Raw genomic sequence first — 57,671 nt, forward strand, 5'->3', positions numbered from 1 at the left:
GCCCGCCGGATCCCGTTCGACGCCGCCCAGCTCCTCCGGGTCGGTCAGCAGCCTGCGGTAGAGCGGACAGCGGTCCGCCAGTTCCTCCTGGGTGCCGATGTCGACCAGCCGCCCGCCGTCGAGGACGGCGACCCGGTCGGCGAGGGCCAGGGTGGAGGCGCGGTGCGCGATGAGCAGGGTCGTCCGGCCCGCCATGACACCGCGCAGCGCCTCGTGTATCTCGTGCTCCACCCGCGCGTCGACCGCCGAGGTGGCGTCGTCCAGGACCAGCAGCCGGGGGTCGGTGAGGATGGCGCGGGCCAGTGCGACGCGCTGCCGCTGGCCACCGGAGAGGGTCAGCCCCTGCTCACCGACCTTGGTGTCGTACCCCTCGGGCAGCTCGGATATGAAGCCGTCGGCCTGGGCGGCTCGCGCCGCCGTGCGTATCTGCTCGTCGGTGGCGTCCGGATGGCCGTAGGCGATGTTGTCGCGTACGGAGTCGGAGAAGAGGAAGCTGCTCTCGGGGACCAGCCCGATGGCGGCCCGCAGCGATGCGAGGGTCAGCTCGCGTACGTCGTGGCCGCCGACCAGCACACGGCCCGCGGAGACGTCGTAGAACCGGGGCAGCAGCAGCGAGACGGTGGACTTGCCGCTGCCGGAGGTGCCGACGACGGCGACCGTCTCACCGGGTTCGATGCGCAGCGAGAAGCCGTCGAGGACGGGGCGGAGGGCGGGAGCGGCACCCCCGGAGTCCGCCGGGTCCGCGGCGCCCGTCGGGCCATCTGCGCCCGCGGCCCGGCCGTCCGCCTCCCGGCCGTCCGTCTCCCCGTGTTCTGCCTCCCGCCGCGACGCGTACCCGAACGTCACCGCGTCGAATTCGACCGTCGCCGGGGCGTCGGCGGGCAGCGGGCGGGCATCCGGCCGTTCGGTGAGCGCCGGTTCGGTGTCGATCAGCTCGTAGACCCGCTCCACACCGGCCCGTGCCTGCTGGCCGACGGTCAGCATCATCGCCAGCATCCGCACCGGCCCGACGAGCTGCGCCAGATACGTGGAGAAGGCGACGAAGGTACCGAGCGTGACCTGACCCTGGGTGGCCATCCAGCCGCCGAGGGCCAGCATCGCGACCTGGCCGAGCGCCGGTACGGCCTGGAGGGCGGGCGTGTAGCGGGCGTTCAGGCGGACCGTCCGCAGCCGCCCGGCGAACAGCCGGTGGCTGACCTCGCGCAGCTTGCCGGTCTCCTGTTCCTCCTGCCCGAACCCCTTGACGACCCGGACGCCGGAGACCGCGCCGTCCACGACCCCGGCCACCGCCGCGGCCTGGCCCTGGGCGTACCAGGTGGCCGGGAAGAGCCGGTCCCGGCTGCGCTTGGCGATGAACCACAGGGCCGGGGCGACGGCCAGCGCGACGACCGTGAGCAGCGGGGAGAGGGTCACCATCACGACCAGGGAGATCGCGAAGAGCAGGATGTTCCCGATCATCATCGGGAGCATGAAGAGCAGGCCCTGGATCAGCTGGAGGTCGCTGGTGGCGCGGCCGACGACCTGGCCGGTGCTCAGCTCGTCCTGCCGCCGGCCGTCCAGCCGGGCGATCGCGCCGAACATCCGGGTCCGCAGATCGTGCTGGACGTCCAGGGCGAGCCGGCCGCCGTAGAAGCGGCGGACGTAGGTGAGGCCATAGACGACGACCGCGGCGACCACCAGCAGGGTGGCCCAGGGGGCGAGCGGGCGGTCCTGCCGGACGATGACATCGTCGATGATCAGCTTCGGTACGAGCGGGACGAGCGCCATCACGGCCATCCCGGCGAGCGAGGCACCGAGCGCGAGCAGCACGTCCTTCCTGTACTGCCAGGTGTCGCGGGTCAGCCGCCGTGCCCAGCCCTGCCGTGCCGTGTCCGTCACCCGATGCCTCCCGCATCTCGTCCCTTACCGGAGGCGCCAACACCGTGGCGTGCGGATTTCATCCCTCCGCAACAAAACGGCGGCTCGTTCCGGGGCGCCCGGACCCGGTCGCCGCCGCGTCATCGGCCGCTCCAGCGGGTACATGAGCAGAACGGTGTCCACCTGCTCGACCGTGGCACCCCGGTAACCGGCGTACCGCTGGAAGACCCTGTGCTCCGCGTCGCAGTCGTAGGGGATGCGGAACCCGTCGGCGATGGTCTTCCGGGAGGCCGGGGCCCGCTCGCCGCGGAGGGCGGCGAGCGGGTGGCGCGGCACGGTGGCGGCGCCGGCGTCGGTGAGGACACCGTCGCCGGCGCCGTTGCCGTATGCGCCGGGTCCGGCGGCACCCTCGACTCCTCGCTCGCCTCACCAGGATCAGCTCGGGGAACCGGACCGGACCGGATCCACCGGATCCACCGGTCAAGAACGCGCCAATCCTTCGTCAGGTCTGCTGCCAAATCGCCATATTGTGCGCGAACCAGCATCCTTCCGATTGGTCAACGAGCCACTCATGCGGCACACTTTTAGACTGACCAGTCAGATCAAAGGAGGGGTTGTGGACACCACCCGTCAGGGGGCGGCGGTCAACGCCAGGGGAATCGGAGTCGAGGGCCCGCGGGGATGGGCCTTCAGAGGTGTCGACGTCTCCGCGGAACCGGGCACACTGATCGCCGTCCAGGGCCCCTCGGGCTCCGGCCGTACCTGCCTCCTGCTCGCGCTCGCCGGCCGGATGCGGATCACCGAGGGCCACGCCACGGTCGCCGGTTTCCCGCTGCCCAAGCGGATGGGGACGGTGCGCGGCCGTACCGCCATCGCCCATGTGCCCGGCATCGCCGACCTCGAACCGGCCCTCACGGTCGGCGAGCACCTCCAGGAACAGGCCCTGCTCGGCCGCCGCCTGAAGGGCTCCGTGTTCGGCGCGCTCCCCTGGGGCCGCCGCTACAAGGACGCCACCCGCGCCCGCGTCAACGCCGCACTGGCCGCCGCCGGGCTGGACCCCGACACGCTCCCCAAGGGTCTGCGCACCACGGTCCGCGACCTGGAGCGGCTCGAAGCGCTGCGGCTGTCGATCGCCCTCGCGGTGATGCACGACCCGCAGCTGCTCGCCGTCGACGACATCGACCTCAAGCTGTCCGCCGACGAACGCGAGCTGGCCTGGCAGCTGCTGCGCGACCTCGCGCTGACGGGCCTCACCGTCGTCGCCGCGTGCACCGACGCACCGGCGGACGCACTGCTCGTCAGCACCGCACCGGCCGGCACCGCTGCCGCTCCGGCACCGGCACCGGAGCCCGCACCCGTCACCATTCCCGACCAGCACGGCCCGCACGGCCAGCCCACCCTCCAGGCCCAGCACCCCCCGCAGGGCTCGCAGGACCAGCAGGGCCCGCAGGACCGGCACAGCTCACAGGACCGGCAGGCCCCGCACGGCCAGGCCGACACCCGCAAGGAGGAAGCGGCGCATGCGTTCGCCAAAACTGGCCGCGCTTGAGCTCAGGCGTTTCGGCAGGGGAAAGCTCCCCCGGCTGGGGCTCGTCGCCCTGATGCTGATCCCGCTGCTCTACGGAGCCCTGTACCTCTTCTCCTTCTGGGACCCCTACAGCCGCCTGGACAAGATCCCGGTGGCCCTCGTCAACGAGGACCGGGGCGCCACCGCCGACGGCAAGAAGCTCGCCGTGGGCGACGATCTGGTCGGCAACCTCCGGGACAGCAACACCTTCGACTGGGAGGAGGTCAGCGCCGCCGACGCCGCCAAGGGCGTCGAGAACGGTACGTACTACCTCTCCCTGACCGTCCCGAAGAACTTCAGCGAGCGGATCGCCTCCAGCTCCGGCGACTCCCCGCAGACCGGCGCCCTCCAGGTCCGGACGAACGACGCCAACAACTACATCGTGGGCTCGATCTCCAAGACCGTCTTCTCCGAGATCCGTGCCAAGACCTCGGCGAAGTCGTCGCGCGCCTTCCTCGACAAGATCTTCGTCTCCTTCTCCGACCTGCACGACCAGACGGCCAAGGCGGCCGACGGCGCGGACAAGCTCGACAAGGGGATCGGGGACGCCGCGAAGGGCACCGGCGATCTCACGGACGGCCTGGGCAAGCTCGACAAGGGCTCGGGCGACGTCAGCAAGGGCGCGGGCACACTGCACGAGAAGGCCGGCGAGCTGAGCAAGGGCGCGGGCGACCTCAACAAGGGCGTCGGGGACGCGAACAAGGGCGCCACCGACCTCAAGAAGGGCGCGGGCGACCTCAGCAAGGGCGCGACCGACGCCAGCACCAAGGCCCAGCAGCTCAGCCAGGGCGCGGGCCAGGTGGCGGCCGGTACGCAGCAGCTCGCCGACAAGGTCCACGGCATCGCCGGCACGGACCTGCCCTACATCAAGGCGCACGGCAAGGAGATCGGCGAGAAGGCCCGGGTGGTCGCCGGCATGATCGAGGACATCGACGGCGCCCTCGACCGGCTGCCGGGTGACGCGGCGGGTGCCGCCGCCGACGCGCGGCAGTTCGCCGCCGACACCAAGGCGCTGTACAACGAGAGCTGCGGCGGGTCCGCCGCGGCCACCAACTGCCCGCAGCTGAAGTCGATCGCGGACCGCGCCGCCGCGTCCGCCGCCAAGGTGCAGAAGGTCAGCGACGGTATCTCCCAGGCCAATCTGAAGCAGCTGCACAGCAAGCTGAAGGAACTGCACCAGGGCGCCACGATGGCCGCCGAGCGGCTGCCGGAGATCGCCGACCACGCGGACACCGCCATCGGCCAGATCAACGCGCTCAACCAGGGGGCCCAGCAGGTCTCCCAGGGCGCGAACCAGTTCGCCGCGGGCATCGGCGCGCTCGCCGACGGTTCGGGCAAGCTGGCCGACGGCAGCGCGAAGCTGGCCGACGGGACGGGCAAGCTCGCCAACGGTTCGGGCCGGCTCGCCGACGGCAGCGCCCAGCTCACCGACGGCGCGGGGACCCTCGCCGACGGCGCCGGCGAGGTGCACAACGGGGTCGGCGCGGCCAAGGACGGCGTCGCCAAGCTCAACGGCGGCCTCTTCAAGCTCAAGGACGGCTCCAACCAGCTGGCCGGCGGCCTGAACAGCGGCGTGGCCAAGATCCCGGACTACGACAAGAAGGACCGCGACGCCCGCACCGAGGTCATGGCCAACCCGGTCGAACTCGCCTCGAAGTCCATGCACAAGGCGCCCAACTACGGCACCGGCCTGGCCCCGTACTTCATCCCGCTCTCCCTCTGGGTCGGCGCGATGGTCGCGTACATGCTGCTCCAGCCGCTCGGCAAGCGCGCGCTGGCCGCGGGCGCGCCGGGCTGGCGGATCGCGCTGGGCTCCTGGCTGCCGGCCTTCGCCATCGGCGTCGTCCAGGTGCTGGCCCTGATGGCCGTACTGCACTGGGGACTGGGGCTGGAAATGGCCCGCTCGGGTGCCACCATCGGCTTCCTGCTGCTGGCCACGGCGGCCTTCACCGCCATCATCCAGTTCTTCGGCGCGCAGTTCGGCCCGGCGGGCCGGGTGCTGACCCTGGTCGTGCTGATGCTCCAGCTGACCTCGGCGGGCGGTACCTATCCGGTGCAGACCAGCCCCGGGTTCTTCGGTGCCCTGCACCCGTTCCTGCCGATGAGTTATGTCGTGGACGGTCTGCGCAGGCTCATCACCGGCGGTGACCTGGGCATCGTCTGGCAGGGCTCCATCGTCCTGGCGGCGTTCACCCTGGGCGCGCTGGCACTCACCGCGCTGGCCGCCCGGAGCCGTCAGGTCGTCCGGATGAAGGACCTGCACCCGGAACTCAGCCTGTGAGTCTCCAGGCCGAGCACGTCCGCGGGTCCGGGGGTGGCGCCGGTCACGGCGCCGCCCCCGGGCCCCGGCCCCGCCGTGGGGCCACCCGCCGCAAGCTCTTCGACGCCGCGGTCACGCTCATCGCCGAACAGGGCTTCTCCTCCACCACGGTGGACGAGATCGCCGACCGCGCGGGCGTCGCGAAGGGCACCGTCTACTACAACTTCCCCAGCAAGAACGTCCTGTACGAGGAGCTGCTGCGGGACGGCATCGAGCTGCTCGCCGACTCGCTCCAGCAGGCCGTCGGCCGCACGGTGGGGCGGGGCGGCACCCACGTCGACGCCCTGGACGCGATGATCCTGGCCGGTCTGGACTTCATCTCCCGCTACCCGGCGCTCACCCAGCTGTACGTGGCCGAACTGTGGCGTACGAACCGGGTCTGGCAGTCCACCCTGACCTCCGTACGGGGACGGGTCCTCACCATCATCGAGTCCGTCCTCCGCGACGCGGTCGGGGCGGGGGAACTGAGCGACGACCTCGACATCCCCCTCACCGCCTCCGCCCTCTTCGGCATGGTCCTGGTGGCGGCCCTGGACTGGCAGTCCTACCAGCCGCACCGCTCCGTCGAGGACGTCCACGCGTCGCTCTCACTCCTCCTCCAGGGCCGGGTCAGCGCCCACGGGTAGCCGCCCGGCGGCCGCGGTCAGGGCGCCAGGTGGGTCGGCGCGAACATCCGCAGCAGGGCCGGGAGGACGACGACGGACGGTCCGGGCGAGGCGAGCGCCGCCGCCAGGTCCGTCCGCAGCCGTTCGGGGCTGGTACGGAGCGCGGGCACGCCGAACGACTCGGCCAGCGCCACGAAATCGGGGCGGGTCAGCTCGGTGGCGGTGGCCTGTCCGAACGCGTCGGTCATGTACTCGCGCAGGATGCCGTAGCCGCCGTCGTCCACGATGAGCCAGGTGACCGGGAGGTCGTACTGGCGGGCGGTGGCCAGTTCGGCGATCGAGTACATCGCGCCGCCGTCGCCCGATACGGCGAGCACCGGGCGGCCGGGCTCGGCGACGGCCACGCCGAGCGCCGCCGGGAAGCCGTAGCCGAGGCCGCCCGCGCCCTGTGCGGAGTGCAGGGCGTTGGGACGCCGCGCGTCGAAGGCGGACCAGGCCCAGTAGGCCAGGATCGTCATGTCCCAGCAGCTGACGCCCTCGTCGGGCAGCGCCTCGCGCACGGCGGCCAGCACCTGCTGCTCCAGGTCGAGTCCCTGACCGTCGATCCGTTCCCGTACGCGCGCCAGCAGACCGGCGACGGCGGCTTCGGGGACATCGGGTGTACCGGGGCCATCGGCACCGCCGTCACCGGCCGTGCTCCCCGTGCTCCCCCGCTCCCCCACCGCCACGCGCTCGGCCACCGCCGCCGCCAGCGCGCCGAGGGCCTGCCGGGCGTCCGCGTGGATGCCCAGGGCGGTGTGGTTGGACTCCAGCTTGCCGAGGTCCGCCTCGATCTGGATGACCCGGCCGCGCGGCCGGAACGTGTGGTAGTTCGAGGAGAGTTCGCCGAGCCCGGAGCCGACGACCAGCAGCGTGTCCGCGTCCTCCAGGAACCGGGTGGTGTGCCGGTCCTCCAGCCACGACCGGAGGGAGAGCGGATGCTCCCACGGAAAGGCGCCCTTACCGCCGAACGTCGTCGCCACCGGTGCCCGCAGCCGCTCGGCGAGCGCCAGCAGCTCCGCCTCGGCCCCGGCCCGTACGACGCCGCCACCCGCCAGGATCACCGGCGTACGGGCCCCCGCCAGCCGGTCCGCCGCCGCCGCGATCAACTCCGCGCGCGGCTCCAACTCCGGTATGCGTACGTCGAGTCCGGCCACGGGCGGTACGTCCACCGGTGCCAGCAGCACGTCCTGCGGGATCTCCAGCCACACCGGCCCGTGCGGGGCACTCAGCGCCGACGTCCAGGCAGCGGCCACCGCGGACGGGATCTGCGAGGCCGTCCGCGCCGTGTGGACGGACTTGACCACGCCCCGGAACGACGCGCTCTGATCGGTGAGTTCATGCAGATAGCCATGGCGGCCGCCGCCGATCCCGGCCAGCGGCACCTGGCTGCCGATCGCCAGCACGGCCGCCGACCCGGCCGCCGCCTCCTGCAACGCGGCCAGCGTCATCAGCGCGCCGGGCCCGGTGGAGACCAGCAGCGGCGCCACCCCGTGGGTGGTCCTGGCGTACGCGTCGGCGGCGAAACCCGCGTTGTTCTCCACCCGCAGTCCGACGTAGCGCAGCGCGGAGCGGCGCAGCGCGTCGAAGACCCCGAGCGCGTGCTGTCCCGGCAGCCCGAAGACGGTGCGCGCGCCGAGTGCGGCCAGGGACTCGACGACCAGGTCACCGCCGGTGCGCCGCTCCCGCGTCACCTCGGGAGCCTCAAGAACTGCCGGAACTGCGGGTACTGCGGGGTTGGTGGTGCTCATGGATGCGTGCTGCCTTTCTTGCGGCGCGGGCCAGGACTCACGGACGGGGCGACGGAGCTACGGGGGCGGAGGAGCTGCGGAACGGCGTGCGCCGGAACGGGGCGGGACGGGGCGGGGGCCCGGGCCCGCGGCGGAGTCATCGTCCGGGGGCGCCGGTGTCGCCGGAGGTGCCCGCGGCGGCGCCGACGGGCCGGGGCGCCGGCGCCTCCTGGTCCGGCGCCCCCGCCAGCCGCTCGCGCCAGGCGGCGAGCACCGCCGCGTCCGTGGGCTTGGTGGCCAGGCTGACCAGCACATACGTCAGGAGCGAGGCCAGCAGCCCGTAGTAGATCGGCTCGTTGGCGAGGACGCCGAGCGCCGTCATCAGACCGACGACCGTCAGCCCGCCGACCGTGATCGCGGCGAGCGCGCCCGCGCCGGTCCCGCGCTTCCACAGCAGCCCGCCCAGGATGGGCACCAGCAGCCCGCCGACGAGCACGTTGTAGGCGAGGGTGAGCGCCTCGACCACGTCGTTGAGCGCGATGGCGATGGCGATGACCCCGACGCCCATCAGCAGGATGAAGGCCCGGTTGCCCCGCACCTCGTCGTGCTCCCGGTCCTGGTCTTCGTTCCGGCCCTGGTCCTGGTCGCGGCCGTGGCCCCGGCCCGCGTCGCGGTCCGCCGCGCCGTGGCCCCGCGCCCGGCCCCGCAGCTCCGCGATGTGCTTCACCCGCGCCCAGATGTCGTTGTTGGCGACCGTCGCACACGCGATCAGCGCACCCGAGGACGTGGACATCACCGCCGACAGCGCCGCCGCCAGCACCAGCCCGCGCAGGCCCACCGGCAGGGCGTCCCTGACGATCGTCGCGAACGCGTCGTCCGGGCTGCCCAGATGCGGGTAGAGCACCTTCGCCGCGGTGCCGATGACCGCGCCGGCCAGTGCGTAGACCAGACAGTACGTACCGGCCGCGGTGCCGCCCAGCCGTGCCACCCTGTCGCCGCGCGCGGTGAACACCCGCTGCCAGATGTCCTGCCCGATCAGCATGCCGAAGGAGTAGATGAGCACGTAGGTGAAGACGGTCTGGCCGCCGATGCCCAGCGGTGCGAAGTAGTCGTCCGGCAGCTGGGCCCGCATCTCGGCGAACCCGCCCGCCCTGATCACCGCGATCGGCAGCAGGAGCAGCAGCACGCCGATCGTCTTGACGACGAACTGGACCATGTCGGTGAGCGTGATCGACCACATACCGCCGAGCGCCGAGTACGCGACGACGATCACCCCGCCGAGCACGATCGAGAGGGTGCGGTCCAGACCGAAGAGCACGTCGAAGATGGTGGCGTAGGCGATCGTCGAGGTCACCGCGAGCATCAGGGTGTACGCCCACATGACGATGCCGGAGATGATCCCGGCGGAGCCGCCGTACCGCAGATCGAGCATCTCGGAGACGGTGTAGACCCGCAGCCGGGCGATCCGGGCCGAGAAGAAGATGCTGAGCGCCAGCAGCCCCAGGCCGATGGTGAAGACCATCCACGCGCCGGACAGCCCGTACTGGTAGCCGAGCCCGACGCCGCCGATGGTGGACGCGCCGCCGAGCACGATCGCGGCCATCGTGCCCGAGTACATCGCGGGGCCGAGGCGGCGGCCGGCGACCAGGAAGTCGCTCTTGGACTTGGCGCGGCGCATCCCCCACCAGCCCATGGCGAGCATTCCGGCCAGATAGAGCACGATCACCGCGTAGTCGACAGCCATGGGCCATCCCTTCCTGCTGCACCGGGGGGAGGGAACGAGAGAGAAAAGCGAAGAGAAGAGAGCAAGGAGGGAACAAAAGGGCCGAGGGGGAGGGCGAGACGGGAGGAGTGAGAGGCAGGTGGCGTGGGGGTGACGGACGCTTCAGAAGCGCCGTCGACGTCGTCTCGTCCCGGGGGTTGACCCTAGGAGGCGGCCGGGCGGCGCTGAAGTGTACGTTTCCTCCACTCGCCGCCCCCGAAGTGGAGGGTTCGCACATGTCGCACCCCGCGCCGCGCCCCTCGGCACCCGTCGCACCCCCGCCCACACCGCCCGTTCCGCTGGCCGGCCTGCTGGCCCGTGCGGACCTGGGCCTGCGGCAGCTCGCGGGGCCGCGCGAGGGCATCGCGATCCACTGGGTGCACACCTCCGAGATGGCCGACCCGGTGCCGTACCTCCTGGGCGGCGAGATGCTGCTGACCGCGGGGGTGCATCTGGCGGCGGCGTCGGGAGCGGAGGGTGCGGAGGGTGCGGAGGGAGCAGAGGGTGTGGAGGGTGCGGACACCGGCAGCCCTGTCAGCCCCGGCAGCCCGGACAGCCCCGGCAGCCCCGGCAGCCCCGAGCCAGCCTCCGGTGTCTCCGCACCCGGCGTCCCCGCCCCCGCCCTCGACGCGTACCTCGACGGCTACGTCGCCCGTACCGTCGCGGCCGGTGCCGCCGCCCTCGGTTTCGGGATCGCGCCGGTGCACGACACCGTCCCGCCCGCCCTGGTGGCGGCCTGTGACCGGCACGGTCTGCCGCTCGTCGAGGTGCCCGCGACCACTCCGTTCACCGCCGTGGAGAGCGCCGTCTGGCAGGCCGTGACCGCGGCCAGGCACCGCGAGCTGACCCGGCTCAGCGAGGCCCAGCGGGCGCTGGCCGCGGCCGCCGCCCGCCCCGACCCCGGGCCCTCCGTGCTGCGCGCACTGGCCCGCCATGCGCACGGCTGGGCCGCCCTCCTCGCCCCGGACGGCACCGAACACGGCGCGGCCGGACCCCGTCCCGCACCCTCCTGCCGGACCGCGGCCGCCCGTCTCGCCCGTGTCGTCGGCGCCGGCGGCCCTTCGTCGGCCACCGATACGCTCGCCGGTACGCACCTGACCGCATACGCCCTCACCGGCCACGGCCCCGGTCACCGGGCGCTCGCCCTGGTGGTCGCCGCGGACCCCGGCAATCCGCCCGCGCGCACCATCGCGGGCGTCGCCGCCGTGCTCCTCTCCTTGATCACCGGCCCCGCCACCGGCAGCGCCCCGGCCGACGCCGGCCACTCCGCCGCCCTGGTCCATCTCCTCCTCGGCGCCCGCCCGGCCGATACCGCTCCGCTCCTCGGCCACCCCCGCTGGACCGTCGTCCACGCCCGGCGCCGCCGCGATACCACCGGGTCCCCCGCCACCCCGGCCGCCACCGCGCTGGCCGCCGCCCTGGGCACCCACCTCGTCGCCCCGTACCCGGCCCCGGTGCCGCCCGTCCCCGAGACCGCCCCCGAGCTCACCCCCGACGCCCATGTCGGCCCCGACACCGGGCAGGGCACGCTGCGCGCGCTGCTCCCCGCCGATCGCGAGGTCACCGCACGGCCCGGCTGGGCGCTCGGTGTCAGCGACCCCGTTCCGGTCGCGGAGCTGCCCGCCGCCGACCGGCACGCCGCGTCCGCCCTCCGCCGCGCGCTCGCCCGCCGCGTCCCCCTCGTACGCCACCGCACCCCTGGCCCGCACGGCCTCACCTCCCTCGTCGCCCCCGGTGAGGCCCGCCGGCACGCCCAGGCTCTCCTCGCGCCCCTGAACACATCCCCGCCCCTCCTCACCACGCTCCACAACTGGCTCTCCCTGCACGGAAGCTGGGACCGCACCGCGACCGCACTGGGCGTCCACCGCAACACCGTCCGCCAGCGCATCACCCGCATCTCCACACTCCTCGACACGGACCTGGACGATCCGGATGTCCGTATGGAGCTGTGGTTCGCCCTGCGCACCCTCGACCGCGGAACGCCCCCGGCGTGAGCTTTCGCACCTCGGTTTCGCGCCACCGCCCGAACCGGACACGCCTCCGTGGCGTCGGTTAGGTTGACCACCTGTTGACCGAAGTTTGGCCGGCGCCTCTTCCGGCCGGCCGAGGATCGGCCACAGGCCGCCAGGCGCCCTCCGGCGGGCCGCCGGCGGACCACCGACGACCCGCCGACCGACCGGTGACCGACCGGTGACCGACCACTGACGGCTCGTCGGCGTACCGACGGTCTGCCATCGGCGGGCCGACGGGTGGTCAGCGATGGCCGGCGCGACAGAGACAGCGACAACGACAGCCACGACAGGAAGGGACCTCCCATGACGGAGTCCGGCAGCACCGGCGGCACCGCGGACGGCCTGCCGCCGTCCCCGCCGCTCCCCCCGCCCTACCCGCCGAGCGCCGTCCCCGGCGGCGGCTCCGCAGCTCAGGTGGTACCGGCCGGCCCCGAAGAGGCGCTGGAGATCGGCCGCGCGTACTTCCCGCCGGTCGGCTCGCCCGGCGGCCCGATCGCCCTCTTCGTGCACGAATTCGACATCGGCTACCTCATCCACGCCGGCTACCCGGCTCCCGAGGACCCGAGCGTGCCCCCCTCGGACCCCGGTGGCAGCAACATCGCCATCTCCAAGCTCAACGGCGATGTCACGACCCTCCCCAACTTCCCGCCGGAGTCGGCCGTCGAGGTCTACCGCCAGTGGTATCGCCCAAGTACGTCCTGATTGGTGACACTTCGCTGGGCGCGGAATCCCCAGCGATGACAGCTCTGTGACAGATGTGGACTTGAGGCCGCACCGGCACCCACGTCTAGAATTTGGCTCAATACTGTGCAGTACGTAAAGAGATGTCGAAGCGGGGGAAGCCATGGCCGGAGATGGCCTGAAAGCAGATATCCCGTCACTCAAGTCCGGCGGCAAGGACTTCACGAGCATCGGTGAGCGCTATCAGTCCGCGGTGGACAAGCTGAAGGCCGGGCTGACCGGTCTGGAAGGCCAGGACACCCCGCCGTGGGGCGATGACGACATCGGTGAGAAGTTCGGCGTCGTCTACGAGGGTCTGCGCGACGGCATGTACGAGTCGATGGGCCACCTCGCCGCCAAGCTCCAAGAGGTCGGCGGCGCCCTCACCACCATGGCCGAGAACCACGAGGCCGGCGAGGACTTCACCCACTCGTTGATGCGGCAGCACGTCGCGAACGCCGAGGCGGAGAGCCGGCTGATCTCCAACGTCAAGGCCCCCAACACCGCCTGACGCCCGCGAACGCCGGCCCCGCCGCACCCACCGCCCGCGCCGGCCCCGCCCTCCTTCGTCCCGCTCGGCTCCGTCCGCTCCCTTCCGCCCCTCGCCGCCCGCACATCGCCGTCCCACTCGCCGTCTCGCTCGCCGTTCCGCTCGCCGTCTCGCTCGCCGTTCCGCTCGTCATCTCGCTGTCCTACGGGGGATTGCTGCCATGTCACTCATGCTGCCGGGCTGGGCGGAATGGGTCCTCGAAATGCTCGGCTTCGACTGGCCGACGGGTGACGAGGACAAGATGTTGGAGTCCGCCACGCAGTGGCGGGACTTCGCGGCGGCGGTCGAACAGTTGCAGTTGGAGGGCGTCACCGCCGCGGGCGACGTCCTGTCGCAGAACGCCGGCGACAGCATCGACGGCTTCGCCAAGACCTGGGAGAAGTTCTCCGGCAACGGCTCGGGCCACCTCGACGACGCCCGCACCGCCGCTGAGCTGATCGCCTGTGCGCTGGAGGCGGGCGCCGCCATCATCATCGGGATGAAAATCGCGGTGATCGCCCAGTTGGCGATTCTCGCGGCCGAGATCATCGCGGCCCAGGCGGCGGCCCCGTTCACCCTGGGGCTGTCCGAGATCGGCGCCGCGGGCGCCACCCAGGCCACCAGAATCATCGTGCGCAGACTCCTGAAGGAGGCGCGCAAGGCTCTGGTCGACGCGATCATGCAGACGCTCAAGGAGCCCGCCGTCTCCGCTCTGGAGGCCATGATCTCCGACGCCATCGCGCAGGGCGTGAACATGAACTTCGGGGCCCAGCAGGGCTTCGACGTCAACCGCAGCCTCAAGACCGGCGCCTCGGAGGCCGTCGAGACCGCCAAGAACTCCGGCCAGACCTTCACCGAGTCGCTGCGTGACGGGGTGGGCGGCAAGGCGGGCCACCACGTCCGCGGCGGCCTGGACTCCGCCGCCGGACACGGCGGCCATGGTGGCGGTCACGGTGGCAGCGAGGACAGCGGCGGGCGCAGCGGGTCCGAGGACGGCGGGAGCGGCGGCGGCACCGGCTCGGGGAGCGGGCACGGCGACGGCGCCGGGAGCGGTTCCGGTGGCGGGAGCGGTTCCGGTGGCGGTGACGGCGGCAGGTCCGGGAGCGGCTCGGGCGGCGGCAGTGATGCGGGCGGCGGCACCGGCACCGGTCATCGCGGCTCGGACGGCGGGGGTGGGGGCGAAGGCGCCAACTCCCCGCACTCCACGGGTGATTCGGGTCGGAGTACGGGAACGGGAACCGGTACAGGCGCCGGTCCGGGCACGGGTGCCGACTCCGCCGCTCCCTCCGCCCACTCCTCCGACGGCTCCGCGCCGGGCCCGGACGCCCGGCACAACGTGCCGCCGGCCCAGCCACTGCCGCCCCCGGACCAGCGCTCCCCGTTCGACACCGGCTATCAGGGCGGCAGCGATCACCGCCCCTACGCCGACGCGACCCGCGGCTCCGTCCCGCACCCCGATTCCGGCGCCACCCCGCACTCGGACTCCGCCCCGGACGCATCCCGCCCGAACCCGGACCACGTGAGCACCCAGCCCACGCACGACAACACCCCCGACGCGGCGCGCCCCCACCACGACCAGGTGAGCACCCGGCCCGCGCACGACAGCTCCACCGACTCCGCCCGCCCCGGCCCGGATACGGTCAGCACCCGCCCCACCCACGACACCACCCCGGAATCCGTTCGCCCGGAGCACCACAGCTCCCCGGACCCGGACGCCATCCGGACCCAGCCGGCCCCCGGCCCGGCCCCGTACGCGGCCCCGGCGCCCGACGCGGGCCCGGCCCCGGACGCGCACTCCCCCAACCAGCACAACTCCCCGCCCGCCGAGGCGACTTCGCACCCGGACGCGGCGCCGTCCCCGCAGCAGTCCGCCACCCCCGGCCCGGTCACCAGCACCCCGCCCAGCCACGACGTCAGCTCCGGCACCGACAACAACGGAAGCAACGGCGGCGGCTACGGCGGTGGCGGCAACGGGGACGGTTCCGGTACCGGTGGAGGTGTCCGGGGTGCCACGCCGCACATGGGCGTGCCGTCGCAGGGCGCCCCGGTGCAGCACTCGTCCGCCACCGGCACACCGATACAGCAGCGCGACCCGGCACCCGGCGATCCGATGCCGACCGCCGACGACACCACGGTCAGGACCCAGTCCGCGGACACCCTCACCGCGCCTCCGCCCACCCGGCACACCACGGACCAGGGCGGTTCCCCGCAGGGCCCGACCACCGCCCAGCAGTCCCCGCAGAACTCCGCGCAGACCGCGGGCCCGATGATGGGCGCGCCCACCGCCATGCCGGCGCAGAGCGGGCCCGCGCCGTCGAATGCCGCCCCGCCACGCGGCGGCACGCCCCCGAACGGAAGCGCGTCTGCCCCGCCCGGCCGCCGCCCCGACGGTGCCCAGCCGATCCGCGACCTCGGACAGCAGCGCGGCCAGGCCCGTCCCCCGCACAACCCCCGCCTCGACACCCCGCGTCCCAACACCCCCACCGCCCCGGGCCCGAACCGCCGCCCCGACGGCACCCAGCCCCTCCACGACACCACCCAACAGCGCCGCCCCGAGCCGCCCCCGCACAACCCGCGCCTCGACGGCCCGCACCAACCCCAACAGGGCCAGCCGCACCAGCCAAACCAGACGACCCCACAGCATCCCCAGGTCCCGCAGACCCCGCAGCATCCACAACCCCCGCAGGTCCCGCAGACCCCGCAGCATCCACAACCCCCGCAGGTCCCACAGGTCCCGCAGAACCACCAGAGCCAACCCACCCCGCTCGGCCAGCAGTCCCCGCACCATCAGCGACCGGACCAGGCCCCCTCCGTACGACCGGACGCCGTACGGCAGGACGCCCCCCGCCCGGACCGGACACACCCCGTACGCCCGGACCAGCAGCACCCGCGACCGGATCAGCACACCCCGCAAGACCGGCAGAGCCCGCAGGCCCGGCACCCGGAGAACGCCCACCCGCGCCCGGACCAGCCCCAGCACCCGCGCCCGGACACCGCCCCTCGCCCGGATGCCACCCGTCCGGACACCCGCCACCCCGAGGCGAAGCGTCCCGACACGCACCATCCCGACGCGAACCGCCCCGACGCGTCGAACCGTCCGGACCGGACACACCCCGACGCGAACCGCCCGGACCACCCACGGCCGCGCCCGGACGCCCCGCACCCTGACGCCCCGAGGAACCCCCAGAACGGGCACCCCGGCCCCCGCCAGCACCACCCCGACCAGGCACGGACACGTCCCGATCAGGCGCAGCCGCGTCCCGACGCCCCCCGTCGCCCGGACACTCCCCGCCCGGATGCCCAGCACCCGCCTCAGCAGCATCCGCACGCCCCCACCCAGCAACAGTCACAGCCCCACCCACAGCAACAGCACTCGCAACAGCACCCGCAGACCAACCGTCCGGACCCACGCCAGCAACAGCCGCAGCACCAGCCTCAGCAACACCCCCAGCCTCAGCCACAGCAGCCTCACCGCCCCGACCCCCGTCAGCAGCACCAGCCCCACCGCCCGGACCCCCGCCAACAACAGCCCACCCTCCAGAGCCATCAGCCGACGAACCAACAGCACCCCCAGCACCAGCAACAGCAGCAACACCCCAACCAGCAGCCGCAGCACCAGCAGCCCACTCCGTACCAGCCCCAGCACCAGCCCCCGAACCAACACCACAACCAGAACCAACAGCAGAGCCAGCCCCACCAGCAGCAACCCCAACAGCCTCAGCAACAGCCACCGGCCCCGCAGCACCCGCCCCGGGCGAGCCTCAACGACGTACGGGGGAGCCTCAACCACCAGCCGGGCGGCCTGTATTCGCCATTCCCGCACGATCAGCAAGCGCTGGTGAACAACTTCCCGCGCAACCCGGACGGCTCACCGCAGCGCCACGCGGACCCGTTCCAGCCCTGGGCCCGCTTCCAGAACGACGGCGGTCCCACCGTTCCGGGCCGCTCCAACAACTGCGCCGACTGCACCCGCTCGTTCATCGAGTCCTGGTACGGCAATCCGCAGGTGTCCGCCGTACGCACCTACGACAACGACGGCCACGGCGGCCTCGACCGCGTCAGCGGTGAGCGCAACGGCACCGCCAACATCCAGAACTGGGCCGGTACGCACTTCCGTCAGTCCGGCCAGAACGCTCAGGACAGCTACTCGCACATCGCCGACGAGCTCCGCCGGTCCGGGCACGGGTCCGCCTCCGCCGTCCTCGTCACCTGGCCCAGGAACCCCGACGGCTCCGGCGGCGGCGCGCACGTCTTCAACGCCGTCAACCACAACGGCCGCGTCATCTGGGTGGACAGCCAAACGGGCCAGATCAGCCAGCAGCCCATCCACACCAACGCGGACGGCGTCTGGCACCTCACCCTCGACGGAAACCGCAACCCCTACGACCCCACGACTACCCAAAACCAGCAGCCCACCCAAAACCACCCCCAGAACCAACAGCAAAACCGGCAGCAAACCCCGCAGCACAACCAACAGCAACAGCAGAGCCAACCCCACACCCAACCCCACACCCAACCCCACAACCAGCAGCAACCCCAGTACGCACAAACCCCCCACCCACAGCAGAACCCTCAAAACCACCAGAACCCGTACCAGCAGCAGCCAATCCCGCAGCAGCACCCTCAGCCACTCCATTCACAGCCACACCACCCTCAGCCGCCCCAGCCCCAGCCCCAGTTCCAACCCCAGCAAAACCAGCCTCACCCACAGCACCCACAGCACTCGCAGCACCCGCAGTACTCGCAGCACCCCCAACAGCAAGGCCCCCAGCACCCGCAGCACCCCCAACAACACCCCGGCGGCCCGGCTCCCGATACCCACCCCGGCCAGCACACCCAAGCCACCTCCCAAGCCACCTCCCCATCCGCTTCCCCCACCAGTTCCGAGCACCGCCCGCCGGAGAACCCGTCCGGCACCGGTCACCTTCCCCCCGAGAACCCCTCCGGGGCCGACCACGCGCACCCCGGTCCGGACAAGCCGGCGCCCCACGACCCGGACTCGGCCGAGGCCACCCGCGAAGAGCGGAACAAGTCGCTTCCGCACCCGGAATCCGCCGCCCAGGAGCATGCCTCGCTGCCGCCGGACGATGTGCAGCAGGCCGTGCGGCAGGACCCCCACCATCCGGTGCACCGGATCGAACTCGACCCCGTCCACGACCGTATGCGGGGCTGGGCGGAGGACGGGAGCCTGGGCCGGCTGCTGGAGACGGCGGCCGAGCGGAAGCTCGCCTCGGACGAGGCGCGGAAGGCAGCGGAAGAGAATCCCGCCCACCACGCGGAAATGCCGCCCACGGCGTTCAGCGAAAGGGAGTTGCGGCAGGTACTCGGCGACGATTTCGCGCGCATGAACGATGGTGAGCGCGGCGTTGTCGTCGCCACGCTCGCGCGTATGAGCCTGGCGTTCCACGAGGACAACGGAGTGGGGCGGAGTCCCGAACCGGCGCCCGACGGGGACAGTCCGTACAAGGGTGCGCCGCCCCGTAAGAAGGACGATCTGCCGGACCCGATCGCACAACTCGACATCTCCGCGGGCGCGGACTCCCGCGAAGCGGCGAAGGTGGGCTGGCCCGCGGAATACCGCGAGCCCGACAGCGCCACGCATGACGCCCTCAAGGAGCTGCGCGAAAAGTCGACGGGACGCCACAGTGACCGCGATGTGACCCCGGCCGATGTGAATAAACTCCTCAAATCAGCCGGCGTCAACAAGCCCGACTTCTCCGGAAAGAACTACGCCGTGCTCGAAGTGGTTGACGGTCACGGGGAGAGCACCTATGTCGTGGATTCCTCCATCCCGGCCGGCGGCGAGGGATACACCCCACGCCACTCGGAGAAGCACCTGCTCGAATGGGTGGAAAGGCTGAACAAGAGCAAGGAGGCCGCCGGACAGCAGCCGTACTCCATCGCCGGTCTGTATACGGAACGCGAGCCGTGCGGCGAGGGTGCCGGCCACGCCCGCTGCTCCACCGAAATCGGCAAGCGCACCTCACATTTCCCTGTCTTCTACAGCACGACCTACCGCACCGATCCCGAGGGACAGCCCAGTCGGGACGCCGTACGTGCCGATCTCCGGAAGGAACAGGAAGAACTGCTGGCCGCCGTCAAGGATCTGCCCGAGAAAGCCCAGAAGGACCGCCTTCGAAAAGCAGGGCTCACCGACGGGCTGATCGACAAGAGGGTCAAGGCGAACCGGGTGCCCAATGAGCAGATCATGGACCAGGAGATGCACGATCACCTCCAGGCGATGGGCGAGATCTGGGCGAAGACGCGCATGCAGATGCTGCCGTGATGTGGTGGTGGTCGTCGTACGGCGCGTGCTGTCGCCGTACGGCGGTGATGCCGCCGTGCGACGCCGTGACACAGCCACGCGACGCGCGATGCAGCCATGCTGCACGTGATGTCGTCACGCTGCGCGTGCTGTCGTCATGAGGCTGTCGTAAAGGTCGGCGAGGGAGAACGGGTACGGGTATGGCCAGTAACACAACGGCGTTGGAGCGGGTGCCGTCGGGAGAAGCGGCGGACCGGGTCGTCCAGTGGTGGCAGGACGGGACGGATCCACTGGCGCCGAAAGGCTGGTTGGCCCTTGTCGATGAGCGATCGGCCGACGGCCCACAGGTCCTGCGTGCGGTGCATGAGCGCGTCGAATCGAGCATCCTGCTCGACGCGACGGGGCTGACCGCGGAGGAACTTCTGCGGAATGTCCTGGCCGCGCTGGCCGTGGACTCTTCGCGGTACGGCGGTACGCGGTGGATTTCCGAACTGCGCAAACAACCGGCCAGACGTCTCGTGCTGATCGGTCATCTGCATCGAATGGGCCGGACCCGGCGCTCGTGCGAAGCACAGCGCATGTGGAGCGGCACGCTCAAGGCACTGTGCAGCCGAAAGGGATTGCACGTAGTGGCCCACCTCGATTCGACGGCCGGCCTCATGGACTCCCGGGATGCCGGAATCCTGCTCGATGGCCCTGCGGAGCCCACCGGTTCCCGGAACCGGGTCCCGCGGTCCGAAATCTCTCCGCCCGAAATCTCTCCGTCCGGAGTCTCCTGGCCCGCCGAACTGCGTGCCCTGGCCCTAGCGGAACCCCGCCGTGTGCCCTTGCGCGTCTGGGCGGCACTCGCCGAAGGATGGGGGCTGGATTCCGTCACGGAGGCCGCTCTCGACCGACTGGCCGACGACCATCCGCAGTGGCTGAACAGAGCAGACGGGGGTGTCGCTTTCACGGACGAGGGGCTGGCCGAGACGCTACGCCAGGAGGCGTCCGCGGAAACCGTGACGCGGGTGAACCGCCATATGACGACATGGCTGCGCTCCCTGTCCGAAGAAATCCGGCACCCGGGGGGATGGGCCGCCGGCGGGCCTCTCGGGACGTACGCCGCCATGGGGCTGGCCATGCACGCCGCCCAGGCCGAGCACGATCAGAAATGGACCGCGACCACCTTCGACGAGCTGGTTTCCGATGCCACCCTGGTCGCCCATATCCCGCAGACCTCGTTGATGGATGCCGCGCACTGCGCGCACAACGGAGTCGTCGGGGAGAACAATGCCGCGGCCGACGCCATGTATCTGTGGGATTACGGGGTCGTACCGCCCGCTCAGGGCGAATGGGCCGCCTGGCTCCACCTGATGGCCACCGCGCGCGGTGACACCGTATTCGCGTCCGGTCTGCCGGCGTCGGGTATCCGTATGCCGTGGCGGGCGCAGTGGACACGGTGGCGGCCTCCGGGCGGCTATCACCCGGCCTTTCTCGAACCCGGCACGATCGGGGAACTGGTCGAGGTCCGGTGGCGGGGACGCCCCGCCGTGGCCGGCCTCGGTTCCCCGGAACCGACCGTGGGCATCTGGGACGCGCGGACCGGTGAGCCGCTGGCCGGTACCCGGCAGGAGCGGGAAACCCTGCCCGAGGAGCTCCGAGCCGGTCTGACCTGGCCGGCACCGACCGGACCGGCGGACCACCACGACCCGGACCAGTCCCCGTCCCAGCAGCCCCAGCCCCAGCCCCAGCCCCAGCCCCAGCCCCAGCCCCAAGGCATCACCACGATCGCCGAACTGCAAGACCGCGTCCCGGACACCGGTTCCGCGCACCCGAGCCTGCTCGGAAGCCCCGTACTGCGGATCGGCGACCTGCTGTTCCTCGGCGGATCGGGCGGCCTTTTCGCCCTCCGCCCCGCCGGCGCGTTCGACAGTGGGAAGCCGCCGCAGCGCGCACCGCTGTCCGGCGCGTATGCCGCCGCCGGGCCGACGACTCCGGTGGACGCCTCGCCGCCCGGCGCGGCGGACCTCCGGACGGTCGTCGGCGCCGACGCCTTCCGCACGTTCGCACCCGAGCGCCTGCCCGCCGGTCTCCGTGACGTCGGCACGCGTCACGTCCTGGCAGACCCGGGGCTGCCCGAGCTCACCGAGAGTGGTCTGCGCATCGCGCCCGACTGGGACGGCTTCCTGGGCGCGTTCGAGTGGCCCGAGGAAGCGGACGAGCCGGAGAGCGAGGGCCCGTTCTTCTGGCTCGGACTGTGGATGGGCGGCGCGCTGGTCCTGGACGGAACCACCGGGCACGTCCTGCGAGTTCCCCGGGAAGCGGACGACCCCGTCGACGGCCTGCTGGTCGCGTCCGGCCTGGAGAACTTCCTCACCATGGTCGCGCAGTGGCTCACCGGACTGCGCATCCGGGAAACGGTCGAGGGAAGGGACGAGGAGTACCTGCTCCGGCAGCACATCTCCGGAGCGTTGTGGCTCATCGACGCGGCCGGAGCCGAATCCGAAGCCTGGTCGTACCTCCTCGACAACGAATGACGCGCGCCGGACAGCTCCCTGCCGAACCCCGCTCCGGACCGCCGCCGCCCCTCCCTCCGCACCCGGACGGAGAGAGGAGCGGCACCTGGCCCTCAGGGACGGACGGACCGGCGCCCGTCCGGACGCCGACGCTCAGCCCCGCGCCGCCGCGATCTGCCGCGACATGATCGTGGTGAGTTCGTACGCCGTGTGGGAGGCGGCCACCGAGGTGATTTCGGCGTGGTCGTAGGCCGGGGCGACCTCCACCAGGTCGGCGGAGACCAGGTTGCAGGTCGCCAGCCCCCGCAGGATTTCGAGGAGTTCGCGGGAGGTGAGGCCGCCGGCCTCGGGGGTGCCGGTACCGGGGGCGTGGGCCGGGTCCAGGACGTCGATGTCGATGGAGATGTAGAGGGGGCGGTCGCCGATGCGCTGGCGGAGCTGGTCGGCGACCTCGTCGACGCCGCGGCGCAGCACGTCGGCGGAGGTGACGATGCCGAAGCCCATCTTCGCGTCGTCGTCGAGGTCCTGCTTGCCGTAGAGCGGACCGCGGGTGCCGACGTGCGAGAGCGCGGAGGTGTCGAGGATGCCCTCCTCGACGGCCCGGCGGAAGGGGGTGCCGTGGGTGTACTCGGCGCCGAAGTACGTGTCCCAGGTGTCCAGGTGCGCGTCGAAGTGGAGCAGCGCGACCGGACCGTGCTTCTTGGCCATCGAGCGCAGCAGCGGCAGCGCGATGGTGTGGTCGCCGCCGAGGGTCATCAGGCGCGCGCCGGTGTCGAGGAGCGCGTCGGCGGACGCCTCGATGGTCTCCACGGCCTCGTTGATGTCGAACGGGTTGGCGGCGATGTCACCGGCGTCCGCGACCTGGGCGAGGGCGAAGGGCGACGCGTCCTGGGCCGGGTTGTACGGGCGCAGCAGGCGGGACGCCTCGCGGATGGCGTTGCCGCCGAAGCGGGCGCCGGGGCGGTAGGAGACGCCGGTGTCGAAGGGGACGCCGACGACGGCCACATCGGCCCGGGACACCTCGTCGAGGCGGGGCAGGCGGGCGAAGGTGGCCGGTCCGGCGTAACGCGGGACGCGGGAGGAGTCGACGGGGCCCACGGGCTCACTGGATGCGGTGGTCATGACGCCGAGGGTAGGAGCGGCCACGGAATCCGCACATCGACAATTGTGTGGGTGCGGCGGACCGCGTTCGACGTTCCGGCCAGGCGCCGCCCCCGGAACCCCGGAGCCCCGGAACCCAGCGACCCAGCGACCCAGCGACCCAGCGACCCAGGAACACGGAAACCCTGCGCGCCGGGTACGGCCGGCCGGGTGCGGCCCCCGAGTACCGGCGTCCCTAAGCCCCCACCCCCACGGCCCGGCCCTTCGCGAATCCGTACGGGCACAATGGGTGCCATGCCGATACCCTCTGCCCCCACGCGCGCCGAACTCGTCGACCATCTCGTACGCACCCGGATCGCCGGTGATGTCGCCACCCCCCGCGAGAACAACCTGTCCCACTACCACAAGCTCGCCAACGGCGACCGCCACTACTGGCTCGGGCTGGAGCTCGGCGACCGGTGGACGGACGAACAGGACGTGCTCGCCGTGATGGCGGAGCGCTGCGGGGTGAGCGCCGATCCGCACCACCGGGAGGGGCAGGACACCATCGACCCGGAGCTGACGGTGGACGCCCTGGAGCGTACGGCCGCGGTGCTGCGCAAGGCGGCGGCGGACCGGCAGCGGGTGCTGTTCGCGACCGGCCATCCGGGCGGGCTGCTGGATGTGCACCGCGCCACGGCCGAGGCGCTGCGCGCCCACGGCTGCGAGATCGTCGTCATCCCGGACGGGTTGCAGGCGGACGACGGCATGGTCTTCCAGTTCGGGGACGTGGCGATGCTGGAGCGCGGTGCGACGCTGTGGCACACCCACTCCCCCGAGCCGATGGCCGCGATCCTGGACGGGCTGGAGCGGGCGGGCCGGCCGCTGCCGGAGCTGGTGATGGCCGATCACGGCTGGGCGGGCTGCGCGGGCCAGCGCGGTATCGAGGCGGTGGGCTTCGCCGACTGCAACGACCCGGCGCTCTTCCTCGCCGAGGCCGAGGGCACGCTCCAGGTGACCATCCCCCTGGACGACCATGTCCTGAGCCCGCGTCACTACGACCCGCTGACCGCCTACCTCCTGGACGCCGCCGGTCTGCGCTGACGGCCGTCCCCCGCCGCCGGGACACCGCCGCAGGCGCACCGGCCGGCCGCGGACGGGCCCCGGCCGAGGCGCCCGGTCCCGCCGCGCCGCTATCCGCGCGGCACCCGGATCACGCCCTCCTGGATCACCGAGACCACCAGTTGTCCGTCCGCCGTGAAGATCCGGCCCCGGCCCAGGCCCCGGCCGCCCTGGGCGGTGGGTGACTCCTGGTCGTAGAGCAGCCATTCGTCGGCGCGCAGCGGCCGGTGGAACCACATCGCGTGGTCCAGGCTCGCGCCGACCACGTCGCCGACCGCCCAGCCGCCCCGGCCGTGTGCGAGCAGCACCGAGTCCAGCAGGGTCATGTCGGAGACGTAGGTGACCAGGCAGATGTCCAGCAGCGGGCGGGCGAGGGCCGGGGCGCCGCCCGCCGCGACGGCGTCGTCGAGCGTGCCGTTGGTGCGGAACCAGACCTGGGAGCGGGGCTCGCGGGCCTCGCCGACGCTGCCGTACGGCGGCGCGTCCACGTACCGCAGATCGACCGCGGCCCGCGCCTCCAGCAGCCGCCGGGTGACGCCGGGTTCGACGAAGCGGTCGGCGTAGCGCGGCAGCAGCTCGGCGGCGGTGGGCAGGGTCAGCGGGTCCGGTGCCGGGGGCATCGGTTCCTGGTGTTCGAGCCCCTCCTCGGGCACCTGGAAGGAGGCGGAGAGGTGGAAGACCGGCTGGCCGTGCTGGACGGCGACCACCCGGCGGGTGGTGAAGGAGCGGCCGTCGCGGATCCGGTCGACGGTGTAGACGATCGGCGCGCCGGGGTCGCCGGGCCGCAGGAAGTACGCGTGCAGGGAGTGCGGCGGGCGGTCGGCGGGGACCGTCCGCCCGGCCGCGACCAGCGCCTGGGCGGCGACCTGCCCGCCGAAGACGCGGGGGACGAGGGCGTCGCGGCTCTGTCCGCGGAAGATGTCCTGCTCGATCCGCTCCAGGTCGAGCAGTTCGAGCAGGGACCACAGGGCGTCGTTCACGTACGCGGTGCTCTCGGTGCGGGGTGCCGGGTACGGGTGCGGCCGGTGTTCACAGGCCCATCGACTTGGCGACGATGGAGCGCATGACCTCGCTGGTGCCGCCGTAGATCCGGCTGACGCGGGTGTCGGCGTACAGCCGGGAGATGGGGTACTCCTGCATGTAGCCGTAACCGCCGTGCAGCTGGAGGCACTTGTCGATGACGACGGCGGCCCGCTCGGTGGTGAAGAGCTTGGCGGAGGCGGCGTCGGCGGCGGTCAGCTCGCCGGCGTCGTGCGCCTCCAGGGCCCGGTCGACGACGGCCTGCATGGCGTCGACCTCGGAGCGGCAGTCCGCGAGCACGAACTTGGTGTTCTGGAAGGAGGCGACGGTCTTGCCGAAGACCTCGCGGTCCCGGACGTACTCCGTGGCGAACCGGACGGCGGCCGCGGCCTGGGCGTACGCGCCGAACGCGATGCCCAGCCGTTCCTGCGGAAGGTTCTGGCCCAGGTACGAGAACGCCTTGCCCTCCTCGCCGAGGCGGTCCTCGACCGGCACCTTGACGTCGGTGAAGGAGAGTTCGGCGGTGTCCGAGGTCTTCAGGCCGAGCTTCTCCAGCTTGCGGCCGACCGCGTACCCCTCGGAGGTGGTGTCCACGACGAGCAGCGTGATGCCGGCCCGGCGGTCCTCCGCCGACGGGGGTGCGGTGCGGGCGCAGACGATGACGCGGTCGGCCAGTACGCCGCCGGTGATGAAGGTCTTGGCGCCGTTGAGGACGTAGTGCGTGCCGTCCGCGGAGAGCTTGGCGGTGGTCTTCATCCCGGCGAGGTCGGAGCCGGTGCCCGGCTCGGTCATCGCGATGGCCGTCATCATGTCGCCGGAGACGAACGGCGGCAGCCAGCGCCGCTTCTGCTCCTCGTTGCCGTACGCGAGGAGGTAGGGCAGGCAGAGTGCGGTGTGCACACTGGAGCCGCCGAAGCTGACGCCGGCCCGTGCGCACTCCTCGGTGATGACCGCGTTGAACTTGAAGCCGTGCTCGCCCGCGCCGCCGTACTCCTCGGGGACCTCGATGCCGAAGACGCCCAGTTCGCCCAGCTTCTTGTAGAAGTCGCGCGGTGCCTGGCCGGCCTCGATCCACTGGTCGTAGACGGGGACCACCTCGGCCTCGATGAAGGCGCGGATCGTCTCGCGGAACGCCTCATGATCTTCGTTGAACACCGTGCGACGCATGGGACGTCCTCCTCTTGTACGCGGTCCAGCCGCAGCCACCTAAGCGCTTGCTCAGCGAAAGCTACCGGCCGGTCATCAAAGCTGTCCAGGGGCGCCGGCCGGCCTCGCCTCGCCACCACCCCGCGGGCGCCCGCCACCACCCGGCGCCCGCGCCTCCGCTACGCCCCGGCCGCCGGCCCCGCCGCGACCGCGCGGAACGCCCCCAGCGCCAGCCGGTGCAGCAGCTCCGCCATCTCCGTACGGCCCGGCAGCGCGCCCGGCCGGCCGAGGTGCGGGGTGGAGTTCAGCAGGCCGAAGACGGCGTGCACGGCGGCGCGGGACTGCGTCTCGGAGGCACCGGGGTGCACCTTGCGCACCACCTCCACCCAGAGTTCGACGTACTGCCGCTGCAACTGCCGCACCCGCTTGCGGTCGGCCTCCCGCAGCCGGTCCAGCTCCCGGTCGTGCACGGTGATCAGCGGCCGGTCGTCCAGCGCGAAGTCGATATGGCCGTCGAGCAGCGCGTCCAGGACCGCCTCGGGGCTCTCACCGCCCTCCGCGACCCGCATCCGGCCGCCGTCCAGCAGCCGCTCGCTGATGCCCACCAGCAGTTCGGCGAGCATCGCGTCCTTGCCGGCGAAGTGGCGGTAGAGGCCGGGGCCCGAGATCCCCACGGCCGCCCCTATCTCGTCCACCCCGACACCGTGGAAGCCGCGTTCCGCGAAGAGCCGGGCGGCCTCCTTGAGGATCTGCTCGCGGCGGCTGGTGGAGGCGGGGGCGTGCGCAGGACTCATGGGGCCAATTGTAGACAGCCGGGTTAGTGCTCGTTAACCTGAAAGCGACGGGCGGTTAACGCCCATTAACCGCGCGCCCCGGCCGCCCGCGAGGGCCGCGCGGCGCGGCCGGCGAGTGAGCGGGCCGACGACCGAGCAAGGGGGCTCGTACTGATGGAGCAGGCACCGGTGCTGGAGAGCGACGCAGGTCCCGCCGGACGCGGTCCGGGCGGCGAGGCGGCGTCCGGCTCCTGGCAGGCCAACGAAGCCGCGCACCGCGAGCTGGCGGCACGGCTGCGCGGAAAGCTCGCGGCGGCCCGGCTGGGCGGCGGCGAGCGCGCCAGGGCGCGGCACACCGCCCGCGGCAAGCTGCTGCCCCGGGACCGGGTGGACGCCCTGCTGGACCCCGGCTCGCCGTTCCTGGAGCTGTCGCCGCTGGCGGCGGACGGGATGTACGGCGGGGCGGCGCCGGCCGCCGGGGTGATCGCCGGTATCGGGCGGGTCTCCGGCCGGGAGACGGTGATCGTCGCCAACGACGCCACGGTCAAGGGCGGCACGTACTACCCGATGACGGTCAAGAAGCATCTGCGGGCCCAGGAGATCGCCCTGGAGAACCGCCTGCCGTGCCTGTATCTCGTCGACTCCGGCGGCGCCTTCCTGCCCATGCAGGACGAGGTGTTCCCCGACCGCGAGCACTTCGGGCGGATCTTCTACAACCAGGCGCGGATGTCCGGCGCGGGCATCCCGCAGATCGCCGCGGTGCTCGGCTCCTGCACGGCCGGCGGCGCGTACGTCCCGGCGATGAGCGACGAGGCGGTGATCGTCCGCGGCCAGGGGACGATCTTCCTGGGCGGGCCGCCGCTGGTGAAGGCCGCCACCGGCGAGGTCGTCACCGCCGAGGAACTGGGCGGCGGCGAGGTGCACGCACGGACCTCCGGCGTCACCGACCATCTCGCCGAGGACGACGCGCACGCGCTGCGCATCGTCCGCACCATCGTCGCCACCCTCGGCGACCGCGCCCCGCTCCCCTGGACGGTGCGGCCCGTCGAGGAGCCCACGGTCGACCCGGCCGGTCTCTACGGCGCGGTCCCGGCGGACTCCCGTACGCCCTACGACGTCCGCGAGGTGATCGCCCGGCTCGTCGACGGCTCCCGCTTCGCGGAGTTCAAGGCCGAGTACGGCACGACCCTGGTGACCGGCTTCGCGCATCTGCACGGCCATCCGGTCGGGATCGTCGCCAACAACGGCATCCTGTTCTCCGAATCCGCCCAGAAGGGCGCCCACTTCATCGAGCTGTGCGACCAGCGCGGCATCCCGCTGCTCTTCCTCCAGAACATCTCCGGCTTCATGGTCGGCCGCTCCTACGAGGCGGGCGGTATCGCCAAACACGGCGCGAAGATGGTGACGGCGGTCGCCTGCACCCGCGTCCCCAAGCTGACGGTCGTCATCGGCGGCTCCTACGGCGCGGGCAACTACTCCATGTGCGGCCGGGCCTACTCCCCGCGCTTCCTGTGGATGTGGCCGAACGCCAAGATCTCGGTGATGGGCGGCGAACAGGCCGCGTCCGTCCTCGCCACCGTCAAGCGCGATCAGCTGGACGCGCGCGGCGAGGAGTGGAGCGCCGCGGAGGAGGACGCCTTCAAGGCCCCGATCCGCGAGCAGTACGACACCCAGGGCAACGCCTACTACGCCACCGCGCGGCTCTGGGACGACGGCGTGATCGACCCGCTGGAGACCCGGCAGGTGCTGGGTCTGGCGCTCACCGCCTGCGCCAACGCCCCGCTCCCCGCCAGGGACGGCGCGGCCCCCGGCTACGGCGTCTTCCGGATGTGAGCGCCGTGCCGGACACCGCAGGAATACCGGACACACGAGGGATGTCTACAGGGATGCCCACAGGGACGAGCACCGCCATGCCCACGACCATGTTCGACACCGTCCTGGTCGCCAACCGCGGCGAGATCGCGGTCCGCGTCATCCGTACGCTGCGCGCGCTCGGCATCCGCTCGGTCGCCGTCTACAGCGACGCGGACGCGGACGCCCGGCACGTCCGCGAGGCCGATACGGCCGTCCGGCTCGGCCCCGCGCCGGCCGCCGAGAGCTATCTGTCCGCCGACCGGCTGCTGGCCGCCGCCGCCCGCAGCGGCGCCCAGGCGGTCCACCCCGGCTACGGCTTCCTCGCCGAGAACGCCGCCTTCGCCCGCGCCTGCGCGGCCGCCGGACTGGTCTTCATCGGCCCCTCCGCCGAGGCCATCGACCTGATGGGCGACAAGATCCGCGCCAAGGAGACGGTGCGCACGGCCGGGGTGCCGGTCGTCCCCGGCTCCTCGGGCAGCGGCCTGAGCGACGCCCAACTGGCCGCCGCCGCCCGCGAGATCGGCATGCCGGTGCTGCTCAAACCGTCCGCGGGCGGCGGCGGCAAGGGGATGCGGCTGGTCCGGGACGCGGCGCTGCTCGGCGAGGAGATCGCCGCCGCCCGCCGCGAGGCCCGCGGCTCCTTCGGCGACGACACCCTCCTCGTCGAGCGCTGGATCGACCGCCCCCGGCACATCGAGATCCAGATCCTGGCCGACGGCCACGGCACCGTCCTCCACCTCGGCGAGCGCGAATGCTCCCTCCAGCGCCGCCACCAGAAGGTCGTCGAGGAGGCCCCGTCCGTCCTGCTGGACGCGGCGACCCGCGCCGCGATGGGCGAGGCGGCCGTCCGGGCGGCCCGCTCCTGCGGCTACCGCGGCGCCGGCACCGTCGAGTTCATCGTCCCCGGCAAGGACGCCTCCGCGTACCACTTCATGGAGATGAACACCCGCCTCCAGGTGGAGCACCCGGTCACCGAATACGTCACCGGACTCGACCTGGTGGAGTGGCAGCTGCGGATCGCGGCCGGTGAACGCCTCCCGTACGCCCAGGAGGACATCACCCTGACCGGGCACGCCGTCGAGGCCCGGATCTGCGCCGAGGACCCGGCCCGCGACTTCCTGCCGACCGGCGGCACGGTCCGGCTGCTGCGCGAACCGCGGGGCGAGGGGGTGCGCACGGACTCCGGTCTGTCGCCGGGCGCGGCGGTCGGCAGCCTGTACGACCCGATGCTCTCCAAGGTCATCGCGTACGGCCCCGACCGCCCGGCGGCGCTGCGCGCGCTGCGCGCCGCGCTCGCCGCCACCGTCACCCTCGGCGTCACCACCAACGCCGGTTTCCTGCGCCGGCTGCTGGCCCATCCGGACGTGGTGGCGGGCGTCCTGGACACCGGCCTGGTGGAGCGGGAGGCGGCCGGCCTGGTGGTGCGCGAGGTGCCGCCCGAGGTCTACGCGGCGGCGGCCGCGGTCCGGCAGGCCGCCCTGGAACCGGCCGTGCCCGACGGCGGCTGGCGCGACCCGTTCGCCGCGCCGACCGGCTTCCGGCTCGGCGGCGAGGCGGCCCCGACCCGGCACTGGCTGCGGGTGGCGGGCCACGACCCGGTCCCCTGCGACGTGCGGCCGGACGCGGGAGCGGGCCAGGTGACACCGGACCAGGTGCGGGTGACCGTGGACGGCGTCCAGCACACCTTCCACCGCGCCGGCGACTGGCTCGGCCGGGACGGCGACGCCTGGCACGTCCAGGACCACGACCCGGTGGCGGCGACGCTGCGCGGGGCCGCCGGGGCACACACCGCGGACGCGCTGACCGCCCCGATGCCCGGCACGGTCACCGTCGTCAAGGTGGCCGTCGGCGACGAGGTCACCGCGGGCCAGGGCCTGCTGGTGGTGGAGGCGATGAAGATGGAGCACGTCATCGCCGCACCGCACGCCGGGACCGTCACCGAACTGGACGTCACCGCGGGCGCGACGGTCGCCATGGACCAGGTCCTGGCCGTCGTCGCCCCGCACGGGACCACCCCCGACGACACGCGCGAGGAGGCGTCATGACCGCTGCCGGACTGCCCATGGAAGTCGCCGTGGAGGGGCTGCCCACCCGGGTGCGCATCCACGAGGTGGGGGCCCGCGACGGCCTCCAGAACGAAGGGACCGTCGTCCCCACCGAGATCAAGGCCGAGTTCATCCACCGGCTCGCCGCCGCGGGGCTGCCGCTCGTCGAGGCCACCAGCTTCGTGCACCCCCGGTGGGTGCCCCAACTCGCCGACGCCGAGCAGCTGTTCCCGCTGCTCGGCGACCTCGACCCGCACCGGCTGCCCGTCCTGGTGCCCAACGAGCGCGGACTGGACCGCGCGCTCGCCCTGGGGGCCCGCCGGATCGCGGTGTTCGCCAGCGCCACCGAGTCGTTCGCCAGGGCCAACCTCAACCGCACGGTCGACGAGGCGCTGGCGATGTTCGCGCCGGTCGTGGACCGGGCGAAGGACGCCAAGGTGCACGTCCGCGGCTATCTGTCGATGTGCTTCGGCGACCCCTGGGAGGGCCCGGTGCCCGTCGCGCGGGTGGTGCGGGTCTGCCGGGCGCTGCTGGACCTGGGCTGCGACGAGCTGAGCCTGGGCGACACCATCGGCGTCGCCACCCCCGGCCACGTCCAGACCCTGCTGGCCTCCCTCAACGAGGCGGGCGTGCCCACCTCCCGGCTCGGCGTGCACTTCCACGACACGTACGGCCAGGCGCTCGCCAACACCTTCGCCGCGCTCCAGCACGGCGTCACCACCGTCGACGCGTCGGCGGGCGGCCTCGGCGGCTGCCCGTACGCCAAGAGCGCCACCGGCAACCTCGCCACCGAAGACCTCGTGTGGATGCTGCACGGCCTCGGCATCGAGACCGGCGTCGACCTGGACCGTCTCACCGCCACCAGCGTGTGGATGGCCGAAGTCCTGGGCCGGCCGAGCCCCTCCCGCACCGTCCGCGCCCTCTCCCACAAGGAGTGACCCTCATGTCCCTGGACCACCGCCTCCCCTCCGAGCTGGAAGAACTCCGGCGTACGGTCGAGGCGTTCGCCCATGACGTCGTCGCTCCGGCGATCGGCGAGTTCTACGAACAGCACGCCTTCCCGTACGAGATCGTCCGCGAGATGGGCCGGATGGGCCTGTTCGGCCTGCCGTTCCCCGAGGAGTACGGGGGTATGGGCGGCGACTATCTGGCGCTCGGCATCGCCCTGGAGGAGCTGGCCCGGGTCGACTCCTCGGTGGCCATCACCCTGGAGGCCGGCGTCTCGCTGGGCGCCATGCCCCTCTACCACTTCGGCACCGAGGAGCAGAAGCGCGAGTGGCTGCCCAGGATGTGCACGGGCGAGATTCTGGGCGCGTTCGGCCTCACCGAGCCGGACGGCGGCTCGGACGCGGGCGGCACCCGCACCACCGCGGTACGCGACGGCGACGACTGGGTCATCAACGGCAGCAAGTGCTTCATCACCAACTCCGGTACGGACATCACCGGTCTGGTCACCGTCACCGCCGTCACCGGCCGCAAGGCCGACGGCCGCCCGGAGATCTCCGCCATCATCGTGCCCTCCGGCACCCCCGGCTTCACCGTCGCCGCCCCGTACTCCAAGGTCGGCTGGAACGCCTCGGACACCCGCGAACTGTCCTTCACCGACGTCCGCGTCCCGGCCGCCAACCTGCTCGGCGAGGAGGGCCGCGGCTACGCCCAGTTCCTGCGCATCCTGGACGAGGGCCGGATCGCCATCGCGGCGCTGGCCACCGGCCTCGCCCAGGGCTGCGTCGACGAGTCGGTGTCGTACGCGAAGACCCGGCACGCCTTCGGCAAGCCGATCGGCGCCAACCAGGCGATCCAGTTCAAGCTCGCCGACATGGAGATGCGCGCCCACACCTCCCGGCTCGCCTGGCGCGACGCCGCCTCCCGGCTGGTGCACGGCGAACCCTTCAAGAAGGAGGCGGCGCTCGCCAAGCTCTACTCCTCGGAGATCGCCGTCACCAACGCCCGGGAGGCCACCCAGATCCACGGCGGCTACGGCTTCATGAACGAGTACCCGGTCGCCCGCATGTGGCGCGACTCCAAGATCCTGGAGATCGGCGAGGGCACGAGCGAGGTCCAGCGGATGCTGATCGCCCGGGAGCTGGGGCTGTAGGGGGGCGACAACCCGCCGGCCGGGGCAGCTGCGCCCGGTGACCGGACCGGCCGGGCGCCGCGGCGCCCGGCCGGTGCGCGTCACGCCGCGGGCCAGGGCACTCCCGGCGCGCGGTGGTAGCCGATGCCCAGGGCGTCCCAGCGGGGGGCCTGGGCGGCCAGCCGCTCCTTGTACCCGTCCCAGTCGTGGGTGGCCGCGGGGGACCAGCCGAGCTCCGCGATACCGGGCAGCCGCGGGAAGGCCATGTACTCCAGGTGCGCGGAGGTCGAGAGGGTCTCGGACCACAGGGGGGCCTCGACGCCCAGGACCGCCCGCGCGGGCACGTCCGGGAGGTACGTTCCCGGGTCCCAGTCGTAGGAGCGCCGGGTGTCGACGTACCCGGCCCAGGACAGGCCGAGCGGGGTGCTCGGGTCGTACTTCATGTCGAGGTAGGCGCGGTCGGCGGGCGACAGGACGAGCCGGGTGCCGTGCCGGGCGGCGGTGGCGACCTGTGCGCGCTCCTGCGGGCCGGTCGCGTCGTAGCCCCAGTACTGGGCGACGGCGCCCTCGGCCGGGTGCGCGCCGGTCAGCTGGTGCCAGCCGATCACCGTCTTGCCGTACCGGGCGACCACCGGCTGCACCTTGTCCATGAAGGCCACGAAGTCCTCATGGCTGGTGGAGTGCGCCTCGTCGCCGCCGATGTGGAGGTAGCGGCCGGGGGTCATCGCCGCCAGCTCGCGGAGGACGTCGTCGACGAAGTCGTAGGTCTGCTGCTTGGGCACGCACAGTGAGCTGAAGCCGACCTTGGTGCCGGTGTAGAGCGGCGGCGCCACCCCGTCGCAGTTCAGCTGGGCGTAGGAGGCGAGCGCGGCGTTGGTGTGGCCCGGCATGTCGATCTCGGGGATCACGGTCAGATAGCGGCTCGCGGCATAGCGGATGATCTCGCGGTAGTCGGCCTTGGTGTAGAAGCCGCCGGGGCCGCCGCCGACCTGGGTGCTGCCGCCGTACGTGGTCAGATTCGGCCAGGACGCGATGGCGATCCGCCAGCCCTGGTCGTCGGAGAGATGCAGATGCAGGGTGTTGATCTTGTAGAGGGCCAGCTGGTCGATATAGCGCTTGACCTGGCCGACGGTGAAGAAGTGCCGCGAGACATCGAGCATCGCGCCGCGGTAGCCGTAGCGCGGGGTGTCGGTGAGGGTCCCGCCGGCTATCCGCCACGGGCCGCGCTGCGCGGTGCGCTGCTCGACGCTCGCGGGCAGCAGCTGCCGCAGCGTCTGTACGCCGTGGAAGAGGCCGGCCGGGCGGGCGGCGGTGAGGGTGACCGAGCGGCCGCCGGAGCTGAGCCGGTAGCCCTCCGCGCCGAGCCCCTTGGCGTCCCGCCCGCCGAGCCGGAGGACGATGCCGTCGCGGCCCTCCCGTGTGGTCACCGGCAGGCCGAAGCCGGTGGCGGGCCGCAGCAGCTCCGCCAGATAGCCGGCGACCTGCCGGGCCTCGCCCGAGCCGCCGGGGACGCGGATGCGGGTTCGGCCGTCGATCGTGTACGGACTTCCGCCGGCGTGTACGGACGCGGGCGCGGGGATCACCCGGTCCAGTGGCGTGGCGGACCGCGCCGCGGCGGACTGCGGCGGTACGGCGGCGGTCGCCGTCCCCGCCGCCGCGACCAGTAACAGCGATAGCAGCAGCCTGTGTCGTCTCATCGGCGGTCCCTTCGGCGAGCATCGTGCAGGGCATGCCCTGCCTGGCATGGAGCGACCGAGCGGTCACCATCCGTACCCCGGCCCTCCGATCCGGTCAAGGTCGCGACCACTTTCCGACGCCCTTCTCACGATCCTGCCCGCTATCGGGCAGATTTCTTGCGAATCTCCGCGCGGCCCTCCAGTATCGACGGGTGCTCGAACGACGTTCCCGCAGCGCTGACGCAGGTCACGCGCCCCATGAAGACCTGGTGGACCACCTGGTGCGCAGCACACCGTTGCAGCGCGGTGAGGCCACCCGGGTGGTGCTGGACGTGCTCGCGTACTTCGACGAGCCGGCGGAGGCATACGTCCGCCGCCGCCATCGCGAGCTCCAGTCCCAGGGGCTGCGCAACGACGAGATCTTCGAACGGATCCGCCACGAGCTGCCGCACCGCGCCGTGGCCCCGCCGGATCTCTCCGCGCGCCAGCTGCGCCGTCTCGTCTACGGCTGACACACCGGGCACCCCGAACACCGGCAGGAACCAACGCAAGCGGGAACACCGGACGGACCGTCGCGGAGACACGGGTCCACCCCGGAACGTCCACCCCGGAACAACTATCTCGGAGGGTCACTTCATGTGCGGGATCGTCGGATATATCGGCAAACGCGACGTCGCTCCGCTGCTCCTTGAGGGGTTGCAGCGCCTGGAGTACCGCGGCTACGACTCGGCCGGTATCGCCATCCACGCCAACGGCACCGGCAAGGCGGCAGGCGGCCTGAAGACCGCCAAGGCCAAGGGCCGGGTCCGCGAGCTGGAGTCCCGGCTGCCCAAGCGGTTCGCCGGCACCACCGGCATCGCGCACACCCGCTGGGCCACCCACGGCGCGCCCACGGACGAGAACGCCCACCCGCACGCCGACACCGAAGGCAAGGTCGCGGTCGTCCACAACGGCATCATCGACAACGCCTCCGACCTGCGCGCCCGGCTGACCGCCGACGGCGTCGACTTCACCTCCGAGACCGACACCGAGGTGCTGGCCCACCTGATCGGCCGCTCCGCCGCGCCGACGCTGGAGGAGAAGGTCCGCGAGGCGCTGCGGGTCGTCGAGGGCACGTACGGCATCGCCGTGCTGCACGCCGACTTCGCGGACCGCATCGTCGTCGCCCGCAACGGCTCGCCGGTCGTGCTGGGCATCGGCGAGCACGAGATGTTCGTCTCCTCGGACGTCGCCGCGCTGGTCTCCCACACCCGCCAGGTCGTCACCCTGGACGACGGCGAGATGGCCACCCTCAAGGCGGACGACTACCGCACGTACACCACCGAGGGCTCCCGCACCTCGGCCGAGCCGACCACTGTGGAGTGGGAGGCCGAGTCGTACGACATGGGCGGCCACGACACGTACATGCACAAGGAGATCGCGGAGCAGGCCGACGCGGTGGACCGGGTGCTCCGCGGCCGGATCGACGACCGCTTCTCGACCGTCCACCTGGGCGGCCTGAACCTGGACGCCCGCGAGGCGCGCGGGGTGCGCCGGGTGAAGATCCTGGGCTGCGGCTCGGCCTACCACACGGGCCTGATCGGCGCGCAGCTGATCGAGGAGCTGGCCCGCATCCCCGCGGACGCCGAACCGGCCTCCGAGTTCCGCTACCGCAACGCGGTGGTCGACCCGGACACCCTCTACATCGCCGTCTCGCAGTCCGGCGAGACCTACGACACCCTGGCCGCGGTCCAGGAGCTGAAGCGCAAGGGCGCCCGCGTCCTGGGCGTGGTCAACGTCGTCGGCAGCGCCATCGCCCGCGAGACGGACGGCGGCGTGTACGTGCACGCGGGCCCCGAGGTCTGTGTCGTGTCGACCAAGTGCTTCACCAACACCGCGGTGGCGTTCGCGCTGCTGGGCCTGCACCTGGGCCGCATCCGGGACCTGTCGGTGGCCGACGGCAAGCGGATCATCGCGGGGCTGCGCAAGCTGCCCGGCCAGATCGCCGAGGTGCTGGCCGACGAGCCCGCCATCGAGAAGCTGGCGGCCGACTACGCGGACGCCAAGAGCATGATGTTCGTCGGCCGGGTGCGCGGCTACCCGGTGGCGCTGGAGGCGTCCCTGAAGCTCAAGGAGGTCTCCTACATCCACGCGGAGGCTTACCCCGCCTCGGAGCTGAAGCACGGCCCGCTGGCGCTCATCGAGCCCGATGTGCCGTCGGTGGCGATCGTGCCGGACGACGACCTGCTGGAGAAGAACCGCGCGACACTGGAGGAGATCAAGGCCCGCAGCGGCCGCATCCTCGCCGTCGCGCACCAGGAGCAGGAGAAGGCCGACCACACCATCATCGTCCCGAAGAACGAGGTCGAGCTGGACCCGATCCTGATGGGCATCCCGCTGCAACTGCTCGCCTACCACACGGCGTTGACGCTCGGCCGGGACATCGACAAGCCGCGCAACCTGGCCAAGTCCGTCACGGTGGAGTAACCGGCGGCCCCACGGCCGACGGAGCCGCCGCCCACCGCGTACCGGAGCGGGACGGGCGGCGGCTCCGCGCGTGCCACCCAACGCGCGAAGCCGCCGCCTCCCCTGAGCCGGCGTCGCCCATACGCCGGCCTGGATGCCGCCGCCTCAGGAACCGTCACCTCCCGGCCGGCGGCACGCCGTTTCCGTGCGCGCGGCGCCCGGGACCCGGACCGCGGCGCTCACGTACCCGGCTCCTACCCCTCACAAGCGCACAATTCACCTGCACGCGGCAGCAGAGAGCTCAACTGCCCACAATCCCCATGTCGCCCACTCAACTGTGCGCATACCGAGGAGAGTTGATCGCACCCGAGAGGGCCGGGAGGGCGCGGACGCACGGCGGACGGGGCGGCCGCCAAGGGCCCGTCAGGGAATCACGATCACCGGGCGCTGGGCGCGGCGCGCCAGCCGTCCGGCGACCGAGCCGAAGATCCGGCCGACCAGACCGTGCGTCGAGCCGACCACGATCGCGTCGGCCTCGTACTCCCGGCCGACCTCCTCCAGCTCGTGACAGATGTCCCCGCCGCGTTCGACGAGGATCCACGAGACCTCGGAGAGGTGGTCGGCACAGGCGAGCTCCAGGCCCAGCACTTCCGTGCGGTGGTCCGGCACGTCCACGAAGACCGGGGGCTCGCAGCCCGCCCAGACGGTCGTCGGCAGCCGGTTGGCCACATGGACGATGATCAGCCCGGAGTCCAGGCGCCGGGCCATACCGATTGCATACGCCAACGCCCGTTCGCTCGACATGGAGCCGTCGAAGCCGACCACCACGCCATGCTGGAAGGCGGGGTCGCAGGAGTGGCGTGTCTCTTCCGCCGCTTCCAGGCCCGCCATCGGATCGGCGACCTGCTTGCGGTCCGCGGGTTCAGGAATTTCGTGACCGGCCATTGGTGTCTCGGCGAGGACGTCCTCTTGCGGAGGGGCGAACGGGGAACGGCGATTGACTTGATCCGGTAGTTGACTGAGCTGACTCGATCGAGGCGCAGAGCCATAGTTCAAAGGGGAACGATACGACCGGGAATCATCTTCCCAAGTTCATACCCCAAGAGTACGGCGCCACTCCCCCGCTGCCCAGAGCCCGCAGCGGGCGTGCCGACGCCCGGCGAGGCGGGTCAGCCCTCGAACGTTCCCCGGAGCATGCCGGAGCGCGGCCCGGATGGCAATGCCCCGGACTGCCCCCGTACGTACCCATCACGGTGACTCATGATCGGCGGCGGCGTTGTAGTACCTGCCCGTCCGAAGGGAGCACACCATGCCCATGCCGCCCAGTACATCACCCGACCCAGTGACCGAAGTCGTGCGCTGGGGCGCGTTCAGCTGTGCGCTCGTCCCCTTTGTCCTTCTCGTCTCCGGCGCCTCCCTCGGCGGCGCGGCCGGCACCGCCGCCGGTCTCGCGGCGGTGACCTGCGCCTGCCGCGCACTGCTGCGGCAATCCGAACGCACCGCCGCTCGCGCACCCGCCGAGAGCGCCGGCCGACACCGGGACAGAAGGGGTCATTCCGGGGCAGCGGCGCACGGGGGCGGACGGTATTCCCACGGGCGCACGCTGGGCCGATAAGCCGCCCGCAAGTCCCGCCGCGACCGTTTTCGGCCAACTTCACACCTGACCGCTCCCCTTGGCCCGACCACCCCCCAACCCGTGTGTGAGCAGGGAGGAAAGGACCGCTCGGCATGGTTGTGCCCTACTGCGAACGGGCAGAGCCGAGAGGCGTACTTCCCTGTAGGCCCGACGAGTGGAACGCTTCGTGATCGAATGCTTCGCGCCAAGTTGCCATATCGACATACCAGCGGGTGGTGAACTTGGCACTCCATCCTCACGGGACACAGTAGATTCGATCTTGGTAGTGACGGCGGGGGAACTGTGCAGTACCGAGAGGGCGAGACGACCGAGGGGGGCTTAAGTGCCATGAGCCAGGACTCCGCTGCCGTACCAGATGCCGCACGCAAGCTCGCCGCACGACGACGCCGCGAAATAGTCGCGGTACTCCTCTTCAGTGGCGGCCCCATTTTCGAGAGCTCCATTCCGCTCTCGGTCTTCGGCATCGACCGCCAAGACGCAGGGGTTCCGCGCTACCGGCTGCTTGTGTGCGCGGGCGAAGATGTGCCTTTGCGCACGACCGGGGGGCTTGAACTGTCGGCCCCTTACGGGCTGGAGGCGATCGCCCGTGCCGGGACGGTCGTCGTACCGGCCTGGCGTTCCATCACCCAGGCCCCGCCGCCCGCCGCGCTCGACGCGCTGCGCCGCGCGCATGAAGAAGGGGCCAGAATCGTCGGGTTGTGCACGGGGGCGTTCGTCCTCGCCGCCGCCGGACTCCTCGACGGCCGGCCGGCCACGACACACTGGATGTACGCACCGACGCTCGCCAAGCGTTATCCGTCCGTCCATGTCGATCCCCGCGAGCTCTTCGTCGACGACGGCGATGTGCTCACCTCCGCGGGGACGGCGGCCGGTATCGATCTCTGTCTGCACATCGTGCGGACCGACCACGGCGCGGACGCCGCGAACGCGCTGGCCCGCCGGCTCGTCGTACCGCAGCGCCGCACCGCCGCCGATCTAGGGCACCAGCGGTACCTCGACAGGTCATTACCAGAGGAGATCGGCGCCGACCCGCTCGCCGAGGTCGTCGCCTGGGCGCTGGAACACCTCCACGAACAGTTCGACGTGGAGACGCTGGCCGCCCGCGCCTATATGAGCCGGCGCACCTTCGACCGGCGATTCCGTTCCCTCACCGGGAGCGCCCCCCTTCAGTGGCTGATCACCCAGCGGGTCTTGCAGGCCCAGCGGCTGCTGGAGACCTCCGACTATTCGGTGGACGAGGTCGCGGGGCGCTGCGGATTCCGCTCACCGGTCGCACTGCGCGGCCACTTCCGGCGACAGCTCGGCGCCTCGCCGGCGGCCTACCGCGCGGCGTACCGCGCGCGACGGCCGCAGAACGGTGCGCCCGAGCCCGTACTGCGACCGGAGCGGGTGGACCGGCCGGAGCGTGGTGAGCGTGCCGCGCTGGGGGTCGGCGGCGTCGACCGGTTCGCGGCGGCCGCGGTGGCCGGTCACGGCCAGGCGACCGCGCTGGCCACCGCCGAGGCGGGCGAGATCGGCAGGCCACAGCCGGACGCGTTCGCCGCCCGGCTGCCCGAAGCGTCCCTCAGCCGTGGTACGGGCCGCCCCGTGCTGCCCGGCCAGCGCGAGCGCCCCGTAGGGTGAGTCGTATGAACGATCGCATGGTGTGGATCGACTGCGAGATGACCGGACTCTCGCTGGCGAATGACGCGCTCATCGAGGTGGCCGCGCTGGTCACCGACTCGGAGCTGAATGTGCTGGGCGACGGGGTGGACGTGGTGATCCGCCCTCCGGCCGAGGCGCTGACCACCATGCCGGAGGTGGTGCGCCAGATGCACACTGCCTCCGGGCTGCTCGCGGAGCTGGACGGCGGCACGACACTGGAGGCGGCTCAGGCGCAGGTGCTTGCGTACATCAAGCAGCATGTGCCGGAGCCGAGGAAGGCCCCGCTGTGCGGGAACTCCGTCGGCACGGACCGCGGCTTCCTGCTGCGCGACATGCCGATCCTGGAGAGCTATCTCCACTACCGGATCGTCGATGTCTCCTCCGTGAAGGAACTGGCCCGGCGCTGGTTCCCGCGGGCGTACTTCAACAGTCCGGACAAGAGCGGCAACCACCGGGCGCTGGCCGATATCCGTGAATCCATCGCGGAGTTGCGCTACTACCGGGAGGCGGTCTTCGTACCGCAGCCCGGCCCCGACTCGGACACCGCGAAGGCCATCGCGGCGAAGCACGTGCTGCCGGCCGAGCCACAGACCGCACCGTAGTGACGCAGCTCGCTCCCGGACTCGCCAGAGCCGGGAGCGAGCACCCCTCTCGACCCTGTACACTTTTTCTCAGCCGGTGGGGAAAAAGAACCACACAGCACCGGTCATGGTGGGTATAGCTCAGCTGGTAGAGCACCTGGTTGTGGTCCAGGATGTCGCGGGTTCAAGTCCCGTTACTCACCCCAGCAAAGCAAGGGCCCGATCTGCGAAAACAGGTCGGGCCCTTGGTCATTCCCGGGAACATGGGAGCACCGCGGAAACCCTCCTTCCTCCGGACACCCGTAGATTCCGGGCATGGCGCGCATCACGGAACGCCCCCACGAAGAGTGAGGGCATCACCTATCAGGTGGAGTGGCAGAAGGGCGGCGGGCGCACCGGCCGCGGGCCCGCCGCCTGAGCAGGTCGGCGATCTTGAGGGTGCCGGGACCGCGGTCAAGAAACTCGTGGACGGCCACGGGCAGCAGCACCGGCCGACCGGCCGGGTCCGCGGCGGGAGATCCGCAGAGCCCGGGGCCTACCCCAACGACGTACCGTTCACCGACTGGGCCACGCGCCACGTCGGCCGGCTCACCGGTATTGCCGAGCGGACCCGTGAGGACCACACCACCGCGATCTCCGCATCCCCTTGTTCCGCACCCCCCTGTCCCTCATCCACTCGTCCCGCATTCAGCACACCGAGCTGTCCGGCCGCGTCCTGCCGGCGATCATCGGCAACATCGCCCAGGACGGCATACAGCACTGGGCCCGCATCGAGGAGAAGGGCGCGCCGGACCCCGGCGGCCCGGACCCCGAGACTCCTGAGAAGTGGCTGCGCTGCCCGGCCGCCCCGAAGCGCATGGCGAATCGGCACAGGTTGCTCTTCCGCATCGTGCGGGCCGCAGTGGAGAGCGACCGCCGCTGCGCGCCTCGCGCCGCCGCAAGAAGACGAGCTCGCCGCGCGCGGACGATCACGGAGCGGAGGAGATGACCTTCCTGGAGCACGGCGAGTACGCCCATGTCACCGCCGAGATGGCCGACCCGGCCGCGCGGGGCCTCGCCGGCCGGCTCGTGCCCGCCTCCGAGCTCGCTTCCCGCGACGGCGTGATCGCCGGCGGGAACCCGCTCGCCGCGGCCGGCGTCGGGCCGATGCCACTCCGGATCGGCGCTCGGCATTTGGCACTCGGCACCGGATGTGCCCTGGTCCAGGGCACCACCCCGCAAGGGGCCTATCCGGTCGTTGTGAACTCGCCCGAGGCGTCAGCACCGGCCGACCTCCGCCGCCACACCTCCGCGTACGGCGGGATCAGCCCCGCGGCTCGGGCCTCACAGCTTCGCCGGTGCCTACGCCGGGCAGTACCGCGGCACCGGCACCGGTCCGGAACGCTGGCCAACGAGCATCGGGGCGTGGCAGCCGTACGACCGGAATTCAAATCCGTTGGCCAAGGTGACCTTGCCGGCATACGTCTGAGGTGCCTGTGCGCGTGGTTTCAGGTCACGAGGAAATATACTCGGGTCGAGAGATTGGAATCCCAGTCCACCTCTCCTCGAACCTGCACGATGCCGTTGCCGGGCGCGACGTTATGCACCGTCATGGTCGCATCTCCGATAAACGGCAAATTGCTACTGCCGCCAAGTTCCGTCATGGACACCATAACCACATTGGCGTTGGTCACACTCGGGATGCTGAACGACAGCGTGAACAGTCCGTGAATCCCGATATCCGCGAAGAAAGCCCCGGACAGTGCTGCGCTTGCTGGCACGACCTGGATCGGCTCACTCATCATCTGCCACCTCTCGCACAAGGAAATTACACAGATGCAGCACATCCGATAGCTTTGCATCCCACGCAAGCCTGACATCAGACGCAATTGACAGGCAATAACTGTCGAGATTTTTGATTCTTACGAGTGACCTATCTGTTTTAAATCGCGTCCCACCCGAATCACTTGCCCCCCCACCCTTCCAGCCCGCTTGGCTGAAGAACACTCCCCTCAATTTCTTCACGTCCACCGCGCCGGGGTGTTTCTCATGTCTGGAGAAAGCCACCATGACCGTCCAAGACATCGACGTCAGTGGCTACCAGAGCAGCACCTTCCCTGTCTCCGTGAAGGGCCTGGACTTCATCTTCGTGAAGGCGAACGAAGGTACCTCATGCGTCAACGCGCGCAGGGCCGTGCAAGCCCGGTACTCCGTCGAGCGCTGCACGTCCGTCGAGGGCGACCCACTGTTCGCCGGCCGGGAAGACCCCGGCATGAGCTGCGCCGACGAGGTCGAACTCCGCCGCTGACCGCTGCCGAGCATCGTCGGCGCCCGCGCCCGCGGCCCCGGCCCGGCCCGCTGACGACCGCGGCCCCTCCCCGACCACGTCGGCGAGCGCATGGCGCCCCTCGACGCCGACGAGGTTCGCCTCATCCGGCCGTACTGCTGCGCACACGGACAGGCCGCGCAGACCGTTGGCGCGCCTGACACCAGAGCAGACCCGCGCAACCTGCCCTCGGGCACCCGATTACCGCCTCCGTCCTGATCATGATCCCGGTGACCGCCGGTTGATCGTGCGTCCGGCCCGGCAGGGGGGGGAGGCTTGGCGCCTGCCCGGCGGATTGGTCGAGCGGGGCAAGTCCCCCCCTCGACGCCGCCCGCCGGGAGGTGCGCGATGAACCGGGCCTCGACGTCCGCCCCGGCGGTCTGCCGGCCGTCGACCGGCGCAAGCCACCCGGCCTGGCCGCCGCGACCGCATGGCGCTCCTGCTCTCCGGCCCCGTCTTCGCTGCCGAGGACACCGACGCCATCACTCTTCAGCGTGACGAACTCACCGCGTGGCGCTGGGCTGCTCCCGAGGAAGCCGACGCACTGTTACGCCCGGCCGTCGCCGCTCGCATCGTGGAGCCGCTCCAGCTCCCCGGCACCACCGCCTACCGTGAAACCCGACACGAGAGGACGCCATGAGTACCGACTTCCCGGCCCGCAAACTCCGTATCGGCACCCGTAGTTCACCGCTGGCTGTCGCCCAGGTCGACCAGGTCTCCGCCCTGCTCCGTAAGCACGAACCCGACCTCGACATCGAGGTCGTACCCGTCACCACCGAGGCCGACAAATGGCAAGGTGACCTCGCGCAGCTCGGTGGGAAGGGCTTGTTCGTCCGCGAGATCGACCAGATGTTGCAGCGCTCCCATATCGACATGGCCGTGCACTGCATCAAGGACGTGCCCGGCGACGTCCCCCTGCCCAAGGGACTGCTCTTCGCCGCGTACCTCCCCCGCGACGACGTCCGCGACGTCCTGCTCGTTCCCCAAGGATCCGACGTGCGGACGCTCGACGACCTGCCGCCCGGTGCCTCCGTCGCCACCTCCGCCGTACGCCGCAAGGCCCAGATCAACCGCGTCCGCCCCGACCTCGACGTCGTACGCGTCCGCGGCCTGGTCGGCACCCGCATCGACAAACTCGACGGCCGCAAAACCGTGGACCGCACACTCGACGCGATGGTCCTCGCCCGCGCCGGCCTCGAACGCCTCGGCCTCACGCACCGGGCCCGGCAGGTCTTCGACGTCGGCGAGATGCTGCCCGCCGTCGGCGCCGGCGCCCTCGGCCTCGAATGCCGCGAGGACGATGCCCCCGTCGCCCACCTGCTTCAGCAGCTCAACCACGAACGCACCATGACCGAGATCACCGCCGAACGCGCCATGCTCCGCGGCCTGCGCGGACACTGCAACTCCCCGATCGCCGGCCACTGCGTCACCGGACCCGACGGACAACTGTCGTTGCGCGGCATGGTCTTCTCCCGTGACGGCTCCCGGTTCGTCCACGCCCACTTGTGGGGCGAGGGCATGAACGAACCGGCCGTCCTCGGCTCCCGCGTCTGCGCCGAACTACTGCGACAGGGCGCCCGCGAGATCATCGTCGGCATCCCGCACTGACCCACCACAGCCCGGCGCCCCGACGGCCCCACCGCCGGGGACGCCGTCGTCGCTCCCAGCGAGGCACACGGATCGCTGCCTCGACCGCCGCGCCGCCCACGCCGACCTGCTCAGCGCCACGGATGCCGAGGCTGCCCTCTCCCGGTAGCTCTACGACCTCAGCGGGAGACACGGCCTCGCCTTCAGGGACTGGTGGGGCAGTCGGGGGATCCGGGTGGACGAATGCGGCGCGCCCCCAACACCAGTCGTTGGCAGTCGACTTACGTATATGCGATATGCCGTCACGGCACTCCCCGCACAGCATGCCCGTTCGCGCCCTCTTACCCACCCCAGCGCCAAGGCTCCCGACCTCAGGTCGGGAGCCTTGGCGTTTCTGCGGGCCGGCGCGCGGCCGGTGCGCCGCGGTGCGGCGGCCGGTCGGTTCAGTAGCCGACGGTGAAGCGCTCGCCGAGGTGGCGGGGCTGCTCGATCTCGTCCAGGACGGCGACGGCGTAGTCCTCGGCGGAGATGCGGCTGCTGCCGTCCGCGGCGGTGACCAGGTCCTCGGTGGCGGTGCGGTAGCTGCCGGTGCGCTCGCCGGGGGCGATGGTGGCGGCCGGGCTGAGGTTGGTCCAGCGCACATCGGAGACGGTGCGGTAGTAGTCCAGCGCGTCGCCGTGCGCGTGCATGATCTGGAGCAGGAACTCGGGGAGGCCCTCGGCGTCCCAGACCTGCTTGCCGTCGGGGGTGCGCAGCGAACCGGCGCCGCCGACGGTGATCAGCCGCGGTGCCGCGTCGCCGAGCGTGCGCAGACCGGCGACCAGGGACTTGGCGGCGGGCGTGATGGTGGCGATGTGCCCCGGTCCGTCACCGCCGCCGACCGCGCTGACCAGGACGTCGTGGCCCTTGGCCGCGGCGGCGACCGAGGCCGGGTCGAGGATGTCGCCGGTGGTCACGGTCAGGTTCGGGTGGGTCGTGGTGATCTTCGCGGGGTCGCGGACGACCGCGGTGACCTGATGGCCGCGGTTCAGCGCCTCACCGAGGATGCGGCTGCCGATGGTGCCATTGGCCCCGAAGAGAGCGATCGTGGACATGGTGGTTCTCCCAGCTGTTCCGTGCGTCCGGTAAGGACTTCCGTTTTCCGCCATCAGCCGCGCTGACGTCTTCTACGCTAGGGGTAGCAGCAGGATATTTCGGGGTAGGCAGAGGACGGGTAATGGTCAAAAAACGACAAGAGGGTGAGGGGTCGGCTTCAGATATCCCGGATCTCGCGGAGATCCCGGAGGTGCCGTTCTCGGCCCCGGCCGGACGGCCGGCCGGTGTGGAGGTGATGACACTCGCCGAGCTGCGCGCCCGCGCGAACGCGTGCCAGCTGGCCACCCCGCACCGCCCCGGTTTCCACCATCTGCTGACCGTGGACCGCGGCCGGCTGCTGCACAGCGTCGACTTCCGGGAGCATGTCCTCGCCCCGGGCGACTGGCTGTGGTCCCGTCCCGGGCAGGTCCAGCACTTCGGAGACCTGGCGGGGGCGGAGGGCCGGCTGGTGCTCTTCGAGTCCGGTTTCCTGGACCCGTCCACCGCCACGGCGGCCCGGGTAGAGGACTGGTACGGGCCGGCCGTACGGCATCTCGAAGGGGCGGCGGCGCGCCGTATGGACGAGGCGCTGCGGCAGTTGCACCACGAGTTCGGCGAGCTGGGCGGGCTGCCGCTGGAGGTGCATGTCGAGGTGCTGCGCCATCTGCTGGCGGTGCTCGTACTGCGCGCCGCACATCCGGCCGGGCCGGCGGACGGCGGGGCGGACGGGAACTGCGAGGCGAGCGAGACGTATCTGCGGTTCCGGGACGCGGTGGAACGGGACTTCACCCGCAGCCGCCGCGTCGCGGACTACGCCAAGGCGCTGGGGTATGCGCCGCGCACCCTCTCCCGGGCCACCGAGATCGCCGCCGGGGTCGGGGCGAAGGAGTTCATCGACCGCCGGGTGGTGCTGGAGGCCAAGCGGCTGCTGGCGCACGGCGACCGGTCCGCGGCCCGGATCGCGGACCGGCTGGGCTTCGCCGACGCCACCAACTTCACCAAGTTCTTCCAGCGTCGGGCGGGGATCACGCCGATCGCGTTCCGTACGGCCGTACGGGGTGGGGCGGGAGTGACGGGAGCGGAAGAGGTGGGAGAGGCCGTGAGTGCTGCGGGCGGTGGGGGCAGTGCGGGCGGTGGGGGCAGCAGGAGCAGTGGGGGCAGTGGGGGTGCCGGCGGTGAGACGGGCTGAGCGGCTGTTCCGGGCGTCCGTCCCGCCGGGGGGTCCGTTCACCGGGCTGGCGGGAGGGGAGCGGCCGGGCCACGGGCTGTGCCAGGCATGCGGACGGGGCAGGACAGCGGAGGTGTGACCGGCCGGGCCACGGGCTGCACCAGGCATGCGGACGCGGCAGGACAGCGGAGGTGTGACCGGCCAGCCCACGGACTGCACCAGGCATGCGGACGCGGCAGGACAGCGGAGGTGTGACCGGCCAGCCCACGGACTGCACCAGGCATGCGGACGCGGCAGGACAGCGGAGGTGTGACCGGCCAGCCCACGGACTGCACCAGGCATGCGGACGCGGCAGGACGGCGGAGGGACCGGCCAGGCCACGGGCTGCGCCAGGCGTGCGGGGCGGGGCGGGTCCGGGCCGCGGCGGTACGGCGGGTCCGAGGGCAGCGGTACGGCGGGTCCGGGCGGCGGCGGTACGGCGGGGCCGGGTCGGCGGCGGTACCGCAGGGCCGGGGCTGCGGTACGGCGGGGCGCAGCGGGTGGGGGGAAGATCCGCTGCGCCCCGCCTCGGGGACGCGGTCCGGGGGGAGGGGGGTGCCCCGTGCCGCGAGGTTCGTCGTCAGCCGGTGCGGGCGACGCGGGCCCAGGTGCGGACGACACGGGCCCGGGTGCGGACAGCGCGCGCCCGGGTGCGGACAGCGCGGGCCCGGGTACAGGCGACGCGCGCCCAGGTAACGTCCGGCGGGCCCGATTCGGTGGAGCCGCCGGCCGGCCGCGCGGCGCGCCGGGCGTCGGCCACCGGCGCGGCGGGCGCGGCCGTCCGGGCCGCCGCGGCGGTGCTGCCCAAGTGCCGGTGGTGTGCCGAGGAACCCATCGCGTGCCTGCCTGTCGTCATGCGGGGAGCTGAGGTACGTCCCGCACGCTAGCGGCCGCGAAACGGACAAATGAGCTGTTCGGTGCGGCGGTTGGCGGAATTATGGGTGCGTTAAGGGAGCGGAAGGGGGCGGTTAAGAGCCGTCCGACGGGCGGGGCCGGGGTCCTCACGCCCGCCCCGCGGCCCGCTTCCCCCGGGCGCGGAGCCTGCGGCGCAGCCGGTGACCGCGCCGTACGCCGTGCTGGGCGCGCCCCTCGTCCAGCACCAGCCACACCCGTACCTCGGTGCCGCCCAGGACGGACCGGCCGATGCGCACCTCGCCGCCGGTCGATTCGGCGAGCCGCCGCACGATGTCCAGGCCGAGGCCGGTGGAGCCGTCCCCGCCACCGCCGTGGCCACGGCGCAGCGCGGCTTCCGGGTCCTCGATACCGGGACCGGCGTCCGAGACCAGCACGATCACCGAATTGCCGGCGGCACCGGCGTGGTGCACATCCACCGCGAAGGCCGTGCCCTCGGGGGTGTGCCGGAAGACGTTGCCGAGCAGCGCGTCCAGGGCCGCGGCGAGATCCGGGCGCGCGACGGGGATGCGGACGGGCCGGTCCGCACCGGCGACGCGCACCGTGCGCCCCTCGTCCTCCGCGAGCGCCGACCAGAAGCCCATCCGCTCGCGGATCACCTCGGCGGCATCGCAGCCGGCCTCGGCGGCGGCCTGCCGGGTCTGTGCCTTCTGCTCACGGGCGGTACGGATGATCTGGTCGACCTCGCGCTCCAGCTGGGCGACGGCGGCCCGGGTCTGGTCGGCGGCCGGGCCGTCGCCGAGCGAGGCGGCGTTCAGCCGGAGCACGGTCAGCGGGGTACGGAGCCGGTGCGAGAGGTCGGCGGCCAGTTCGCGTTCGTTGGCCAGCAGTTGGACGACCTGGTCGGCCATGGCGTTGAACGCGGCCGCCGCGGACCGCAGTTCCCTGGGGCCGTCCTCCGGCACGCGGACCCCGAGTCCGCCCCGGCCGAGGGTGTGCGCGGCGCGCGCCAGCCGCTCGGCCGGGCGTACCAGCCGGGTGCCGAGCCGGTCGGCGACGGCGACCGAGCCGGCGATCAGCGCCAGTCCGACGCCGGCCAGTACGGCCCAGGAGGTGGTGACGCCGTTGGTGAGCGCGGCGTCGGGGACATAGACCTCGACGATCGCGATACCGGCGGCGACCGCGGTCGGCTGGAGCAGTGCGGAGCCGCCGGGGACCGGCGCGATGGAGGCCCGGCCGAGGGTGACGGCGGCCGCGATGTCCCGCGGCGCGGCCCGCCGGAAGCCGATCCCGACGGGTTCGCCGCCCTTGGCGGTCGCGGGGACGTGCACGCCGATCCGGCCGCCGGGGCCGGTCTCGGCGCTGGCGACGGCCCTCGCCAGTTGGGCGCGGTCGGCGGTGATGGCGAGGACCGGGCCGATGGTGGCGGCCTGCCGTTCGGCGTTGGAGAACGCGCGGTCACGGGCCATCTCCTTGACGACGAGCCCGAGGGGGACCGCGAACGCGACCACGACCATCACGGTGACGGCGAGGGCCACCTTGACCACGGCCCATCTCACAGCGGCTCCCGTCTCACAGCGGTGGCTCCCCTCTCACCGGGACGGCTCCTGTCTCACCGGGACGGCTCCCGTCTCACCGGGGTGGCTCCAGCTTCACACCCACCCCGCGCAGCGTGTGCAAATACCTTGGTTTCGCGGCGGTTTCGCCGAGCTTGCGGCGCAGCCAGGAGAGGTGGACGTCGATGGTCTGGTCGTCCCCGTAGGACTGCTGCCAGACCTCGGCGAGCAGTTCCTTGCGCGCCACGACGACGCCGGGCCGCTCTGCGAGGAATGCCAGCAGATCGAACTCCCGGCGGGTCAGGTCGAGTGTGGCGCCGTCCAGTTCGGCCTGCCGGCGCAGCGGGTCGATGGACAGACCGGCGACCCGGATCACCCGGGACGGCGGTTCGGCGCCCGCGGCGGTGGCCCGCGAACGGCGCAGCACGGCCGACAGCCGGGCCGAGAGGTGCTCCACGGAGAACGGCTTGGTGAGGTAGTCGTCGGCACCGTCGTTCAACAGCCGTACGATTTCCGCCTCGTCGTCCCGGGCGGTGGCGATGATCACGGGTACGTCCGTGATGCCGCGCAGCATCTTCAGCGCCTCGGCCCCGTCCAGATCGGGCAGGCCGAGATCGAGGATGACCACGTCGAAACCGATGTGCGCCACCTCGCGCAGCGCCTCCAGAGCGGTGCCGACGCTCCGTACCGTGTGGGACGCCTCGGTCAGATGCCGGATGAGGGCCGAGCGTACGAACTGGTCGTCCTCGACGACGAGCACACTTGCCATGGGCGGCACCGTACGCCATTCGGGCGGGCTTCTTTACCTGCGATTGGCGTGTGCGCGGTGTGGGCCCGTCACTCGGGGCCAACTGCCGCCGGGTGTCCGGGTGGTGCAGTATGAACCGAATGCGACGAGGACTGGTTCACGTGGCGGCCTGGACACTGGCGACGGGGGCCGCGGCCACGCTGTCGTGGTTCGGCGTGCACACCGTGCTCTCCGGCACGGCGTACGATCCGCCGCGCGCGCTGCCCCTCTCCGACCTGCCACCGTCCTCGGCGGCCCATCCGGACGGCGGGGCCGCACCCCGGGCCTCCTCCACCCAGCGGCCCAGACCGCCCGAACCGCCTGAACCACCCGAACCGGCCCGCCGCGGCGCGCCCCCGTCCGCCGGCCGGCCGTCCGGCGCCACCGGCTCCGGCGGGACCGGCGGTGACCGCGGCGGCGCCGAGCGTCCCCAGCGCCCCTCCCCCACCCCGTCGGCCGCCGCCCCGCCGGCCACCGGCGGCCAGGTCAAGAGCTACCTCACGGCGGGCGGCCGGGTCGTCCTCGACCTGGGCTCCACGGCCGCCGAGCTCGTCTCGGCAACCCCCGAACCGGGCTGGGAGATGCAGGTCTGGAAGCAGGAGTACTGGCTCCGCGTCGACTTCATCAGCGGCGGCGGCCACACCTCCGTCGTCTGCACCTGGTACGACCACGCGCCGATCGTCGACACCAGCAACAACGCGACGTAGGACGGCAGTTGAGATCCGCGGTGGACCGGGTGCCGCGACCGGGTGAGCGGGCGGCCGGCGGGCGGGGCCACCGTCCGGGCCGGGCCGTGGTGTGCGGGGGCCGGTCGGCCGCCCCGTGCCGTCAGTCGAAGACCTCGGCCGGCGGGACGGGCGAGGCCACCGCCGTGGCATCGGTGACCGGTGCCGCGCCGCCGGCGAAGTCCCGCAGCGCCCGCCCGTGTTCGACCCGCCCCGCGTGGGGATCGGTCGCCGCCCGCCGGGTCAGCTCGGCGACGGGCAGTTCCCGGTCGGCCGCCAGCAGTACGGCGTTGCCGAACCGTTTGCCCCGCAGCACCGCGGGATCGGCGGTCAGGCACAGCTCGGGGAAGACCGTACGGACGGTGGCGAGCTGGCCGCGCAGGAACCGCAGCGGCGGCCCGTCCGCGAGATTCGCCGCGTAGAAACCGCCGGGGCGCAGCGCCCGCCGCACCTCGCCGACGAACTCGGTACTGGTCAGATGCGCGGGTGTACGGGCCCCGCCGAAGACGTCCGCGATGATCAGGTCCGCCCAGCCGTCCGGTATCTTCGCCAGCCCCGCGCGGGCGTCCGCGCCGCGCACCCGGATCCGCCAGCCGGTCTCCAGCGGCAGCTGTCTGCGCACCAGTTGGACGAGTGGTGCGTCGATCTCGATGACCTGCTGAGTGGCACGCGGCCGGGTCGCGGCGATGTAGCGCGCCATGGTCAGCGCGCCGCCGCCGAGGTGGACGGCCTGGAGCGGCTTGCCGGGCGGCGCGGCCAGATCGGCGATGTGCCCGAGCCGCCGCTGGTAGGCGAATTCCAGGTACGCCGGGTCGTCCAGGTCCACATGCGACTGCGGGGCGCCGTCGATCAGCAGCGTCCAGCCGCGCGGCCGCTCCCGGTCGGGCCGTAGCTCCGCGACCCCGCCCTGCACCGTCTCCACGACGGACTCCGGGCCGCCGCGCCCGCGCCTGCTCTTCGCCATGCCTTCAGTATGGCCCGTGCCCGGGATCCCGTATTCGCTGGTCAGCGCGGTGCCGGATGACCGGCGCACAGCAGAGCGGCGGGCCGCCCGCGACCGAAGTCGGGGTGGCCCGCCGCAGCACACTCGGCCCTCGCCGGTCCGAGGCCCTTCCGGACCGGCACCCGGATCACCTGTCGATGCAGGTGTTCCCGAAGGCCGGGTTGAGGAGCCCGATCACGTCGATGCTGTTGCCGCACAGGTTGATCGGGACGTCCACCGGCACCTGGATGGTGTTGCCGCTGATGACGCCCGGGGAGTGCGCGGCGAAGCCGTAGGCGGCAGCACCGTGGCGCCCCTCGCGACGACCGCCGTCCCAGCCGTCGCGGCGACCGTCGCGACGGCCGCCGTCGAAACGGTCACCGCGCCGGCCGTCGTAACGGCCATCGTGGCGACCGTCGTGCCTGCCGCCGTGACGGCCGCCATCGTTGTGGGCCGTGGCGATACCCGCGCCACCCAGCACCATGGCGCAGGTGGCCGTGGCCAGCGCAGCGGTCTTGACGATCCGCTTCATCACCATTCTCCTTTCAGTTCGCGAATGGGGCATCGGACTCAACGAGCGATTCGAGTCGGGGATGCGGTCATTCATCCTTCAAGACGTTCAGCCAAAAGGCGCGCTGCGACCCGCCGAAGTCCGGTATTCCGCTGATCAGAATCCCGGGCGGACACCCGGCGTGCCTGCCGCGATTTCTCACACGCTTTCTGTCAGAGTGCACTCCTGTTTGGCTGAGAGAAGTCGGAGAGGGAGCCATGCGGAAGTCGATGGGCCGCACCCGGCGCGGAGTCCGGTGCGCCCCGGTGTCCTTGACACCGTCGGCCACTCCATCGGCGGCGTCCGCACCGGCACACGGGGAATCCCGGCGTGCGACCCGGTTACCCACGGCGTCCGCGGCCATACCGCGGCATTCGGGTGGCGGAATTGACGTATATGCCGTCCCGACCGGCCGGCGCACTCCGTTTCGCGTCCCGGATTCCGCCGTCCCGGCGAATGATGTGACGGGCCGGGCGCGCGCCGCATTCGGCCGCGAAACGGCCCGGCGGCCCGATTGTCGGAATACTCAAGGATTTGATTGCCACGCATTCGGCGGCGGGCGCGCGCTCCGGTCCGGCGGCGGCCTTCCTGTTTTCCGGTGCGCCGCCCGCGATACGGGATATCCGCGCGGTACGCGCGGCGCGCGGACCGGCACCGGACGCTGAGCGCCGCGCCGCGGGAATTCCCGCGGAGTTCCGCCGGCCCAACGCCGAACGGAGCGGTGCGCGGGCCGCCGCCGGATTCGCCGGCCCGCCGCGGACCCGTGCGGCGGCCGGACCGCGGCCCGTGGCGGACGCGCCGCCCGGTGGCGGGCCCGGCCACGGCACCGGTGCGGCGGGCGGCGCGGGTCCGCCGCCGCACGATGAGAGAGAGCAGGGAACTTCCATGTACGACCTGGTGGTGGTGGGCGCCGGCCCCTACGGACTCTCGATCGCCGCGCACGCGGCGGCGGCCGGTCTGAGCCTGCGGATCCTGGGGCGGCCGATGTCCCTGTGGCGCGACCATATGCCGGACGGCATGTTCCTCAAGTCCGAGGCGTGGGCCGCCCACCTGTCCGACCCGGCCGGCGAGCACACCCTGGCGGACTACTGCACGGCCCGTGACATGCCGGTGCGGCACGGCGTCCCGCTGCCCGTCCGGACGTTCACCGCGTACGGCCGGTGGTTCGGTGAGCGGACGGTGCCGCAGGTGGAGGAGGTCACCGTCACCTCCGTACACCCCGCGGGCGGCGGCTTCGGGGTCACGACGGACGGCGGCGAGACCATCGCGGCCCGCACCGTCGTGCTCGCCGTCGGCGTGCTGCCGTTCGTCAACCGTCCGATGCCGCTGCACGGTCTGCCGCCGGCCCTCGCCTCGCACAGCAGCGACCACCGCGAACTGAGCCGCTTCGCCGGCCGGGACGTCACGGTGCTCGGCTCCGGCCAGTCCGCCCTGGAAACCGCGACGCTGCTGGCCGAACAGGGCGCCACGGCCCGCATCGTGGCCCGCGCCGGACGGCTCCGCTGGGACGCCCCGCCGCAGCCGCTGGACCGCGGCCGGCTGCGGGCGCTGCGCGATCCGCACGGCGGACTGGGCACCGGATGGCCGAACTGGGTGTGGTCGGAGACCCCCTGGGCGGTACGGCGGCTGCCCGCCACGACGCGGGTACGCATCGCCGAGACGGCGCCGGTCCCGGCGGGCGCCTGGTGGCTGCGGGACCGCTTCGAGCCCGCCGTACCGGTCGTGCCGGGGCACCGGATCGGGGCCGCCGACGCCCGGGGCGACGGGGTGCGGCTCGCCCTCGTCCGCGCGGACGGCACCGTCAGATCCCTGGAGACCGAGCATGTGGTGGCGGCCACCGGCTTCACCCCGGACCTCGGCCGGGTGCGGCTGCTCGATGCCCGGGTGCGCGGCGCGCTGCGGACGGTGGGCGCCAGCCGGGCGCCCGAACTGAGCGGGTGCTTCGAGTCCTCCTGGCCCGGTCTGTTCTTCGCCGGGCTGCTGACCGCGCCGTCGTTCGGCCCGTCGATGCGCTTCGTGTACGGCGCGCACTTCACCGCCGGGCGACTGCTGCGCGGGGTACAGCGCCGGCTGGTCGACCGGCGCGGCGGCGCCGTCCACCGTCCGCAGGCGGACGACATCCGGGTCGCGGCGGGGGCCTCGGCACGCCGTACGACGACCGTGCCGCCGCGCCGGCGGGCGCCGCGGTCGCGGACACCGCGGTGAGGGGCCGCCCGGCACCGGCCGGACGGCCCCTCACTGACGTATCTGCCCCAGCTGTCGCACCGGCCGCGGCCGGTGCTCACCGGCAGCGGTCGACGGCCTCGATCGTGCGGGCCGCCTCGCCGAGCGCCGCGCGCAGCACGGCCGGATCGGTGGTGGGCGCCGCCGCGAACGCGCCCTCCGGGGGCACCAGCCAGCCGGTGCCCGTCACCGGCGGTTCCGGGTCCGCTCCCTCGCCGCCGGGGACCGCGCCCAGGGCGGCCCCGCGTCCGTAGGTCTGGGTGCAGGCGCTGCCCGGTACGTCCCAGCCGGCGGCCGTGCCGGGGGGCACCAGGAAGCCGAGGGTGTCGCAGGCGCCGTCGTGCAGGACCGGGCCGACGCCGTTGCGCAGCCGCAGGATGTCGACGGCCTCCAGGCCCTGCCGGGCGGGCACGGTGACGAGGTCACAGGGCTGCGCGTGCTCCGACAGCACGCCCAGGTCCCTGGCGGGCCGGCGCCCGGTGCCGCCCGGTGCGCCGCCTCCGGAGTGCGCCGGACGGCCGGCGGCCTGCCCCGCGGAACCCTTGACGCCCCTGCTCACGCCGGTCTCCCACACGGAGAACCCCTCCTCAATGCACGCGCCGCACCCTTTACCCGTTGTTCAACGGCGCAGGACGTCAACAGCTACGGCGGCATTACGCTGCAAAGGTTGGCACTTCATGGCAGATCGCGGGTGGGATATCCGGTTTGTAGCCAAACCCTGTGTGCTGCCCCCATCACACCCGGTACGGTCGTCTCCCGCCGCTCCGCCGGGACGCGACCCCGCCGCACAACGGGCGCACCAGGGCACAGCAGAGGGCACAGCAGAGGGCACGGAGAGGACACGGAGTAGTCCGCCATGGCGTCGCCACCAGCGAGTTCAGCGTCGTCCCGCACTGTACCCGCCCGCCCGAACACCGCCTTCCGGCAGTTGCGCGGGCGGCTGTCGCCGGGTGAGTTCGCGGCGGCGGTCCGGCGGTCCGCCCGGGAGATCGGCGAGCAGGTCTCGTGCGACGCCCGTTATGTGGGCCGCGTCGAGTCCGGGGACATCCGGTGTCCGAACTACGCGTACGAGCGGGTGTTCCGGCATATGTTCCCCGGTCTGACGCTGCCCGACATGGGCTTCGCGCCGCGCGAGACGGTACGCGGGCGCGGGGCGCGGACGGCGGCGGCCGGCGCCGTGCCCCTGATGGCCGCCGCCACGCCCCTGGCGGCCGGCCCCGGCGGCCCCGGCGGTCCCGGTGTCACGCTCCGCACCGGCGGCCCCGCACCGGCCCCGCACCCCCATGGGTCCGCCGGCACCGTCCCCGGCCCCCGTGTGCCGTCCGGCCGCCGCGTCGGCGCGGCGGAGGCGGCGGCCGTCGAGGAGGCCGTCCGCCGGATCCGGCTGCTGGACGACCGGCACGGCGCGGAGGGCCTCTACCACCGCGCAGCCCGGCCGCTACGGGCCGCCTACGCGCTGCTGGACACCGGCGTCCAGCGCCGCGCGGTGGCCGCTCGGCTGCGCCTCGGAACGGGCGAACTCGCGCTCTCCGTCGGCTGGTTGGCGCACGACTCGGGCCGCTTCGACGACGCCCGCTCGCACTACGCCGAGGCGCTCGCCACCGCCCGGGTCCACGGCGATCCGGCCCTGGAGGCGCACGCCTTCTGCAATACGTCCTTCCTCGCGCGCGACGCCGGCCGGCCCCGGGAGGCACTGCACGCCGCGCAGGCCGCGCAGCGGGCCGCCGAGCGGCTGGCCTCGCCACGGCTGCGGTCGCTGCTGGCGCTGCGCGAGGCGGGCGGCCGGGCGGGACTGGCGGACCGTACGGGGTGCGAGCGGGCGCTCGCGGCGGCCCGGCGGCTGTTCGCGGCCGGGGCGTGCGAGGACGACCCGGAGTGGATGACCTTCTACGGCGAGGCCGAGCTGGCGGGTCTGGAGGCGCAGTGCTGGTCGGCCCTGGGCGACCGGGCGCGCGCGGCGTGTCACGCGCGCCAGGCGGTGGCCTTGCAGGATCCGCACTTCGTCCGCAACATCGCGCTGTTCACGGCGGAGCTGGCGGACGATCTGGCGCACAGCGGTGCGCCCGAGGAGGCCGCCGCGACCGGGAGCCGGGTGCTGACGCTGCTGACGCGGGTCCGTTCGGCCCGGATCCGGGCGATTCTCGACGGCACGGCCCGCGCGCTGCGGCCGCACCGCAGCTCCGCCGTGGTGGCCGGCTTCCTGGACCGGCACGCGGCGCCGCTGGCCCCGCTGGACCCGGCCGGTCCGGCCGCGCACCGGGACCCGGCGGAGCACCCGGGCCCGGCGGGCGGCCGGCCGGACTGAGGTCCCGCCCGGTGCCGCGGCTCCCCTGGCCGGTGTCCGCGGGGCGGGCCTGCCGGCCGCGGCGCGTCTCAGCCCAGGTGACCGGTGTCGTTCCAGCGCTCGATCGCCGGCTCCCCGTAGGCCCAGCCGAGGACCGACAAGGAGGTCGGCTCCAGGCGGATGCGGGCGCCGAAGGAGATGTCCAGGCCCAGCCAGCGGGCGCCCAGGGCGCGCAGGATGTGGCCGTGCGCGAAGACCAGCACGTCGTGGTCGGCCGCGCGCACCCGGTCGACGACCTCGTCCGCGCGCGCCGAGACCTCGGCGAGCGTCTCCCCGTCCGGCACCCCGTCGCGCCAGATGAGCCAGTCGGGCCGCCCGGCCTTGATCTCGGCGGGGGTCAGGCCCTCGTAGGCGCCGTAGTCGAACTCCATCAGCGCGTCCCAGTCCTGTGCCCGGTCGCCGAAGCCGGCCAGTTCGCAGGTCTCCTTGGCGCGTACCAGGGGGCTGGTGCGGACCTCGGCGCCCGGCAGGCCGTT

The 57,671-nt window shown here is 72.5% G+C and carries 43 protein-coding genes and 1 tRNA gene (2 of these 44 cut by a window edge); 26 read left to right on the plus strand and 18 right to left on the minus strand.

Annotated features, from left to right (window positions below; all coding sequences use genetic code 11):
- Positions 1 to 1,878, minus strand: the 5' end (the start) of a protein-coding gene (locus ACLJWH_RS33440) for an ABC transporter ATP-binding protein (protein ID WP_411145532.1). It extends 2,169 nt beyond the left edge of the window; only the first 1,878 of its 4,047 coding nucleotides appear in the window; the start codon lies at positions 1,876 to 1,878; its stop codon lies beyond the left edge, outside the window.
- Between the two features lie 595 nt (positions 1,879 to 2,473).
- Between ACLJWH_RS33440 and ACLJWH_RS33445 the strand changes: the two genes are divergently transcribed.
- From ACLJWH_RS33445 to ACLJWH_RS33455, 3 genes are read left to right on the plus strand one after another with little or no spacing between them, the layout of a single operon-like run.
- A complete protein-coding gene (locus tag ACLJWH_RS33445; RefSeq protein ID WP_411145533.1) occupies positions 2,474 to 3,406 on the plus strand; it encodes an ATP-binding cassette domain-containing protein in 933 nt (310 codons plus the stop codon).
- On the plus strand, positions 3,378 to 5,705 hold the full coding sequence (locus tag ACLJWH_RS33450; protein WP_411145534.1) for a YhgE/Pip family protein: 2,328 nt from the start codon (positions 3,378 to 3,380) through the stop codon (positions 5,703 to 5,705). Before ACLJWH_RS33445 ends, ACLJWH_RS33450 begins: the two co-directional genes overlap by 29 nt.
- Positions 5,702 to 6,370, plus strand: coding sequence for a TetR/AcrR family transcriptional regulator (locus tag ACLJWH_RS33455; RefSeq protein ID WP_411145535.1), 669 nt, complete (start codon positions 5,702 to 5,704; stop codon positions 6,368 to 6,370). The genes ACLJWH_RS33450 and ACLJWH_RS33455 overlap by 4 nt, the downstream gene beginning before the upstream one ends.
- Positions 6,371 to 6,387: 17 nt before the next feature.
- On the opposite strand, the gene ACLJWH_RS33460 is transcribed toward ACLJWH_RS33455, so the two are convergent.
- Together ACLJWH_RS33460 and ACLJWH_RS33465 are read right to left on the minus strand one after the other, a co-directional pair.
- Complete coding sequence (locus tag ACLJWH_RS33460) at positions 6,388 to 8,139, minus strand: thiamine pyrophosphate-binding protein (RefSeq protein ID WP_411145536.1); 1,752 nt, start codon at positions 8,137 to 8,139, stop codon at positions 6,388 to 6,390.
- Between the two features lie 136 nt (positions 8,140 to 8,275).
- Positions 8,276 to 9,862 (minus strand): sodium:solute symporter, encoded by a 1,587-nt coding sequence (locus ACLJWH_RS33465; protein ID WP_411145537.1) that lies wholly within the window; start codon positions 9,860 to 9,862, stop codon positions 8,276 to 8,278.
- A 254-nt stretch (positions 9,863 to 10,116) separates the two neighbouring features.
- Here ACLJWH_RS33465 and ACLJWH_RS33470 point away from each other — a divergent pair, with 254 nt between their 5' ends.
- The 5 genes from ACLJWH_RS33470 to ACLJWH_RS33490 all read left to right on the plus strand — a co-directional run bounded on the left by ACLJWH_RS33470 (position 10,117) and on the right by ACLJWH_RS33490 (position 21,925).
- The gene (locus tag ACLJWH_RS33470; protein WP_411145538.1) at positions 10,117 to 11,874 is read left to right on the plus strand and encodes a helix-turn-helix domain-containing protein; all 1,758 of its coding nucleotides are present in this window, start codon (positions 10,117 to 10,119) and stop codon (positions 11,872 to 11,874) included.
- Positions 11,875 to 12,195: 321 nt separating this feature from the next.
- Complete coding sequence (locus ACLJWH_RS33475; protein WP_411145539.1) at positions 12,196 to 12,594, plus strand: hypothetical protein; 399 nt, start codon at positions 12,196 to 12,198, stop codon at positions 12,592 to 12,594.
- Between the two features lie 142 nt (positions 12,595 to 12,736).
- Positions 12,737 to 13,123: a hypothetical protein gene (locus ACLJWH_RS33480; RefSeq protein ID WP_411145540.1), complete on the plus strand. Its 387-nt coding sequence runs from the start codon at positions 12,737 to 12,739 to the stop codon at positions 13,121 to 13,123.
- Between the two features lie 199 nt (positions 13,124 to 13,322).
- The gene (locus tag ACLJWH_RS33485; protein ID WP_411145541.1) at positions 13,323 to 19,427 is read left to right on the plus strand and encodes a toxin glutamine deamidase domain-containing protein; all 6,105 of its coding nucleotides are present in this window, start codon (positions 13,323 to 13,325) and stop codon (positions 19,425 to 19,427) included.
- A 179-nt stretch (positions 19,428 to 19,606) separates the two neighbouring features.
- A complete protein-coding gene (locus ACLJWH_RS33490; protein WP_411145542.1) occupies positions 19,607 to 21,925 on the plus strand; it encodes an SUKH-4 family immunity protein in 2,319 nt (772 codons plus the stop codon).
- Between the two features lie 132 nt (positions 21,926 to 22,057).
- On the opposite strand, the gene speB is transcribed toward ACLJWH_RS33490, so the two are convergent.
- A complete protein-coding gene (gene speB, locus ACLJWH_RS33495) occupies positions 22,058 to 23,026 on the minus strand; it encodes an agmatinase (protein WP_411145543.1) in 969 nt (322 codons plus the stop codon).
- A gap of 273 nt (positions 23,027 to 23,299) precedes the next feature.
- Between speB and ACLJWH_RS33500 the strand changes: the two genes are divergently transcribed.
- On the plus strand, positions 23,300 to 24,088 hold the full coding sequence (locus ACLJWH_RS33500) for a phosphatase (RefSeq protein ID WP_411145544.1): 789 nt from the start codon (positions 23,300 to 23,302) through the stop codon (positions 24,086 to 24,088).
- Between the two features lie 89 nt (positions 24,089 to 24,177).
- Here ACLJWH_RS33500 and ACLJWH_RS33505 read toward each other — a convergent pair whose 3' ends face one another.
- From ACLJWH_RS33505 to ACLJWH_RS33515, 3 genes are all read right to left on the minus strand, one after another.
- The gene (locus ACLJWH_RS33505) at positions 24,178 to 25,086 is read right to left on the minus strand and encodes an acyl-CoA thioesterase (protein ID WP_411145545.1); all 909 of its coding nucleotides are present in this window, start codon (positions 25,084 to 25,086) and stop codon (positions 24,178 to 24,180) included.
- 49 nt (positions 25,087 to 25,135) lie between these two features.
- Complete coding sequence (locus ACLJWH_RS33510) at positions 25,136 to 26,293, minus strand: acyl-CoA dehydrogenase family protein (RefSeq protein WP_411145546.1); 1,158 nt, start codon at positions 26,291 to 26,293, stop codon at positions 25,136 to 25,138.
- A 158-nt stretch (positions 26,294 to 26,451) separates the two neighbouring features.
- Positions 26,452 to 27,066 (minus strand): TetR/AcrR family transcriptional regulator, encoded by a 615-nt coding sequence (locus ACLJWH_RS33515; protein WP_411145547.1) that lies wholly within the window; start codon positions 27,064 to 27,066, stop codon positions 26,452 to 26,454.
- A gap of 153 nt (positions 27,067 to 27,219) precedes the next feature.
- On the opposite strand from ACLJWH_RS33515, the gene ACLJWH_RS33520 reads away from it, so the two are divergent.
- The 4 genes from ACLJWH_RS33520 (at position 27,220) to ACLJWH_RS33535 (ending at position 33,042) form a co-directional block, all read left to right on the plus strand.
- The gene (locus ACLJWH_RS33520; RefSeq protein WP_411145548.1) at positions 27,220 to 28,878 is read left to right on the plus strand and encodes a carboxyl transferase domain-containing protein; all 1,659 of its coding nucleotides are present in this window, start codon (positions 27,220 to 27,222) and stop codon (positions 28,876 to 28,878) included.
- A gap of 89 nt (positions 28,879 to 28,967) precedes the next feature.
- Complete coding sequence (locus ACLJWH_RS33525) at positions 28,968 to 30,944, plus strand: biotin carboxylase N-terminal domain-containing protein (protein ID WP_411145587.1); 1,977 nt, start codon at positions 28,968 to 28,970, stop codon at positions 30,942 to 30,944.
- On the plus strand, positions 30,941 to 31,882 hold the full coding sequence (locus ACLJWH_RS33530) for a hydroxymethylglutaryl-CoA lyase (protein ID WP_411145549.1): 942 nt from the start codon (positions 30,941 to 30,943) through the stop codon (positions 31,880 to 31,882). The genes ACLJWH_RS33525 and ACLJWH_RS33530 overlap by 4 nt, the downstream gene beginning before the upstream one ends.
- Positions 31,883 to 31,887: 5 nt before the next feature.
- Positions 31,888 to 33,042 carry an acyl-CoA dehydrogenase family protein gene (locus tag ACLJWH_RS33535; RefSeq protein ID WP_411145550.1) on the plus strand — a complete coding sequence of 385 codons (1,155 nt, stop codon included), beginning with the start codon at positions 31,888 to 31,890 and terminating at the stop codon, positions 33,040 to 33,042.
- An 80-nt stretch (positions 33,043 to 33,122) separates the two neighbouring features.
- Here ACLJWH_RS33535 and ACLJWH_RS33540 read toward each other — a convergent pair whose 3' ends face one another.
- Positions 33,123 to 34,718 carry a beta-N-acetylhexosaminidase gene (locus ACLJWH_RS33540; RefSeq protein ID WP_411145551.1) on the minus strand — a complete coding sequence of 532 codons (1,596 nt, stop codon included), beginning with the start codon at positions 34,716 to 34,718 and terminating at the stop codon, positions 33,123 to 33,125.
- A 191-nt stretch (positions 34,719 to 34,909) separates the two neighbouring features.
- Here ACLJWH_RS33540 and ACLJWH_RS33545 point away from each other — a divergent pair, with 191 nt between their 5' ends.
- Positions 34,910 to 35,209: a hypothetical protein gene (locus ACLJWH_RS33545; protein WP_411145552.1), complete on the plus strand. Its 300-nt coding sequence runs from the start codon at positions 34,910 to 34,912 to the stop codon at positions 35,207 to 35,209.
- Between the two features lie 124 nt (positions 35,210 to 35,333).
- Positions 35,334 to 37,163 (plus strand): glutamine--fructose-6-phosphate transaminase (isomerizing), encoded by a 1,830-nt coding sequence (gene glmS, locus ACLJWH_RS33550; protein WP_411145553.1) that lies wholly within the window; start codon positions 35,334 to 35,336, stop codon positions 37,161 to 37,163.
- Positions 37,164 to 37,565: 402 nt separating this feature from the next.
- On the opposite strand, the gene ACLJWH_RS33555 is transcribed toward glmS, so the two are convergent.
- Positions 37,566 to 38,087, minus strand: coding sequence for a universal stress protein (locus ACLJWH_RS33555; RefSeq protein WP_411145554.1), 522 nt, complete (start codon positions 38,085 to 38,087; stop codon positions 37,566 to 37,568).
- Between the two features lie 1,018 nt (positions 38,088 to 39,105).
- Here ACLJWH_RS33555 and ACLJWH_RS33560 point away from each other — a divergent pair.
- From ACLJWH_RS33560 to ACLJWH_RS33575, 4 genes are all read left to right on the plus strand, one after another.
- Positions 39,106 to 40,401 carry a GlxA family transcriptional regulator gene (locus ACLJWH_RS33560; RefSeq protein WP_411145555.1) on the plus strand — a complete coding sequence of 432 codons (1,296 nt, stop codon included), beginning with the start codon at positions 39,106 to 39,108 and terminating at the stop codon, positions 40,399 to 40,401.
- Between the two features lie 5 nt (positions 40,402 to 40,406).
- A complete protein-coding gene (gene orn, locus ACLJWH_RS33565) occupies positions 40,407 to 41,024 on the plus strand; it encodes an oligoribonuclease (protein WP_411145556.1) in 618 nt (205 codons plus the stop codon).
- Positions 41,025 to 41,133: 109 nt separating this feature from the next.
- Positions 41,134 to 41,209: transfer RNA gene (locus tag ACLJWH_RS33570), tRNA-His, on the plus strand.
- A 440-nt stretch (positions 41,210 to 41,649) separates the two neighbouring features.
- Positions 41,650 to 41,991 carry a hypothetical protein gene (locus ACLJWH_RS33575; RefSeq protein ID WP_411145557.1) on the plus strand — a complete coding sequence of 114 codons (342 nt, stop codon included), beginning with the start codon at positions 41,650 to 41,652 and terminating at the stop codon, positions 41,989 to 41,991.
- Positions 41,992 to 42,490: 499 nt separating this feature from the next.
- Here ACLJWH_RS33575 and ACLJWH_RS33580 read toward each other — a convergent pair whose 3' ends face one another.
- On the minus strand, positions 42,491 to 42,784 hold the full coding sequence (locus tag ACLJWH_RS33580) for a hypothetical protein (RefSeq protein ID WP_411145558.1): 294 nt from the start codon (positions 42,782 to 42,784) through the stop codon (positions 42,491 to 42,493).
- 266 nt (positions 42,785 to 43,050) lie between these two features.
- Between ACLJWH_RS33580 and ACLJWH_RS33585 the strand changes: the two genes are divergently transcribed.
- From ACLJWH_RS33585 to hemC, 3 genes are all read left to right on the plus strand, one after another.
- Positions 43,051 to 43,290 (plus strand): hypothetical protein, encoded by a 240-nt coding sequence (locus tag ACLJWH_RS33585; RefSeq protein ID WP_411145559.1) that lies wholly within the window; start codon positions 43,051 to 43,053, stop codon positions 43,288 to 43,290.
- Between the two features lie 448 nt (positions 43,291 to 43,738).
- Positions 43,739 to 43,948, plus strand: a complete 210-nt coding sequence (locus tag ACLJWH_RS33590; RefSeq protein ID WP_411145560.1) for a hypothetical protein — start codon at positions 43,739 to 43,741, stop codon at positions 43,946 to 43,948.
- Positions 43,945 to 44,916 carry a hydroxymethylbilane synthase gene (gene hemC / locus ACLJWH_RS33595; RefSeq protein WP_411145561.1) on the plus strand — a complete coding sequence of 324 codons (972 nt, stop codon included), beginning with the start codon at positions 43,945 to 43,947 and terminating at the stop codon, positions 44,914 to 44,916. The genes ACLJWH_RS33590 and hemC overlap by 4 nt, the downstream gene beginning before the upstream one ends.
- 422 nt (positions 44,917 to 45,338) lie before the next feature.
- Here the strand turns inward: hemC and ACLJWH_RS33600 are convergent, their stop codons facing one another.
- Positions 45,339 to 45,989, minus strand: coding sequence for an NAD(P)-dependent oxidoreductase (locus tag ACLJWH_RS33600; RefSeq protein ID WP_411145562.1), 651 nt, complete (start codon positions 45,987 to 45,989; stop codon positions 45,339 to 45,341).
- Positions 45,990 to 46,111: 122 nt separating this feature from the next.
- Here ACLJWH_RS33600 and ACLJWH_RS33605 point away from each other — a divergent pair, with 122 nt between their 5' ends.
- Positions 46,112 to 47,158, plus strand: a complete 1,047-nt coding sequence (locus ACLJWH_RS33605; protein ID WP_411145563.1) for a helix-turn-helix domain-containing protein — start codon at positions 46,112 to 46,114, stop codon at positions 47,156 to 47,158.
- 598 nt (positions 47,159 to 47,756) lie between these two features.
- Here the strand turns inward: ACLJWH_RS33605 and ACLJWH_RS33610 are convergent.
- From ACLJWH_RS33610 to ACLJWH_RS33620, 3 genes are all read right to left on the minus strand, one after another.
- A complete protein-coding gene (locus ACLJWH_RS33610; RefSeq protein ID WP_411145564.1) occupies positions 47,757 to 48,032 on the minus strand; it encodes a hypothetical protein in 276 nt (91 codons plus the stop codon).
- A gap of 145 nt (positions 48,033 to 48,177) precedes the next feature.
- Positions 48,178 to 49,587, minus strand: a complete 1,410-nt coding sequence (locus tag ACLJWH_RS33615) for a sensor histidine kinase (RefSeq protein ID WP_411145565.1) — start codon at positions 49,585 to 49,587, stop codon at positions 48,178 to 48,180.
- 73 nt (positions 49,588 to 49,660) lie between these two features.
- A complete protein-coding gene (locus ACLJWH_RS33620) occupies positions 49,661 to 50,353 on the minus strand; it encodes a response regulator transcription factor (RefSeq protein WP_411145566.1) in 693 nt (230 codons plus the stop codon).
- Between the two features lie 119 nt (positions 50,354 to 50,472).
- Here ACLJWH_RS33620 and ACLJWH_RS33625 point away from each other — a divergent pair, with 119 nt between their 5' ends.
- Positions 50,473 to 51,078 (plus strand): hypothetical protein, encoded by a 606-nt coding sequence (locus ACLJWH_RS33625; RefSeq protein ID WP_411145567.1) that lies wholly within the window; start codon positions 50,473 to 50,475, stop codon positions 51,076 to 51,078.
- 121 nt (positions 51,079 to 51,199) lie between these two features.
- Here ACLJWH_RS33625 and ACLJWH_RS33630 read toward each other — a convergent pair whose 3' ends face one another.
- Together ACLJWH_RS33630 and ACLJWH_RS33635 are read right to left on the minus strand one after the other, a co-directional pair.
- Positions 51,200 to 52,060 carry a spermidine synthase gene (locus ACLJWH_RS33630; protein ID WP_411145568.1) on the minus strand — a complete coding sequence of 287 codons (861 nt, stop codon included), beginning with the start codon at positions 52,058 to 52,060 and terminating at the stop codon, positions 51,200 to 51,202.
- Positions 52,061 to 52,226: 166 nt separating this feature from the next.
- Entirely contained in the window at positions 52,227 to 52,610 is a 384-nt protein-coding gene (locus ACLJWH_RS33635; RefSeq protein WP_411145569.1) for a chaplin, read from the minus strand.
- A gap of 903 nt (positions 52,611 to 53,513) precedes the next feature.
- Between ACLJWH_RS33635 and ACLJWH_RS33640 the strand changes: the two genes are divergently transcribed.
- Positions 53,514 to 54,833, plus strand: coding sequence for an NAD(P)-binding domain-containing protein (locus ACLJWH_RS33640; RefSeq protein ID WP_411145571.1), 1,320 nt, complete (start codon positions 53,514 to 53,516; stop codon positions 54,831 to 54,833).
- A gap of 76 nt (positions 54,834 to 54,909) precedes the next feature.
- On the opposite strand, the gene ACLJWH_RS33645 is transcribed toward ACLJWH_RS33640, so the two are convergent.
- The gene (locus tag ACLJWH_RS33645; RefSeq protein ID WP_411145572.1) at positions 54,910 to 55,410 is read right to left on the minus strand and encodes a hypothetical protein; all 501 of its coding nucleotides are present in this window, start codon (positions 55,408 to 55,410) and stop codon (positions 54,910 to 54,912) included.
- A 297-nt stretch (positions 55,411 to 55,707) separates the two neighbouring features.
- Between ACLJWH_RS33645 and ACLJWH_RS33650 the strand changes: the two genes are divergently transcribed.
- Positions 55,708 to 57,156, plus strand: a complete 1,449-nt coding sequence (locus tag ACLJWH_RS33650; protein ID WP_411145573.1) for a tetratricopeptide repeat protein — start codon at positions 55,708 to 55,710, stop codon at positions 57,154 to 57,156.
- Positions 57,157 to 57,224: 68 nt separating this feature from the next.
- Here ACLJWH_RS33650 and ACLJWH_RS33655 read toward each other — a convergent pair whose 3' ends face one another.
- Positions 57,225 to 57,671, minus strand: the 3' portion of a protein-coding gene (locus ACLJWH_RS33655; protein ID WP_411145574.1) for a histidine phosphatase family protein. It continues 147 nt past the right edge of the window; 447 of the gene's 594 nt are visible here — the last part of the coding sequence; the start codon falls outside the window, past its right edge; the stop codon is at positions 57,225 to 57,227.

It is taken from the genome of Streptomyces sp. x-80 (genome assembly GCF_046549095.1).
GTDB lineage: Bacteria > Actinomycetota > Actinomycetes > Streptomycetales > Streptomycetaceae > Streptomyces > Streptomyces celluloflavus.

What these genes read in the sequence shown, in the direction of transcription:
- ACLJWH_RS33450 (WP_411145534.1), top strand. Translation starts at nt 3,378, where the DNA reads ATGCGTTCGCCAAAACTGGCCGCGCTTGAGCTCAGGCGTTTCGGCAGG.
- ACLJWH_RS33460 (WP_411145536.1), bottom strand. Translation starts at nt 8,139, where the DNA reads ATGAGCACCACCAACCCCGCAGTACCCGCAGTTCCGGCAGTTCTTGAG.
- ACLJWH_RS33465 (WP_411145537.1), bottom strand. Translation starts at nt 9,862, where the DNA reads ATGGCTGTCGACTACGCGGTGATCGTGCTCTATCTGGCCGGAATGCTC.
- ACLJWH_RS33470 (WP_411145538.1), top strand. Translation starts at nt 10,117, where the DNA reads ATGTCGCACCCCGCGCCGCGCCCCTCGGCACCCGTCGCACCCCCGCCC.
- ACLJWH_RS33475 (WP_411145539.1), top strand. Translation starts at nt 12,196, where the DNA reads ATGACGGAGTCCGGCAGCACCGGCGGCACCGCGGACGGCCTGCCGCCG.
- ACLJWH_RS33480 (WP_411145540.1), top strand. Translation starts at nt 12,737, where the DNA reads ATGGCCGGAGATGGCCTGAAAGCAGATATCCCGTCACTCAAGTCCGGC.
- ACLJWH_RS33485 (WP_411145541.1), top strand. Translation starts at nt 13,323, where the DNA reads ATGTCACTCATGCTGCCGGGCTGGGCGGAATGGGTCCTCGAAATGCTC.
- ACLJWH_RS33490 (WP_411145542.1), top strand. Translation starts at nt 19,607, where the DNA reads ATGGCCAGTAACACAACGGCGTTGGAGCGGGTGCCGTCGGGAGAAGCG.
- speB (WP_411145543.1), bottom strand. Translation starts at nt 23,026, where the DNA reads ATGACCACCGCATCCAGTGAGCCCGTGGGCCCCGTCGACTCCTCCCGC.
- ACLJWH_RS33500 (WP_411145544.1), top strand. Translation starts at nt 23,300, where the DNA reads ATGCCGATACCCTCTGCCCCCACGCGCGCCGAACTCGTCGACCATCTC.
- ACLJWH_RS33510 (WP_411145546.1), bottom strand. Translation starts at nt 26,293, where the DNA reads ATGCGTCGCACGGTGTTCAACGAAGATCATGAGGCGTTCCGCGAGACG.
- ACLJWH_RS33515 (WP_411145547.1), bottom strand. Translation starts at nt 27,066, where the DNA reads ATGAGTCCTGCGCACGCCCCCGCCTCCACCAGCCGCCGCGAGCAGATC.
- ACLJWH_RS33520 (WP_411145548.1), top strand. Translation starts at nt 27,220, where the DNA reads ATGGAGCAGGCACCGGTGCTGGAGAGCGACGCAGGTCCCGCCGGACGC.
- ACLJWH_RS33525 (WP_411145587.1), top strand. Translation starts at nt 28,968, where the DNA reads ATGTTCGACACCGTCCTGGTCGCCAACCGCGGCGAGATCGCGGTCCGC.
- ACLJWH_RS33530 (WP_411145549.1), top strand. Translation starts at nt 30,941, where the DNA reads ATGACCGCTGCCGGACTGCCCATGGAAGTCGCCGTGGAGGGGCTGCCC.
- ACLJWH_RS33535 (WP_411145550.1), top strand. Translation starts at nt 31,888, where the DNA reads ATGTCCCTGGACCACCGCCTCCCCTCCGAGCTGGAAGAACTCCGGCGT.
- ACLJWH_RS33540 (WP_411145551.1), bottom strand. Translation starts at nt 34,718, where the DNA reads ATGAGACGACACAGGCTGCTGCTATCGCTGTTACTGGTCGCGGCGGCG.
- glmS (WP_411145553.1), top strand. Translation starts at nt 35,334, where the DNA reads ATGTGCGGGATCGTCGGATATATCGGCAAACGCGACGTCGCTCCGCTG.
- ACLJWH_RS33555 (WP_411145554.1), bottom strand. Translation starts at nt 38,087, where the DNA reads ATGGCCGGTCACGAAATTCCTGAACCCGCGGACCGCAAGCAGGTCGCC.
- ACLJWH_RS33560 (WP_411145555.1), top strand. Translation starts at nt 39,106, where the DNA reads ATGAGCCAGGACTCCGCTGCCGTACCAGATGCCGCACGCAAGCTCGCC.
- orn (WP_411145556.1), top strand. Translation starts at nt 40,407, where the DNA reads ATGAACGATCGCATGGTGTGGATCGACTGCGAGATGACCGGACTCTCG.
- ACLJWH_RS33580 (WP_411145558.1), bottom strand. Translation starts at nt 42,784, where the DNA reads ATGAGTGAGCCGATCCAGGTCGTGCCAGCAAGCGCAGCACTGTCCGGG.
- ACLJWH_RS33585 (WP_411145559.1), top strand. Translation starts at nt 43,051, where the DNA reads ATGACCGTCCAAGACATCGACGTCAGTGGCTACCAGAGCAGCACCTTC.
- ACLJWH_RS33590 (WP_411145560.1), top strand. Translation starts at nt 43,739, where the DNA reads ATGGCGCTCCTGCTCTCCGGCCCCGTCTTCGCTGCCGAGGACACCGAC.
- hemC (WP_411145561.1), top strand. Translation starts at nt 43,945, where the DNA reads ATGAGTACCGACTTCCCGGCCCGCAAACTCCGTATCGGCACCCGTAGT.
- ACLJWH_RS33600 (WP_411145562.1), bottom strand. Translation starts at nt 45,989, where the DNA reads ATGTCCACGATCGCTCTCTTCGGGGCCAATGGCACCATCGGCAGCCGC.
- ACLJWH_RS33605 (WP_411145563.1), top strand. Translation starts at nt 46,112, where the DNA reads ATGGTCAAAAAACGACAAGAGGGTGAGGGGTCGGCTTCAGATATCCCG.
- ACLJWH_RS33610 (WP_411145564.1), bottom strand. Translation starts at nt 48,032, where the DNA reads ATGACGACAGGCAGGCACGCGATGGGTTCCTCGGCACACCACCGGCAC.
- ACLJWH_RS33620 (WP_411145566.1), bottom strand. Translation starts at nt 50,353, where the DNA reads ATGGCAAGTGTGCTCGTCGTCGAGGACGACCAGTTCGTACGCTCGGCC.
- ACLJWH_RS33625 (WP_411145567.1), top strand. Translation starts at nt 50,473, where the DNA reads ATGCGACGAGGACTGGTTCACGTGGCGGCCTGGACACTGGCGACGGGG.
- ACLJWH_RS33630 (WP_411145568.1), bottom strand. Translation starts at nt 52,060, where the DNA reads ATGGCGAAGAGCAGGCGCGGGCGCGGCGGCCCGGAGTCCGTCGTGGAG.
- ACLJWH_RS33635 (WP_411145569.1), bottom strand. Translation starts at nt 52,610, where the DNA reads ATGAAGCGGATCGTCAAGACCGCTGCGCTGGCCACGGCCACCTGCGCC.
- ACLJWH_RS33640 (WP_411145571.1), top strand. Translation starts at nt 53,514, where the DNA reads ATGTACGACCTGGTGGTGGTGGGCGCCGGCCCCTACGGACTCTCGATC.
- ACLJWH_RS33650 (WP_411145573.1), top strand. Translation starts at nt 55,708, where the DNA reads ATGGCGTCGCCACCAGCGAGTTCAGCGTCGTCCCGCACTGTACCCGCC.